Source organism: Caballeronia sp. LZ029 (assembly GCF_031451275.1).
GTDB classification, from domain to species: Bacteria; Pseudomonadota; Gammaproteobacteria; order Burkholderiales; family Burkholderiaceae; genus Caballeronia; species Caballeronia jiangsuensis.
Genome location: NZ_JARUXO010000001.1, coordinates 1,649,271 through 1,706,941, shown reverse-complemented (window position 1 = coordinate 1,706,941; position 57,671 = coordinate 1,649,271). Strand labels below are relative to the sequence as shown.

Annotated in this window: 50 protein-coding genes and 1 other RNA gene (2 of these 51 cut by a window edge); 29 read left to right on the top strand and 22 right to left on the bottom strand. The window is 64.4% G+C overall.

Annotation, left to right across the window (positions count from 1 at the left end):
• The 3 genes from QCE73_RS08050 to QCE73_RS08040 all read right to left on the bottom strand — a co-directional run.
• Positions 1-1,223, bottom strand: partial view of an undecaprenyl-phosphate glucose phosphotransferase gene (locus QCE73_RS08050; RefSeq protein WP_309881944.1) — the 5' portion only. The gene continues 199 nt to the left of window position 1, outside the view; only the first 1,223 of its 1,422 coding nucleotides appear in the window; it begins with the start codon at positions 1,221-1,223; its stop codon lies beyond the left edge, outside the window.
• Positions 1,224-1,256: 33 nt separating this feature from the next.
• On the bottom strand, positions 1,257-2,003 hold the full coding sequence (locus tag QCE73_RS08045; RefSeq protein ID WP_309880577.1) for a Crp/Fnr family transcriptional regulator: 747 nt from the start codon (positions 2,001-2,003) through the stop codon (positions 1,257-1,259).
• A 1,013-nt stretch (positions 2,004-3,016) separates the two neighbouring features.
• Entirely contained in the window at positions 3,017-4,042 is a 1,026-nt protein-coding gene (locus QCE73_RS08040; RefSeq protein ID WP_309880575.1) for a DUF1839 family protein, read from the bottom strand.
• Positions 4,043-4,418: 376 nt separating this feature from the next.
• On the opposite strand from QCE73_RS08040, the gene QCE73_RS08035 reads away from it, so the two are divergent.
• From QCE73_RS08035 to QCE73_RS08020, 4 genes are all read left to right on the top strand, one after another.
• Positions 4,419-4,952, top strand: a complete 534-nt coding sequence (locus tag QCE73_RS08035) for a GNAT family N-acetyltransferase (RefSeq protein WP_309880573.1) — start codon at positions 4,419-4,421, stop codon at positions 4,950-4,952.
• Positions 4,953-5,168: 216 nt separating this feature from the next.
• The gene (locus QCE73_RS08030; protein ID WP_035501068.1) at positions 5,169-6,320 is read left to right on the top strand and encodes a glycosyltransferase family 4 protein; all 1,152 of its coding nucleotides are present in this window, start codon (positions 5,169-5,171) and stop codon (positions 6,318-6,320) included.
• 484 nt (positions 6,321-6,804) lie between these two features.
• Complete coding sequence (locus QCE73_RS08025; RefSeq protein WP_035501066.1) at positions 6,805-7,557, top strand: FadR/GntR family transcriptional regulator; 753 nt, start codon at positions 6,805-6,807, stop codon at positions 7,555-7,557.
• A gap of 144 nt (positions 7,558-7,701) precedes the next feature.
• A complete protein-coding gene (locus tag QCE73_RS08020) occupies positions 7,702-8,706 on the top strand; it encodes a Gfo/Idh/MocA family oxidoreductase (RefSeq protein ID WP_309880568.1) in 1,005 nt (334 codons plus the stop codon).
• 33 nt (positions 8,707-8,739) lie between these two features.
• On the opposite strand, the gene QCE73_RS08015 is transcribed toward QCE73_RS08020, so the two are convergent.
• The 6 genes from QCE73_RS08015 to QCE73_RS07990 all read right to left on the bottom strand — a co-directional run bounded on the left by QCE73_RS08015 (position 8,740) and on the right by QCE73_RS07990 (position 13,834).
• Entirely contained in the window at positions 8,740-9,399 is a 660-nt protein-coding gene (locus QCE73_RS08015; protein ID WP_035501064.1) for an amino acid ABC transporter permease, read from the bottom strand.
• Between the two features lie 138 nt (positions 9,400-9,537).
• The gene (locus tag QCE73_RS08010) at positions 9,538-10,338 is read right to left on the bottom strand and encodes a cystine ABC transporter substrate-binding protein (protein ID WP_035501061.1); all 801 of its coding nucleotides are present in this window, start codon (positions 10,336-10,338) and stop codon (positions 9,538-9,540) included.
• Between the two features lie 114 nt (positions 10,339-10,452).
• Positions 10,453-11,475 carry a quinone-dependent dihydroorotate dehydrogenase gene (locus tag QCE73_RS08005; protein ID WP_035501059.1) on the bottom strand — a complete coding sequence of 341 codons (1,023 nt, stop codon included), beginning with the start codon at positions 11,473-11,475 and terminating at the stop codon, positions 10,453-10,455.
• Positions 11,476-11,570: 95 nt separating this feature from the next.
• Complete coding sequence (locus tag QCE73_RS08000) at positions 11,571-12,398, bottom strand: arginyltransferase (protein ID WP_035501162.1); 828 nt, start codon at positions 12,396-12,398, stop codon at positions 11,571-11,573.
• A 115-nt stretch (positions 12,399-12,513) separates the two neighbouring features.
• Positions 12,514-13,245, bottom strand: coding sequence for a leucyl/phenylalanyl-tRNA--protein transferase (gene aat, locus QCE73_RS07995; protein WP_035501057.1), 732 nt, complete (start codon positions 13,243-13,245; stop codon positions 12,514-12,516).
• A gap of 43 nt (positions 13,246-13,288) precedes the next feature.
• The gene (locus QCE73_RS07990; protein WP_035501055.1) at positions 13,289-13,834 is read right to left on the bottom strand and encodes an NUDIX hydrolase; all 546 of its coding nucleotides are present in this window, start codon (positions 13,832-13,834) and stop codon (positions 13,289-13,291) included.
• Positions 13,835-14,055: 221 nt separating this feature from the next.
• Here QCE73_RS07990 and glp point away from each other — a divergent pair, with 221 nt between their 5' ends.
• Genes glp through moaE form a run of 3 tightly spaced genes read left to right on the top strand, consistent with a single transcriptional unit; the run spans position 14,056 to position 16,008 of the window.
• On the top strand, positions 14,056-15,279 hold the full coding sequence (glp, locus tag QCE73_RS07985; protein ID WP_404989766.1) for a gephyrin-like molybdotransferase Glp: 1,224 nt from the start codon (positions 14,056-14,058) through the stop codon (positions 15,277-15,279).
• Positions 15,276-15,533 carry a molybdopterin converting factor subunit 1 gene (gene moaD, locus QCE73_RS07980; RefSeq protein ID WP_035501053.1) on the top strand — a complete coding sequence of 86 codons (258 nt, stop codon included), beginning with the start codon at positions 15,276-15,278 and terminating at the stop codon, positions 15,531-15,533. Before glp ends, moaD begins: the two co-directional genes overlap by 4 nt.
• 1 nt (position 15,534) lies before the next feature.
• Positions 15,535-16,008, top strand: a complete 474-nt coding sequence (gene moaE, locus QCE73_RS07975; protein ID WP_309880561.1) for a molybdopterin synthase catalytic subunit MoaE — start codon at positions 15,535-15,537, stop codon at positions 16,006-16,008.
• A gap of 6 nt (positions 16,009-16,014) precedes the next feature.
• On the opposite strand, the gene QCE73_RS07970 is transcribed toward moaE, so the two are convergent.
• On the bottom strand, positions 16,015-16,557 hold the full coding sequence (locus QCE73_RS07970; RefSeq protein ID WP_309880559.1) for a group III truncated hemoglobin: 543 nt from the start codon (positions 16,555-16,557) through the stop codon (positions 16,015-16,017).
• Between the two features lie 245 nt (positions 16,558-16,802).
• Between QCE73_RS07970 and QCE73_RS07965 the strand changes: the two genes are divergently transcribed.
• Positions 16,803-17,300, top strand: coding sequence for an Rrf2 family transcriptional regulator (locus tag QCE73_RS07965; protein ID WP_035501159.1), 498 nt, complete (start codon positions 16,803-16,805; stop codon positions 17,298-17,300).
• Between the two features lie 180 nt (positions 17,301-17,480).
• Positions 17,481-20,078, top strand: coding sequence for an ATP-dependent chaperone ClpB (gene clpB, locus QCE73_RS07960; RefSeq protein ID WP_309880557.1), 2,598 nt, complete (start codon positions 17,481-17,483; stop codon positions 20,076-20,078).
• A 164-nt stretch (positions 20,079-20,242) separates the two neighbouring features.
• On the opposite strand, the gene QCE73_RS07955 is transcribed toward clpB, so the two are convergent.
• The 10 genes from QCE73_RS07955 to trxA form a co-directional block, all read right to left on the bottom strand.
• On the bottom strand, positions 20,243-20,821 hold the full coding sequence (locus QCE73_RS07955) for a YidB family protein (protein WP_404989738.1): 579 nt from the start codon (positions 20,819-20,821) through the stop codon (positions 20,243-20,245).
• A 38-nt stretch (positions 20,822-20,859) separates the two neighbouring features.
• Positions 20,860-21,444: a helix-hairpin-helix domain-containing protein gene (locus QCE73_RS07950; protein ID WP_238214337.1), complete on the bottom strand. Its 585-nt coding sequence runs from the start codon at positions 21,442-21,444 to the stop codon at positions 20,860-20,862.
• A gap of 212 nt (positions 21,445-21,656) precedes the next feature.
• A complete protein-coding gene (pbpC, locus tag QCE73_RS07945; protein ID WP_309880554.1) occupies positions 21,657-23,867 on the bottom strand; it encodes a penicillin-binding protein 1C in 2,211 nt (736 codons plus the stop codon).
• Between the two features lie 4 nt (positions 23,868-23,871).
• On the bottom strand, positions 23,872-29,871 hold the full coding sequence (locus QCE73_RS07940; protein WP_309880552.1) for an MG2 domain-containing protein: 6,000 nt from the start codon (positions 29,869-29,871) through the stop codon (positions 23,872-23,874).
• A gap of 117 nt (positions 29,872-29,988) precedes the next feature.
• Positions 29,989-31,350, bottom strand: a complete 1,362-nt coding sequence (locus QCE73_RS07935) for an MATE family efflux transporter (RefSeq protein WP_309881942.1) — start codon at positions 31,348-31,350, stop codon at positions 29,989-29,991.
• A 40-nt stretch (positions 31,351-31,390) separates the two neighbouring features.
• On the bottom strand, positions 31,391-33,154 hold the full coding sequence (locus QCE73_RS07930) for a glycosyltransferase family 39 protein (RefSeq protein WP_035501040.1): 1,764 nt from the start codon (positions 33,152-33,154) through the stop codon (positions 31,391-31,393).
• Positions 33,155-33,401: 247 nt separating this feature from the next.
• Positions 33,402-33,656: a type B 50S ribosomal protein L31 gene (locus tag QCE73_RS07925; RefSeq protein WP_035501039.1), complete on the bottom strand. Its 255-nt coding sequence runs from the start codon at positions 33,654-33,656 to the stop codon at positions 33,402-33,404.
• A gap of 138 nt (positions 33,657-33,794) precedes the next feature.
• The gene (locus QCE73_RS07920; protein WP_309880550.1) at positions 33,795-34,622 is read right to left on the bottom strand and encodes a zinc-dependent peptidase; all 828 of its coding nucleotides are present in this window, start codon (positions 34,620-34,622) and stop codon (positions 33,795-33,797) included.
• Positions 34,623-34,727: 105 nt separating this feature from the next.
• Complete coding sequence (rho, locus tag QCE73_RS07915) at positions 34,728-35,993, bottom strand: transcription termination factor Rho (RefSeq protein ID WP_035501035.1); 1,266 nt, start codon at positions 35,991-35,993, stop codon at positions 34,728-34,730.
• Between the two features lie 272 nt (positions 35,994-36,265).
• A complete protein-coding gene (trxA, locus tag QCE73_RS07910) occupies positions 36,266-36,592 on the bottom strand; it encodes a thioredoxin TrxA (protein WP_008349330.1) in 327 nt (108 codons plus the stop codon).
• Between the two features lie 335 nt (positions 36,593-36,927).
• On the opposite strand from trxA, the gene ffs reads away from it, so the two are divergent.
• The 9 genes from ffs to QCE73_RS07865 all read left to right on the top strand — a co-directional run bounded on the left by ffs (position 36,928) and on the right by QCE73_RS07865 (position 44,694).
• An RNA gene (gene ffs, locus QCE73_RS07905) (signal recognition particle sRNA small type) lies at positions 36,928-37,026 on the top strand.
• Positions 37,027-37,189: 163 nt separating this feature from the next.
• Positions 37,190-39,409 (top strand): DNA polymerase III subunit gamma/tau, encoded by a 2,220-nt coding sequence (locus QCE73_RS07900; RefSeq protein WP_309880548.1) that lies wholly within the window; start codon positions 37,190-37,192, stop codon positions 39,407-39,409.
• 84 nt (positions 39,410-39,493) lie between these two features.
• Complete coding sequence (locus QCE73_RS07895; protein ID WP_014191628.1) at positions 39,494-39,820, top strand: YbaB/EbfC family nucleoid-associated protein; 327 nt, start codon at positions 39,494-39,496, stop codon at positions 39,818-39,820.
• Between the two features lie 41 nt (positions 39,821-39,861).
• A complete protein-coding gene (gene recR, locus QCE73_RS07890) occupies positions 39,862-40,458 on the top strand; it encodes a recombination mediator RecR (protein ID WP_309880546.1) in 597 nt (198 codons plus the stop codon).
• A 28-nt stretch (positions 40,459-40,486) separates the two neighbouring features.
• On the top strand, positions 40,487-40,711 hold the full coding sequence (locus tag QCE73_RS07885; protein ID WP_035501030.1) for a DUF1653 domain-containing protein: 225 nt from the start codon (positions 40,487-40,489) through the stop codon (positions 40,709-40,711).
• Positions 40,712-40,741: 30 nt separating this feature from the next.
• Complete coding sequence (locus QCE73_RS07880) at positions 40,742-41,947, top strand: CaiB/BaiF CoA-transferase family protein (protein WP_309880544.1); 1,206 nt, start codon at positions 40,742-40,744, stop codon at positions 41,945-41,947.
• Positions 41,948-41,988: 41 nt separating this feature from the next.
• On the top strand, positions 41,989-43,026 hold the full coding sequence (locus QCE73_RS07875) for an ABC transporter substrate-binding protein (protein WP_309880543.1): 1,038 nt from the start codon (positions 41,989-41,991) through the stop codon (positions 43,024-43,026).
• A gap of 12 nt (positions 43,027-43,038) precedes the next feature.
• Entirely contained in the window at positions 43,039-43,857 is an 819-nt protein-coding gene (locus QCE73_RS07870; protein ID WP_309881941.1) for an ABC transporter ATP-binding protein, read from the top strand.
• 12 nt (positions 43,858-43,869) lie between these two features.
• Positions 43,870-44,694, top strand: a complete 825-nt coding sequence (locus tag QCE73_RS07865) for an ABC transporter permease (protein WP_035501024.1) — start codon at positions 43,870-43,872, stop codon at positions 44,692-44,694.
• A 10-nt stretch (positions 44,695-44,704) separates the two neighbouring features.
• Here QCE73_RS07865 and QCE73_RS07860 read toward each other — a convergent pair whose 3' ends face one another.
• Entirely contained in the window at positions 44,705-45,679 is a 975-nt protein-coding gene (locus QCE73_RS07860; RefSeq protein ID WP_309880542.1) for an NADPH:quinone oxidoreductase family protein, read from the bottom strand.
• A 120-nt stretch (positions 45,680-45,799) separates the two neighbouring features.
• Here QCE73_RS07860 and surE point away from each other — a divergent pair, with 120 nt between their 5' ends.
• From surE to rlmD, 6 genes are all read left to right on the top strand, one after another.
• Complete coding sequence (surE, locus tag QCE73_RS07855; protein WP_035501021.1) at positions 45,800-46,558, top strand: 5'/3'-nucleotidase SurE; 759 nt, start codon at positions 45,800-45,802, stop codon at positions 46,556-46,558.
• The gene (locus QCE73_RS07850) at positions 46,555-47,634 is read left to right on the top strand and encodes a protein-L-isoaspartate(D-aspartate) O-methyltransferase (RefSeq protein ID WP_035501155.1); all 1,080 of its coding nucleotides are present in this window, start codon (positions 46,555-46,557) and stop codon (positions 47,632-47,634) included. The genes surE and QCE73_RS07850 overlap by 4 nt, the downstream gene beginning before the upstream one ends.
• A gap of 4 nt (positions 47,635-47,638) precedes the next feature.
• Complete coding sequence (locus QCE73_RS07845; protein WP_309880541.1) at positions 47,639-48,604, top strand: peptidoglycan DD-metalloendopeptidase family protein; 966 nt, start codon at positions 47,639-47,641, stop codon at positions 48,602-48,604.
• 12 nt (positions 48,605-48,616) lie between these two features.
• The gene (rpoS, locus tag QCE73_RS07840) at positions 48,617-49,714 is read left to right on the top strand and encodes an RNA polymerase sigma factor RpoS (protein WP_035501017.1); all 1,098 of its coding nucleotides are present in this window, start codon (positions 48,617-48,619) and stop codon (positions 49,712-49,714) included.
• A 48-nt stretch (positions 49,715-49,762) separates the two neighbouring features.
• Positions 49,763-50,539, top strand: coding sequence for a 3'-5' exonuclease (locus QCE73_RS07835; protein WP_309880540.1), 777 nt, complete (start codon positions 49,763-49,765; stop codon positions 50,537-50,539).
• A gap of 179 nt (positions 50,540-50,718) precedes the next feature.
• Positions 50,719-52,023, top strand: a complete 1,305-nt coding sequence (rlmD, locus tag QCE73_RS07830; RefSeq protein WP_404989765.1) for a 23S rRNA (uracil(1939)-C(5))-methyltransferase RlmD — start codon at positions 50,719-50,721, stop codon at positions 52,021-52,023.
• Between the two features lie 71 nt (positions 52,024-52,094).
• On the opposite strand, the gene QCE73_RS07825 is transcribed toward rlmD, so the two are convergent.
• Positions 52,095-52,793, bottom strand: coding sequence for a Bax inhibitor-1/YccA family protein (locus tag QCE73_RS07825; protein WP_035501012.1), 699 nt, complete (start codon positions 52,791-52,793; stop codon positions 52,095-52,097).
• A gap of 337 nt (positions 52,794-53,130) precedes the next feature.
• Between QCE73_RS07825 and ndk the strand changes: the two genes are divergently transcribed.
• From ndk to hisS, 5 genes are all read left to right on the top strand, one after another.
• Positions 53,131-53,556: a nucleoside-diphosphate kinase gene (gene ndk, locus QCE73_RS07820; protein ID WP_062605519.1), complete on the top strand. Its 426-nt coding sequence runs from the start codon at positions 53,131-53,133 to the stop codon at positions 53,554-53,556.
• Between the two features lie 149 nt (positions 53,557-53,705).
• On the top strand, positions 53,706-54,848 hold the full coding sequence (gene rlmN / locus QCE73_RS07815) for a 23S rRNA (adenine(2503)-C(2))-methyltransferase RlmN (RefSeq protein WP_035501154.1): 1,143 nt from the start codon (positions 53,706-53,708) through the stop codon (positions 54,846-54,848).
• 185 nt (positions 54,849-55,033) lie between these two features.
• Positions 55,034-56,149, top strand: a complete 1,116-nt coding sequence (locus QCE73_RS07810) for a RodZ domain-containing protein (protein WP_309880536.1) — start codon at positions 55,034-55,036, stop codon at positions 56,147-56,149.
• Between the two features lie 134 nt (positions 56,150-56,283).
• Positions 56,284-57,612: a flavodoxin-dependent (E)-4-hydroxy-3-methylbut-2-enyl-diphosphate synthase gene (ispG, locus tag QCE73_RS07805; RefSeq protein ID WP_035501007.1), complete on the top strand. Its 1,329-nt coding sequence runs from the start codon at positions 56,284-56,286 to the stop codon at positions 57,610-57,612.
• A gap of 6 nt (positions 57,613-57,618) precedes the next feature.
• A protein-coding gene (gene hisS, locus QCE73_RS07800) for a histidine--tRNA ligase (protein WP_035501006.1) crosses the window boundary here: on the top strand, positions 57,619-57,671 show its beginning. Its footprint extends 1,297 nt past the window's final position; the window shows 53 of its 1,350 coding nt (coding positions 1-53); the start codon lies at positions 57,619-57,621; its stop codon lies off the right edge, out of view.

Sequence of the window (57,671 nt, the reverse complement as noted above, 5' to 3'; positions counted from 1 at the left end):
ATGTAGCCGTAGACGAGATCCTTGTAGAGGTCGTCATGTTCCAGCGCGTGCGGGCGCGGACCCACGACCGACATATGCCCGAACAGCACGTTCAGGAACTGCGGCAGCTCGTCCAGACTCGTGCGCCGCAAAAACGCACCGACCTTCGTCACGCGCGGATCGTTGCGCGTCGCCTGCGTGACGCTGCCCGTGCTCTCCCGATGCACGCCCATCGAACGGAATTTGTAGATGCGGAACGGCCGCCCGTCCGCGCCCTTGCGATGCTGCGTGAAGAACACCGGACCCTTCGACGTCGCCTTCACGGCGATCGCGATCGCGATCAGCAGCGGTGAAAGCGCGAGGAGCGCGGTCGCCGCGAAGAGGCGGTCGAAGAGCAGCTTCGGCCACATCTGCAAGGTGCCGAGCGGAGACGTCGTCAGGTCGATGGTCGCGAGCCCGGCGACATCGGTCATCGAATGATTGAAGAGCGAGATGCTGCGCGTGTCCGGAATCAGCCGCAGATTCACGAAGTCATGCCGCAGCGCGTGCACGAAGCGGTAGATCGTGTGTTCCTGCGACAGCGGCAGCGCGAGCCACACTTCGTCGATTTCCTCGGCGCGCACTTTGTCCACCAGCTCGTCGAAGTCGGTCAGCACAGGCAAACGATTGCCTCCGGTGCCGATTGCTGTCGTCGGAGGGTTCACGCCGTCGGCGCCTGTTGCCTGCAGTTCCGTGTCGCCGGTCGTGTCGAGCACGCACACGGGCGTGAAGCCTTGCTCGGGCGTGCTGCCCAGATGCGCGAGCAAGGTTCGCGAGAAACCCTGCGCGCCGACGATCGCCACGGTGCGCTGGTTCAGGCCGCGTCCGCGCATCAGGCGCAAGCCCGAATACACGAGCAGTTTCGCCGCGATGATGAGCGCACCGGAGATGAGCGTGGAATAGCCGAACCACAGACGCGACACGGCGTCCATGCGATGCAGCGTGAATGCGAGCAGGAGGCCCGCCGCGACCACGGCCATCCACGCCAGCGTGACGCGCGCGAGCATCATGGCGAGCGGTTTGCCACGCCAGGTTTCGTACACGCCGAACGCAGGGAAGAGCAGAAGGGCGAGTGCGGAGTTGAACGCGATCAGCAGCCTTTCGATATCGCTGAAATCGAGCGATGAAAAGCGTACGTCATGCGCGATCAATCCGCCCGCGATGATGAGACAGACATCAAGACAACGTGCCAGCCATGAAAACAAATCGTGATTTTTTTCTTGCATTAATCCAAGCCGTTAGACACTTGAGGCCGTTACCGCCTCGGTTGCGCGAAGACGCGGGAGCAGACGGTCGAACTCGCGCTTGACGAGCCCGTAGCATTCGCAGGCGCGGGCTTCGAGCCCCTCGCGATCCACGACCTTGATGCAGCCGCGGCTGTGATGAATCAGTCCCGCGTCGTGAAGCTTGCCCGCCGCTTCGGTCACGCCTTCGCGACGCACGCCGAGCATGTCGGCGATCAGTTGCTGCGTGACTTGCAGTTCGTTGGACGCGGTACGATCGATTTCGATCAGCAACCAGCGGCAAAGTTGCTTGTTCAACGAATGATGCCGGTTGCACGCGGCCGTCTGCGCGACTTGCGTAAGCAGCGCTTGCATATAGAGCAGCATCAGGCGGCGCAGAAAGTCCGAGCGGCCGAATTGCTCGCGCAGCGCTTGCGCACTCATGCGATAGGCGAAGCCGGGGCATTGCACCTGCACGCGCGTCGGCATCGTTTCGCCGCCGGTCAGCACGGGCACGCCCGTCATGCCTTCGCGGCCCACCGCGGCGATCTCGACCGAGCCGCCGTCTTCCATCGTGTGCAAGAGCGAGATGATGGCCGTCGTCGGGAAATAGACGTGATGAATACGTTGGCCCGAGTCGCAGAGCAGTTGTTCGGTGCGCAGTTGTACGAGTTCGAGATGCGGTGTGAGCGCCTGCCATTCGTGCGCCGGAAGGGCGCCAAGCAGATGATTGCCGTGCAGGTCGGACTGGAGGGTCAGCATGATTTGTTCTCTCTCGTAACTTCGCGCGTTGCGCTTCAATTTTTATTTACTGGTGTGACCGTTTTCGAATGTCGTCGCTTGCGACCAACTCGATGAAGCATCACTCCAGCCCCGTAGCGGCCCGTTTGCGCGTGTATTCGAGTTTGTTGTTCGCGCTGTTCCGGGTTGCGAGGTTCTATTAGCGAGGACTGTGCCAGTGCGGGCAATCGCAATGCTGGCGGGGCCTCATAACTCATGCACTTTTCGTGATGCAGCGCAGCGCAGCGTTTTTGTTTCAGTCTTGAACATCGGTGGTCTTAGGAATGCCTGTGAGCACCGATGAGTTTCATCAGTGCAATCCCCCCGAATGACGGTTCAGGCTTTTCCGACCACCGTGCGACAAGCCTCACAGGTCGACATCCCTTCGACAGCACACCTGCTTTCGTAGGGACAATTAAAAATGATTCATCCGTGTTCCATGGGCTTCGTGGGCTATCGAACGCGCGTTATTCCCGGCGGCGCTTGATTACCCGCGAAGCCTTGCCGGGCGGGGCTTTGCGGGCAAGCGGAAAAGTCTGCCGCCGCGCGTTGCATGAAGCGGAAACGTTGCGCCGATTGCACGAAGTGAAAAGTCGGTGCGCGAAGCCGCGCTCGTTCGCACGCGAGAAGCGTGTATTCGGGCGTGCAATAGCTCACACAGGGCTTGCGGGAACCCCCACAGCGCCGCATCGAGCGGCATTTCGCCGTAAAACGTTTGCGCGTGTTTCGTCGGATCGATCGTTTCGAATATGCGGGTTCGACGGGAAGCGAGGTGCCCCGAAATGTTTCATCGGGGACAATTTCATGCGGAACCGATTTACGCGCGCGAAACGAGCCTCGCGAAAATTGCAGCAAAGACATAACGAGGTCACGAAGCGAATATACGGCGCGAACGTAAGCGAGTGAAAAACCCCTTGAAACAAGGCTTCAAGTATGTTTTTACCGAATGTGTTTGCTTATACGAATCGACGGGTAATCCGTGCGTCTTCGAGCGATCAGCACACGATATTCGCAAGCGGCGGAATAACGCGTTCATACGCATCCTCGATGGCGTCGAACGATGCTTCGCAAAGATCGTGACGGCCACGCGAAAGCGCGCGCGCGAGCCGGCACTGCATGACCATCGCTTCGCTTGCGATCTTGCGTGCGCCCGCGTGGGTCTGAACGGGAATATCGAAGCCCTGGTCGCGCATCCATTGCAGGTAGTGCGCGAGCAGTTCGAAATTCGCGCCGAGCTGCCTCATCATGTTGAACGCATAAACGCGCGCATACGCTTCGCCGCGCGCGATCATCGTATCGACATGCTCGGGAAACGCCGCCCGCCAGCGGGTGATGGGGCTATGCATCGGGCGGCGCAACAGATGCGCGCACAGTGCGTCGGCGGAGACCTCGGCGAGCGAGGTGCCGGACATCGGTTCGCGTACACGCTTGACGAATTCGACGTGCGGAAAGAGCGCCGGCTGCGGCGCGTGCGGACGCAATACGCCGTCGTAATCGTCACCGTCGAGAAGGTGATAACCCGTGTGATGAAAGTAGCCGAGTCGCCGCGCATCGGGATCGATCACATCGATGCCGATGGTCGTCTTCTCATGCTCGCGATGATAGGAAACCGTGCGCATGTCGGGCAGAAAGAACGCATCCACTTCGACGAGCACGATGTTCGAGCGGCGTGTCTGCACGAGCGCGCGTTCTTCGAGCGAATCGAACACGGAAAGCTCCTGCACCTGCAGGCCGTAAAGCTTTTCGATGTCGTCCGGCGGCAGCTTGCCGAGCGTGAACTGATCGGCTTCGAAGTCCTGAGCAACGGTGAAGGCCAGCGCGGCGCGCGGTTCGAGGCCGTTGCCGTGCAGGATTTCTATCCATAGATCGGCCGGCGACACGGCTTCGCGCCAGATGCGCTCGCCGCGATGCAGCGCATGCGCATGATGGCGCCGCGCACGCATACGCAAGGGATCGAGCGACACGACGCGGGAACGACTCGCGCCTGAATCCGTCACACCGCTCGTATGGAACGCGCTCATGCCGTGACCTCGGGCCGGCAAGGCCGGCGTTCGATACCGCGCGCGCGGGTGAGCGAGTGTCCTTTTCGTTGTGCGTCTCTGTCGCGTTCGATGGCGGTATGCATTGTGATTTTCCCATGAAGGTGCCGTATTACGCGAGCGCTATCGACGCGTGCCGACGCGCGCGACGGTCCGTTTCAGCGGGCCGTCGCGTGGTCGTTTCGTTCGTCGGGCAGGCGTCTTTTTCCCCGGGACGCCTTTTTGCGTGTGGTCGGGCTTATTTGAAAGGCGCGCGAGGCTTGGGTCGGTGCGATGGCGCACCGATTTCAGGCGGGTTGGCACGTAACGTTTAATCGTCGCAACGCCGGTAATTACCGGTAAAGCATGGAGATAATCGATGAACTGGAAAACCCTGGATTTCGAACAACTCACTGCGCGTGAGCTTTATTTGATTTTGCGCGCGCGCAGTGCGGTGTTCGTCGTCGAACAGTCGCATGTCCATCTCGATCCGGATGGCCGCGATGAAACCGGCACGCACGTATTCGCGGCCGAAGACATGAGCCGTTCGATGCCCGTCCTCGCCTATGCACGCATTCACGAAGGCGATGCCGACGATCCTGAGGTCGTGGTGGACAAGATCTTGACGAGCCCGCTGCGCCGCGGCGATGGCACCGCGCACGCGCTCATCGAACGCGTGCTCGCGGTGACCGCCGAGCGCTGGCCGGGCCGCGGCGTGCGCCTGACGGCACCCGTGAGCCTGCGAGGCTTCTATGAGGCGTTCGGCTTTCGCAAGACCGAAGGTCCGTTTCTCGAGCACGGCATGCCCTTCATCGGTCTGACGAGAAAGAGCCGGCAGCCGCGCGAGACGGCCGGCGCGAGCAAGACGCTGTTCGCGCCGAGCGAGCACGCCACCACGTACGAGTTGCTCTAAGCGCCACCAGAGACGTGCCGCGTGCGCCGCAACCCGCGCGCGCGGCGACAGAAGCCAACGCATCAGTCATCACAAGGCGTGGACCGTCCGGGCATCGAGGCAAGAACAACGCAATAACATCGACCGAGGTGGCGCAGGCCGCCTCGAAGCGTGTCCTCGAAACAATAAGATCAACGCCGCCGGCCAATACCGGCGAGCGTACAAACAGCCTATCTCATGCGAATAGTCCATCTCGCCAATCACGCGCAGACGATCGGCAACGGCACCGTCAACATGATGGTCGATCTCGCCTGCATGCAGGCGCGCATGGGTCAGGACGTCGTGGTCGCATCGTCGGGCGGCGGCTTCGAGCCGCTGTTGCGCCGTCACGGCATCACGCATGTGCCGCTACAGCAGTCGCGGCAGCCCTGGCGCGTGCCGTCGATGATCGCGGGCTTCAATCGTCTCATCGATCGCTTCGATCCCGAGATCGTCCATGCGCACATGATGACCGGCGCGCTCATTTCGCGTTTCGGCAGCATGCGCCGCCGGTTCGCGCTCGTGACGACGGTGCATCACGAACTGCAGAAGAGCGCATCGCTCGTGCGCGCGGGCGATCGCATGGTGGCCGTGAGCCGCGCCGTCGCGATGGATCTGCAGGCGCGCGGTATCGATTCCGCGCGCATGTCGATCGTGCTCAACGGCGCCGTGGGCGCGCCGCGGCTCGTGTGCAGGCCCGCCGCGAAGCCGGTGCGCCTCAAGCATCCGAACATCGTCTGCGTGGCGGGCATGTATCGCAGGAAGGGCATCGCCGATCTCCTGCAGGCGTTCGCGCTCGTGCGCGAGCAGTCCGCGAGCGAGCGGGAGTTCATGTCCGAGCCGCATCTGTATCTCGTCGGCGATGGCCCCGAGCGCGCTTCGATGGAAGCGCTCGCGGCCGAATTCGGCATCGCGGAGGTCACGCACTTCACCGGCTTCGTCGCCGATGCGCGGCCCTATCTGGCGAGCGCGGATATCTTCGCGCTCCTGTCGCGCGAGGATCCGGGGCCGCTCGTGATCGCGGAGGCGCGCGAGGCGGGCTGCGCGATCGTCGCGACGCGCGTGGGCGGCATCCCCGAAATGCTCGACGACGGCGCGGCGGGCGTGCTCGTGACCGCGGGCGACATCGAACAGGCGGCGGCGAAGCTGCGCTGGCTTCTGCTCGACCGGCAGGCACGCGGCCAGCTCGCGGCGCGTGCGCGGCAAAACCTGCAGCCGCTTTCGGTCGAAAGAGTCTGCGGCGAGTACATGGCGGTCTACCAGCAGACGCTCAAGGAGCGCGAATCGATGAGCCGCCGTCAGCTCGCGCTCGATGCGCGAAGGCCCCGGACGACAGATGGCGCGATTTAAGCATAGCGCTGACAAATCCCCGCGCTCGCACCGCGCCACGGTACTTTCGTCCAAACCATCCGATCATACAAAAGGACTTTCCCATCGGCCTTCCGTTCGCGTTCGCACAGAACGCCTACGAGATGCTTGCTCAAATGAGTGCATGATCGGTCCGAGGAGATCAAGGACTGCAAAAAACGCACTTGCCGCGCTGCGACGCCGCCATTCTTCAGTTTCCCTGATGAATGACTGCGCGCGCGCGGCGCGAGCGCAGCAGATACACGCGAAAGCAGAAGAAAGAAAAAAACGAAATATCGATATCGAGGTCAGAGGGATTACCCTGTCAGGAATTTCCCAACTGGCATTCGAAGCAACGAAGACGCAACGTATCTAGCACGACGAATGGACCTGTCGGGAACTCGTCGTGCCTTTCGCAGCCCGGGGAAAGCGAAAGCGATGCGCTCATACATACGGCTACGGAACAGGCGAGAAGGGGAGAAGCGAGATGGATGACAACAAAGAGCGATCGCTGGTGGCGAAGGTCATGGACGGACTGGTTTCCGGCATCGTCGAGCAAAAATATGGCGCGATACTGCCACCGCAGGACATCCTCTCGAAGGAGTTCGACGTGAGCCGCACCGTCATGCGCGAGGCGCTCTCGATGCTGCTCGCGCGGCACATGCTGGACGTGCGGCCGAAAACCGGCACGCGGATTCGTCCGATGAGCGACTGGCGTCTCATCGACGAGGATGTGGTGAGCTGGAGATTTCGCGCCAAGCCAGATCAGACATTTTTGCGCGATGTAATCGAATTCCGCATGCTGATCGAGCCGCGTGCGGCTGCATTGGCGGCGGCGCGGGCGACACCGGACGAAATCGCCGGAATCCGCGACGCGTTCGACACGCTCTCGCGTTTGCAGGTCGGCGAGCCGGAATATCAGGCCGCTGACGAAGTGCTGCACACGCGCATCGTGGCGGCGAGCGGCAACCAGTTCTTTCGTCAGATGACGGCGATCGTGCGCGGCGCGCTGGTGACGGTCAATCCGATCGTCGATGGCATCGAATCCGTGCGCGAAGCGACGCTCGCGGCGCAGAAAAGCGTAGTGGAGGCGATCGAGGCGAAGGATTCCGCCGCGGCCGAGTCCGCGACGCGCGCGCTCGTCGATCTGGCGGCGGAGGAAGTGGGCCGCGCGTTCTCGCTGGAACGGGTGAACAGCCAGCCCGCCGCGCCGAACGTGAATGCATCCGCGGGGGTGTGACGCGTTCGTAGCACGTCGGTCGATGATGGCTGAGCCGCAAGCACGGAGCCGGGACATGTCCCGGCTTTTTGCCGTCTGCGCGCGCCGTGCGAAGTCGTCATGCGATGCAATGAGGCACAATGCGTCGCACCACGAACCTGGCGCATGGAGGAAAGATTGACCGATACGAACATCGACGCAGCAACGATACGCTGGGGCGTCGTCGGCGCGGGACGCATCGCGCGGCGCTTCGCCGACAGTCTCACGCATGTGAAGGGCGCGCGGCTCGCAGCGGTCTGGTCGCGCCGCGAGGAAACGGCGCGCACGCTGGCCGATGCATTCGATGCACGCGCATTCGCCGATTTCGACGCGATGCTCGACCATGTCGACGCGCTCTACATCGCGACCTTGCAGGACAGTCATCCGGAATACGCGTTGCGCGCCTTCGCGGCGGGCAAGCCCGTGCTGTGCGAGAAACCGGCGGCGGTGAACGCGCGCGACCTGCAGCGCATGATCGACGCGGCGCGCGAGGCGAAGCTCCTCTTCATGGAAGCGATGAAGCCGCCGTTCTATCCGCTGTATCGTCGTCTGCGCGAGCATCTGGCGCGCGATCCGATCGGCGAGATCGGACTCGTGCGCGCGGGATGCTCGATGGCGAACGTGCCGCTCGATCATCCGTCGTTCACGCTCGAAGCGGGCGGCGGCGCGCTGCTCGACATCGGCATCTACGAGGCGTTTCTCGCGGTCGACTGGCTCGGCGAGGCGCTCGACGTGCAGACTATCGGCCGTCTCGGCGCGACCGGCGTCGATGTGTTCGCGAGCCTGAATGTGCGCCACGAACGCGGCATCGCGCAATTGTTCTGCGGACTCGATCTGCAAGGCCGCGGCGATGCGCTCATCGGCGGCACGCTCGGCACGGTGACGATCCACGAAAACTGGTGGAATCCGGCGCGCGCGACCATCGCCTACACGGACGGACGCAGGATCGAACTCGACGAGCCTTTCACGGGCGGCGGCCTCAACTACGAAACCGCGCATTTTTGCGAGCTGCTGCGCGCGGGCGAAACCGAAAGCCCGGTGATGCCGCACGCGATGTCGATGCGCATGATCGCGATCATCGACGCGGCACGGCGCGATCTGAATCTGCGCTTTCCCTTCGAGACCGACTGATACGAAAAAGCCGCTTTTTAAGCGGCTTTTTCGTCAATGTCGTCCCGGCAGCGCGAGACGCCGCTCGAAAATCCGCTGCACGAATTCGAGCACGCTGCACAGAATCCAGTAGACGAACGCCGCCGCGAGATAGAGCGGCAGCGGCTGATAGGTCGCCGCGATCACTTCCTGCGCGCTGCGCAACAACTCGGTCACGGTGATGACCGACACGAGCGACGTGTCCTTGATCAGACTGATGAGACTGTTCGACAGGCTCGGCACCGCGATGCGCAGCGCCTGCGGCCCGATCACGTAGCGCAGCGTCTGCGTGCGCGACAATCCGAGGCTATAGGCCGCGAGCCACTGTCCGGCGTGGATGCCGAGAATCGCGCCGCGCATGCTTTCCGACAGATACGCCGCGACGTTCGCCGACAGCGCGATCACGCCGGCGGGCGTGGGTTCGAGCGAGATGCCGAGGCTCGGCAAACCATAGTAGATGACGAAAATCTGCACGAGCAGCGGCGTGCCGCGCATCACGCTCACGTAGAAGCGCCCGATCGCGACGAGCACGCGACTCTGGCTGATGCCCATCAACGCCAGGACGACGGCCGCGATGAGGCCGAAGAACATCGAGTAGAGCGCGAACTTGATCGTCAGTAGCGCGCCTTGCGCCAGCACGGGCGCCGATTGAACGAGCAGGGAAGTCGTGGACATGAACGGGGATGCGGTGAGGAGCCGGCGCGCGAATTGAACCGATCGGCGCGCGCAAAGCGCACATCATAAACCGGCAGCGAAAAAACGAAGGGCGGCACCGTCATCCGATGCCGCCCCGACCAGCAGAACGATGCTGGCTTACTTCGCCGGCTTCGTCACGTCGATGCCGAACCACTTGTCCGAGATCTTCGTGAACGTGCCATCGGCTTCGAGCTGGTTCATCGCGTCGTCGAGGGCCTTCGCGAACTTCGGATTGCCCTTCTTGAACGGAATGCCTGACGGATTGCCCGCACCGACATTCGCGCCCGTGCGCAGCGGCAGTTGCGAATTCTTCAGCAGATACGCGAGCATCAGGCGATCGTTGAGCGCCGCGTCCAGCCGGCCGGCGGCGAGGTCACGCAGATACTCGGGCGCGCCCGGATACGTCTTCACATCGATGCCCGGCACCGACTTCGCCATGTCCATGTAGTTCGTGCCGAGACCGACGCCGAGCTTCTTGCCCTTCAGCTCGTCGAGCGTCTTGAACTCGCGCTTGTCGTCCGAACGCTGGATCAGTTGCGCGTTCGAATACGTGTACGCCGGCGAGAAGTCGAGCGTCTGCTTGCGCGCATCGGTGATGCCGACCTGGTTCACGATCACATCGAACTTGCCTGCCTGCAGGCCCGCGATGATGCCGCTCCATTCGGTCGTGACGAATTCGGGCTTCACGCCGAGCTTCGCGGCGACGGCCTTGGCGATATCGACGTCGAAGCCGACCAGCTCGCCGTTCGGCGCTTTCGAGTTGAACGGCGGGAAGGTGCCTTCCAGGCCGACGCGCAGCGTGCCGCGCTGCTTGACCTGATCGAGCAGGTCGTCGGCGTGGGCTGCCGTCGTGACGGCGGTGAATGCCGCGCCGATCAGGCTGGCGGCGACGAGCTTCTTGAGCGTGGACAGTTTCATTGTGTTGTTTTCCTCTTGATGGGCACAGCGTCTTTATCAGATGCGGCGATCATAGTAAGAATGCAATCGCCGCGTCATATCGTTTGTTCATGTCTATATGCGCGATCAGCGGCCTCACGCGAGCGCTTCGACGCATTCGCGCACGAGCGCCGGGCCACGATAGATCAGCCCCGTATAAATCTGCACGAGCGACGCGCCCGCCGCGAGTTTCGCGCGCGCGTCCTCGCCCGAGAAAATCCCGCCTACGCCGATGATCGGCACGTCGGTCCCGACTTCCGCGCGCAGCTTGCGGATCACTTCGTTCGACGCATCGAAGACCGGGCGTCCCGATAGCCCGCCGGCTTCGTCGCCGTGCTTCATGCCGGTCACGGCGGCGCGCGAGAGCGTTGTGTTCGTCGCGATCACGCCGTCGATCTTGTGTGCGAGCAGCGTGCCCGCGATCGACTTGATCTGCTCGTCGTCGAGATCGGGCGCGATCTTGAGAGCGAGCGGAACGAGCTTGCCGTGCAGGTCGGACAGCCGCGTCTGCTTCTCCTTCAGCGCGCCCAGCAGCGAATCGAGTTCGCCCGCGCCCTGCAACTGCCGCAGATTCTTCGTGTTCGGCGACGAAATGTTGATCGTCACATAGCTCGCGAACGGATAGACGCGTTCGAGACAGTAGAGATAGTCCTCGGCGGCGCGCTCGATCGGCGTATCGGCGTTCTTGCCGATGTTCAGGCCCAGCACGCCGCGATAGTGCGCCGCCTTCACGTTCGCGACGAACTGATCGACGCCGCCGTTGTTGAAACCCATCCGGTTGATGAGCGCGTTCGCGTCCGGCAGACGGAAGATGCGCGGACGCGGATTGCCCGGCTGCGCGCGCGGCGTCACGGTGCCCACCTCGATGAAGCCGAAGCCGAGCGCGGCGAGCCCGTCGATGCACGCGCCGTCCTTGTCGAGGCCCGCCGCGAGGCCGACCGGGTTGCGGAACGTGATGCCCATGACGGTGCGGGGCGAATCGGGGCCGCGCTTGGCGAGCATGCCCGCGAGTCCGGTGCGGCCGGCGGCGCCCAGCATGCGCAGCGTCAGGTGATGAGCGTCTTCCGCGTCCATCTTGAAAAGATGCGAGCGCGCGATCGGATAGAGGGAACTGAACACGAAATGAAAGCCGGCGACGGCGGTTTTTTTAAGACCGCTATTTTAGCGGCTTTGGACGGCGGCCCGGTCGGGCAGTGCCGGAAGTACGCGGGCGGCTATTTCGGCTGGCCCGGACCGTGGATGCGACCGGGCATGGGCAGCGCGCCGGCGGACTGCGTGTTCGCGGGATCGAGCAGCGTCCAGCGGCCGTCGATCAGGCCTTCCAGCGGCCGGAAATTCGCCTTGTAGGCCATCTTTTCGCTTTCGCGAATCCAGTAGCCGAGATAGACATGCGGCAGGTCGAGGCTCTTCGCCTGCTCGATCTGCCAGAGGATGTTGAAGGTGCCGAAGCTCGTCTTCGGCATGTCCGGCTCGAAGAACGTATAGACCGACGACAACCCGTCGCCGAGGATGTCGATCATGCTGATCATGCGCAGCACGCCGGGCGCATCCGGATGCGCAGGATCGACGGGTTCGCGGAACTCGACGAGACGCGAATTGATCCGGCTTTGCAGCAGGAACTGCTCGTACTGATCGCGGCTGTCGCGGTCCATGCCGCCGCCCGCATGCCGCGCCGACTGATAACGCATATAGAGCGCGTAGTGTTCTTCGTCGTAATGCAGCGGCGCGACGCTCGCCACGAGATCGCCGTGCTGCTTCCACACGCGCCGCTGCGTGCGGTTCGGCACGAAGCGCGCGACCGGCACGCGCACCGGCACGCAGGCGCGGCAGCCGTCGCAATACGGACGATAGGTGAATACTCCGGAGCGCCGGAAACCGGCCTTGACGAGTTCGGTATAGACGTCGGAGTTGATCAGATGGCTCGGCGTGGCGACCTGCGAGCGCGCGACGCGCCCTTCCAAATAACTGCAAGGATAGGGCGCTGTTGCATAGAATTGCAGCGCGGAAAGCGGTGACAGCGGCAGCTCGTTCGGATGTGTCACGTTGGCGGCTCTCGCAGGCGTCGTCTCGTCGTTGCCGACCGGCGCGCGCAATCCTCTTTGGGGCGCGCGCATGGCGGCTGCATTACGTTTGTCGCTCGGGCGTCGCGCGAAGCGTTCAGCGCGCCAGCACGTCGAGCAGGACGGATTTGTCGAAGCGCCAGCCGATCGCCGGTTCCGCCGTGGCCCGCCGGAGATGCGCGACGAACGCGCGGCGCGCGATCTCGCGGCCGCCCAGCGACGCCAGATGCGACGTGTTCTGCTGGCAGTCTATCATCTCAATTTGATTGCGGCGCAAGTGTCCGACGAGCGCCGCGAGCGCGATTTTCGACGCATCGGTTCTGTGCGCGAACATCGATTCGCCGAAGAACATGCGCCCGAACGACACGCCGTAAAGCCCGCCCACGCGCACCCCGTCGTACCACGTCTCGACGCTGTGGGCGTTGCCCGCGCGATGCAAGGTGGTGTACGCATCCACGATGTCCGAGGTGATCCAGGTGCCGCGCTGGCCGTCGCGCGGCGTGTCCGCGCAGGCGCGCATCACGGCGGAAAAATCATCATCGACGCGAACTTCCCAGATTGGATCGCGCACGACGCGCTTCAGGGTCTTGCGCAGCGAGTCCGACACCTTGAACTCGGCCGGAAAGAGCACCATGCGCGGATCGGGACTCCACCACAGCACGGGCTGGCCGTCCGAATACCACGGGAAGATACCGCGCCCATAAGCGTCGATGAGGCGTGAGGGCAGAAGATCCGCGCTTGCCGCGAGCAGGCCCGGCGCGCCGCTCGCCGCATCGAGCGCGCGCTCGACGGGCGGGAAGGGATCGTCGTCGGCGAGCCAGGGAACCATGTTCTCGGGTGGGCGGCGTTCTGTGATGTCGGCGAGCGTGCGATCAGCCGTCGCGCAGCGTGCGGAAAATGTCGCCCGTATGCAGCGTGAAATTGCCGGCGGCGCGGTCGGCGAAGAAAAAGCGCAGCGTCTGGCCGACCGTCGGGAACGCGATCTCGTCCCACGGAATCTCGCTTTCCTCGAAGAGCTTCACTTCCAGGCTTTCCTCGCCGGGATCGACTTCGATATCGAGCAGCCGCGCCAGATAGAAGAGATGCACCTGATGCACGTGCGGCACGTTGAGCAGCGTGAAGAGGCTCTGGATCTCGACGCGCGCGCCCGCTTCCTCGAGCGTCTCGCGCGCGGCGCCTTCGCTCGTCGTCTCCTGCATTTCCATGAAGCCGGCGGGCAGCGTCCAGTAACCGTAGCGAGGCTCGATCGCGCGGCGGCACAGCAGCACCTTGTCGTCCCACACCGGCACGGTGCCCACGACATTGCGCGGATTCTGGTAATGAACCGTGCCGCAATTGTTGCAGACAAAGCGCTCGCGGTTGTCGCCAGGCGGAATGGCGAGACCGACTTCGTGGCCGCAGACGGAACAGAATTTCATGGAAATGGACGTGGGAAGTGTGCCTGCGAGTGTATCACCGTGCTGCTGCGGCTTTGAGGCATGCACATGGTTTGCGGCATCAGTCGCGCCGCATGACCGGTTTGCCTGGAGCCGACAGTGCGACGCCTGCCTTCTCGCTACAATAGTTGACCGGAATTGCAGTGTCCCTTTTCACGATGAACGCCATGTCAACCACGCCAGCCGCTTCCAGCCGTCCTCCGATGCTCGCCACTGCCGAGGCGCTCGGCCGTCTGCTCGACGCCGCGCGTCAGGTGGATGGCCGCGAGCGCGTCGACACGCTCGACGCGCTGAACCGCGTGCTCGCCGCCGACGTGACCTCGCCGCTCGACGTCCCGCCGATGCACACCAGCTCGATGGACGGCTACGCGGTCCGCGCCGCCGATCTCGCCGGCGCGAGCGAAGGCGCGCCCGTCGCGTTGCCGGTGTCGCAGCGCATTCCGGCGGGCCACGCGGCCGCGGCGCTCGCGGAGGGTACGGCCGCGCGCATCTTCACCGGCGCGACGGTGCCGCCCGGCGCGGATACCGTCGTCATGCAGGAAATGGCGCACGCAACGGACGACGGTCGCGTCGCGTTCGCGCAGACGCCCGCGGCGGGCGAGTGGATCACGCGGCAAGGCGCGGATATCCGGCGCGATTCGGTGATTCTGCCCGCGGGCACGCGCCTCACGCCGCAGGCGCTCGGGCTGGCGGCGTCGGTCGGTTGCGCTCAGCTCGATGTCGTGCGCCGGGTGCGCGTAGCGATCTTCTTCACCGGCGACGAACTGAGGATGCCCGGCGAGCCGCTCGAACCCGGCGCGATCTATAACTCGAACCGCTTCACGCTGCGGTCGCTGCTCGCGAAGCTCGGCTGCGAGGTGACGGATCTCGGCATCGTGCCGGACCGGCTCGACGCGACGCGCGAAACGCTGCGGCGCGCGGCCACCGACCACGATCTCATCCTGACGTGCGGCGGCGTGTCGGTCGGCGAGGAGGATCACGTGAAGCCGGCAGTCGAGGCCGAAGGGCGCATTTCGATGTGGCAGATCGCGATGAAACCGGGCAAGCCGCTCGCTTTCGGCGCGGTGCGGCGCGGCGACGAAGGAAGCGAGGCGTTTTTCATCGGCTTGCCGGGCAATCCGGTGTCGAGTTTCTGCACGTTTTTGCTGTTCGTGCGGCCGTTCCTGCTGCGTCTCGCGGGCGTGACGAACGTCACGCCGCGCGTCCACTCGATGCGCGCCGACTTCAGCCAGAAAAAAGGCGATCGCCGCAACGAATTCCTGCGTGCGCGCGTGAACGAGTCGGGCGGGCTCGATCTCTTCGGCAACCAGAGTTCGGCCGTGCTGACATCGACCGTCTGGGGCGACGGTCTCATCGACAATCCGCCGAATCATGCGATCAGCGCCGGCGAGATCGTGCGCTTCATCCCATTTTCAGAACTGATATGAAAGTCGAACTGAGGTTTTTCGCGAGCGTGCGCGAGGCGCTGGGCGTCGCGAACGAGACGGTCAGCGTGCCGGACACGGTGGTCAATGTCGGCGATGTGCGCGCCTGGCTGCGTATGCGCGGCGGCGTGTGGGAAGAGGCGCTCGCCGAAGGCCGCGCGTTGCGCATGGCGTGCAATCACGTGATGACGAATCCGGGCCAGCGCATCACCGAAGGCTGCGAAGTCGCGTTTTTCCCGCCGGTCACGGGTGGCTGACATGTCGACGCGTTCCAAAGTCCGCGTGCAGGAAGCCGATTTCGACATCAGCGCGGAAGTGGCCGCGTTGCGCGCCGACAATCCAAAGGTCGGCGCGGTCGCGTGCTTCGTCGGCACGGTGCGCGATCTGAACGAAGGCAGCGCCGTCGAAACCATGGAGCTGGAGCATTACCCCGGCATGACGGAAAAGTCGCTCGAAACGATCGCCGATCAGGCGCGCGAGCGCTGGCGCGGCTCGGACGTGCTGATCGTGCATCGCGTGGGGAAGTTGAAGCCGCTCGATCAGATCGTGCTCGTCGCGACGACGGCGATGCATCGTGCGGACGCGTTCGAATCGTGCGCCTTCGTGATGGACTATCTCAAGACGCAGGCGCCGTTCTGGAAGAAGGAAAAGACCGAGGCAGGCGAGCGCTGGGTCGACGCGCGCGAATCCGACGATGCGGCGCTCGCGCGCTGGAAAAACGATCCGTCCTGATCGGCGTTACTTGTCGCCGGCGGATTTGCCGATGAACTTCGCCGGAAACGGCTCCGCGTCCGGACGCTCGGGAAAGCGCGGCTCGGGCGCGTCGCCCGTGCGCTGACGCTTCAGCGCCGCGAGCAGTTCCTGCTGCTCGACGGGAATCTGATATTCCCAGCCGAACTTGCTGAGTTGCAGGCTCTGCGCGATGCGCAGCGCCGGTTCCATGAACTGCACGGCTGCGGCCGGCTCGTAGCGCGACTCGACCGTATTCAGAAACAGCGACAGCCAGCGCGCGAAGTGGCGCGGCTCGATATCGTCGATCGGACGATGGGCTTCCTGCACGTTTCCCCGATATTGCTTCGAACCGAGCACGAGGCTCGACCAGAACGTCGTCATCTTGGCGAGATGCTCGTCCCAGCGTCCCGTGAGCGCGCGCGAAAAGATCGGTCCGAGCAGCGGATCGTCGTCGACGCGGCGATAAAAGGCTTCGACCAGCGCGCGGACGTTGGCTTCGCTGGGTTCGCGCTCGCGCGGCGCGTCGGTGGCGGGATGTTCGGTGGTCATCGTCGATCTGCGAAACAAAGAAGGAGTTGATCGGTTATTTTGCTGACGGAGGATATCAAGATGACGCAAAATGGTGCTTCCGTGCTCAGGCGCCCCGGTTGTCCGAATCGCATGGACGTTCGTTTGCGTTTCATGCAGCGTCGATTTAAACATCGCTCCCTGTCCTTGCGCGGATTTTTTGACGAGACGCGCGTTCCGTCAAATCACCGATGCGCCTTTGCATCCAACTCTATACGCGCGAAATCATGCGACTCACCGATTACACCGATTATTCGCTGCGTGTTCTGCTTTATCTCTCCGTTCGACCCTCGGGCCTTTCGACGATTCAGGAAATTTCGGATGCGTACGGCATCTCGAAGAATCACTTGATGAAGATCGTCCAGCAACTCGGCGAGCTCGGCTGGGTCGAAACCGTGCGCGGCCGAAACGGCGGCCTGCGGATCGCATCGCGGTCGCGCGACCTCACGATCGGCGACGTCGTGCGCAAGACGGAGAATGATTTCGCGATCGTCGGCTGCTTCGCGGATCAGGGCGATGCAACGCGTCAGCGCTGCGTGATTCAGCCGAGCTGCCGTCTGCGCGGCGTGCTCGCGGCCGCGCGCGACGCCTTTCTCGCCGAACTCGACAAGCATACGATCGGCGAACTCGCGCATCCGGCGAACGAACTCGCGCGGCTGCTCGGCATCGTCAGCATCGCGCCGGTTCCGGCGGGCGCGTTCGTGCCGGTGCGCGCATCGTCCTGACACGCCGGGACGCATCGCGCGCTGAACAAAACCCGAAGGCCGCAGTCAATCCTGAGCTTGGAGTCGGTCGACGCCGTCATTGTCGAAGAGCAAAAAAGTGCACTTTTCGAGCCAAAGCGCGCTTGAAAGTGACAAAAAGCGCCTCATTTTGGTCGTATTCAGAATTGGAGCTTTCAAAAAATGAGAATCGACAAACTCACCACCAAATTCCAGGAAGCGCTTTCCGACGCGCAGAGCCTGGCGGTCGGACGCGATAACCAGTACATCGAACCGGTGCACCTGCTTGCGGCGCTCATCGCGCAGCAGGACGGCTCCGCGCGATCGTTGCTGTCGCATGCGGGCGTTCAGGTTCAGGCGCTGCAAACGTCGCTGAACGATGCGATCAACCGTTTGCCGCAAGTGCAGGGCACGGATGGCAATGTGCAGGTGAGCCGCGAACTCGCGGGCCTGCTGAACGCCGCCGACAAGGAAGCGCAGAAGCTCAACGACACGTACATCGCGAGCGAGATGTTCCTGATCGCCGTCGCGGACGACCGCGGCGAAGCGGGCCGTCTCGCGAAGCAGCACGGCTTGTCGAGGAAAGCACTCGAAGCGGCGATCAACGCCGTGCGCGGCGGCGCGCAGGTCAATAGCCAGGACGCCGAAAGCCAGCGCGAGGCGCTCAAGAAATACACCGTCGATCTGACCGAGCGCGCCCGAGCGGGCAAGCTCGATCCAGTGATCGGCCGCGACGACGAAATTCGCCGCTCGATCCAGATCCTGCAACGCCGCACGAAGAACAATCCGGTGCTGATCGGCGAGCCGGGCGTCGGCAAGACGGCGATCGTCGAAGGGCTGGCGCAGCGCATCGTCAACGGCGAAGTGCCGGAAACGCTCAAGGGCAAGCGCGTGCTGTCGCTCGACATGGCGGCGCTGCTCGCGGGCGCGAAGTATCGCGGCGAGTTCGAGGAACGCCTGAAGGCGGTGCTGCACGACATCGCGAAGGACGAAGGCCAGACGATCGTCTTCATCGATGAAATTCACACGATGGTCGGCGCGGGCAAGGCCGAAGGCGCGATGGACGCGGGCAACATGCTGAAGCCGGCGCTCTCGCGCGGCGAGCTGCACTGCATCGGCGCGACCACGCTCGACGAATACCGCAAGTACATCGAGAAGGACGCGGCGCTGGAGCGGCGTTTCCAGAAAGTGCTCGTCGATGAACCGTCGGTCGAAGCGACCATCGCGATCCTGCGCGGCTTGCAGGAAAAGTACGAGCTTCACCACGGCGTCGAGATCACGGATCCGGCGATCGTCGCGGCCGCGGAACTGTCGCATCGCTATATCACGGACCGCTTCTTGCCAGACAAGGCCATCGATCTGATCGATGAAGCCGCGTCGCGCATCAAGATGGAAATCGATTCGAAGCCCGAAGAGATGGACAAGCTGGACCGCCGTCTCATCCAGTTGAAGATCGAACGCGAAGCCGTGAAGAAGGAGAAGGACGAAGCGTCGCAGAAGCGTCTGCAACTGATCGAAGAGGAAATCGACCGGCTGAACCGCGAGTATTCCGATCTCGAGGAAATCTGGACTGCCGAAAAAGCGGCCGTGCAGGGCAGCGCGCAATTGAAGGAAGAAATCGAGAAGGTGCGTGCGGACATCACACGTTTGCAGCGCGAAGGCAAGCTCGAGAAGGTCGCCGAATTGCAGTACGGCAAGCTGCCCGAACTCGAAGCGCGTCTGAAGCAGGTGACGCAGGCCGAATCGCAGGAGCAGAACAATCCGACGCGTCCGCGTCTTCTGCGCACGCAGGTCGGCGCCGAGGAAATCGCGGAAGTGGTGTCGCGTTCCACCGGCATTCCCGTATCGCGGATGATGCAGGGCGAGCGCGAAAAGCTGCTGCAGATCGAGACCAAGCTGCATGAGCGCGTGATCGGCCAGGACGAGGCGATCGGCGCGGTGGCGGACGCGATTCGCCGCTCGCGTGCGGGTCTGTCCGATCCGAACCGTCCGTATGGCTCGTTCCTGTTCCTCGGGCCTACGGGCGTCGGCAAGACCGAGCTGTGCAAGGCGCTCGCTTCCTTCCTGTTCGATTCGGAGGATCATCTCATCCGTATCGACATGAGCGAGTTCATGGAGAAGCACAGCGTCGCTCGTCTGATCGGCGCGCCGCCGGGATATGTCGGGTATGAAGAAGGCGGTTACCTCACCGAAGCCGTGCGCCGCAAGCCGTACAGCGTGATTCTGCTCGACGAAATCGAGAAGGCGCACCCGGATGTGTTCAACGTGCTCCTGCAAGTGCTCGACGATGGCCGCATGACCGATGGCCAGGGCCGCACCGTCGACTTCAAGAACACGGTGATCGTGATGATGTCGAATCTCGGTTCGCAAGTCATTCAGGGCATGGTCGGCGAGCCGCAGGAGAGAGTGAAGGATGCCGTCTGGGAAGAAGTGAAGCTGCACTTCCGGCCTGAGTTCCTGAACCGTATCGACGATGTCGTCGTGTTCCATGCGCTCGATCGCACGAACATCGAGTCGATCGCGAAGATTCAGTTGCAGCGTCTGCAGGAGCGTCTCGCGAAGCTCGATATGCAACTGGAAGTGTCGGATACGGCGCTGGAGCAGATCGGCAAGGTCGGCTACGACCCGTTGTTCGGCGCGCGGCCGCTGAAGCGCGCGATTCAGCAGGAGATCGAGAATCCGGTCGCGAAGCTCATCCTCGCGGGGCGTTTCGGACCGAAGGACGTCATTCCGGTCGATGTGCGGGAAGGGAAGTTCGTGTTCGATCGCGTCGTGCACTGAGGCGCGGTCCGGTCGTCCCGGATGCGGGATGGCCGTTCATACAAAAGGGCAACGAAGCGATTCGTTGCCCTTTTTTTCGTTCGCCCGAAACGCGATCCGAAAAGCAAAAGCCCCGTGCGCGATGCCTGCGGGGCTTTCTTTCGATGCGAATCGAAACAGCGCGCTTAGCCCTGCTTCGGCTCTTCGCTCTTGCCGAAAAGACCTGCGAGGCCGCCGAGCGAGCCGAGCACGCCGGTCAGATCGAGCTGGCCTTCGGGCGGCACTTCGCCATTGGGCGTCGCGCGATCGACGATATGCGGCAGCACCGTGGCCAGCATGCCCGAAAGTTGATCGCCCGAGACGCCGGCTTTTTGCGCGAGCGCGCCGACATTGTCCTGGCCCAGCACGTTGGTGAGCGTATCGGGGCTGATGGGCTTGTTCTCGCCGGTGCCGATCCACGACTGGACGACATCGCCCGCGCCGTGTTGCTGGAAGCGCTGGATCAGGCCCATGATGCCGCCCGGCTGGCTGTTGACGAACGCGAGCGCCGCCGCGATCAGCGCGGCCTGGCCGGACTGGCCCTGCTGGCCGCCTGGTTGTTGCGACGAATTGCCGAGGGAGGAGGCGAGGATATCGATTAGGCTCATGGCAGTCTCACTACGAGAGGTTGCGGGGGTGGGTTCGCCCTTGCCGCCGCGTCTGGCTCGAAAACCGGGCGTGGCGGCGCGGGCATCGGCCGCGAGCGGCCGTTCAAGGATGGTCAAACGAAGGCAATTTCCCTTCGACAAGGTTCCCCGAAGAATTACTGACTGGCGGCCGCGGCGCTGGCGGCCTTATCTTTCTTGCTGCGCTTCGATTTGGCGGGCTTCGCGTCGCTCGCGGCCATCGTGCCCGATGCGCTCGTCGTCGCTGCTGCCGCGCTTTCCTTCTTCGATTTCTTCGATGCCTTCGTGCCCGACGCGGGAGCGGCAGGCGTCGTGGCCGGCGTCTGCGCCGTGGTGGCCGCTGGCGACGTCGCGGCGGTGGCCGCCGTCGATGACTTCACCGTGGAGTTCGGCGCGGCGCTGCCGCCTTGCGTCGATGAGGTCGCGGGCTTCGACGTCTTGCCCGTCGGCGGCAGCGACGAACCGCCGATCGTCAGGCCGTTCTGCTCCAGATTCGCCACCGACTTGGTGCCGAGCCCCTTGACGCGGGTCGCGAGATCGTCGGCGTCCTTGAACGGGCCGTTCTTCGTGCGCTCGTCGACGATCGCCTTCGACTTCACCGGACCCAGACCCTTCACCGCTTCCAGCGCGGCTTGATCTGCGGTATTGACATCGACCGCGGCGAAGGCCGCTCCCATCGACAGCATGAACGCTAAGCACAGCATCAGCAGCTTTTTCAGCATGACGGCACTCCGGGCTAAAGAGAAAGGATGAATCGATAAGTTCGGGCCGATTGGGAAGATGCCGTTAAGGATAGGGCAAAAACCTGTTCCGAACGAAAACGGATCGCATTGTGCACGACCCCCGCCGCGCGCATTGCGCTTCCGCACAATCTTTAACGTTGCGAAACGCCGGATGGATGACGCGCCGTTTCTGCCGGCGTGCGCGCCGCACATCACTTCGACGCGCCCGCCGCCGTTTTCGCGAACGCGCCGCGCACCTCGAAGCCGACCTTATCGACGATCGCGCCTTTTGCATCGACCAGTTCGAGCGCGTGACGGCCCGGCCAGGGCAGCCACGCCGCGCGGGCGTCGTGGCCGTAGGGCTTGCCATCGAGCCGCCACGCGAGGCGCGCGCCGCTGTCCGCGCGCTCGAACCATACGCGCTGCCGCGCGGGCGGAATGTCCGGGTCGAGCGCGAAGATCGTGCCGTCCGTGGGCGCGCCGATGCGTGCAGCCTGTGCGTCCGCATTCCCGCTGCGCGCGCTCTGCGACGCATTCGCCGTGAGTCCGATGGCGCTCATCTGCGTGCCGCGCACGAACCATTCGTCACGTGCGGGCTCGATATCGTTCTGATACGTGACACGCGTCGTCACGACGCCCGGCGGCGCTTGCGGCGGGCGGCTATCCGATCGCCGGTTCAGATAGTTGACGATGGCGTTCCATGCCGGCGCCGCGCCCGTCACGCCCGACACGTCCCACATCGGTGCGCCGTCCGCATTGCCGACCCACACGCCCACGGTGTATCGCGAGGTGAAACCGACCGCCCAGTTGTCGCGCATGTCCTTGCTGGTGCCGGTCTTGACCGCGCTGAAGGTGCGCGTCGCGAGCACGCTGTCGAAGCCGAAGGTGCGCGTGCGCGCGTTGTTGTCGGCAAGGATGTCGGTGACGATGAAGCTCGCTTCCGGGCTGAAGACGCGCTTCTCGGCGTTCGTCGGCCGATGGTCGGCGAGATCGAAGAAGGGGCGCGCGATCCCGCCGTTCGCGAGCGCGCGATAGGCGTTGGCGAGCGTCGCCAGCGTGACGTCGGCGCTGCCGAGCGCGAGGCTGAAGCCGTAGTAATCGCCCGCCTGCGACAAGGGAATGCCGAGCGCGACCAGCGTCTTCGCGAAACGATGCGGCGTGACCATCACGAGCGTGCGCACCGCCGGCACGTTCAGCGACGAGCCGAGCGCCGTTCTCACGCTCACCCAGCCTTTGAAATCGTGATCGTAGTTCTGCGGAATGTAGAGACCGCCGCCGGTCGCGAGATCGAGCGGCGCGTCGTCGAGCAGCGTGGCAGCGGTGACGCGCTTCTCGTCGAACGCCTGCGCATAGAGGAAGGGCTTCAGCGTCGAGCCGGCCTGACGCGGCGCGACTACGGCATCGACCTCCGGCGCGTTCGACAAACCGCCCGCCGAGCCGACCCACGCGAGCACCTCGCCCGAGCGGTTGTCGATCACGATGGCCGCGGCGTCATGCACGTTGCGCGGATGCGCGCGCGCGTTCAGTTCGGCGAGCGTTCGCGCGAGCGTGTCGCGGGCGAAGCGTTGCAGCCGCGCATCGAGCGTGGAGCGCATGCGCGCGCCTGCCGCCGGATGCGCCTCGCTCGCGATACGTCGCGCGAGATGCGGCGCGAGGGCGTCGTCGCCTGGTGCATAGGCGGGCGCGGCAGCCGTGCGCGTGAGCGCGAGCTGCACGAAACTATCGAGATTGACGCATGGATCGACGTTTCGCGCGACGCCGTGCAGCGTCTGCATGTCGCGCAGGATCACGCAACTGCGCGCGGCGACTTTCGCATACGGCGCGTTCGGCGCGCGCACGAGCGCAGCGGCGAGCGCGGCCTCGCGTTCATCGAGCCCGGACGGCGCCTTGCCGAACAATGTCTGCGACAACGCCGACAACCCGACGATCTCGCCGCGAAACGGCACGAGATTCAGATACGCCTCGAGAATCTGGTCCTTGCGCCAGGTTCGTTCGAGCCACAGCGCGCCGATCGTCTGTTCGGCCTTTTCGCCGATGGAGCGCCGGCCCGCCGACTTATCGGCGTCGATGAGGCCGGTGAGTTGCATCGTCACCGTCGAAGCGCCGCGCGTGCGCGTGTTCCATAGATTGCCCCAAGCGGCCGCCGCCGCGCCGCGCCAGTCGACGCCCGCGTGCTCGTAGAAGCGCTTGTCCTCCGACACGACGATCGCTTCGCGCAACGCCGGCGATACATCCGCGAGCGCGACCCAGTCGCCGCGCCGCGCGCTCTTATCGATGCGCGTGCGGGCGAGCGGTTCGCCGTCGCGGGAGAGCAGCACCCAGTCGGAGCTGCGCCAGTTCGCGCGCACGTCGTCGAAGCTCGGCGACGCGTGCGCCGCCGCCGAAAGAACGCACGCGATGACGAGGCCGGCGGCGCGTTTCATGGCATCACTTCGCGGCAAGCGGCTTGACGACCACCGGCGCATTCGGCAACGCGCCGAACGACGAAGGTGCGTACAGCGCTTCGACGCGCGTGGGCGGCAAACCGAAAGTGCCGGGATTGTTCAGCCGCATCGTGTATTCGACCGTCAGCTTGCCCTTCGGCAGATAGTTGTAGTACGCGCGATAGCCGTCGAAGCCGCGTTCGACGAACGCGGGCCACGCGCCGCGATCCCGCTTTTCGCCCTGGGTCGCCGCTTCGGAGTCGCGACCGAGGCCGGAGCCGAGAATCGTCGCGCCCGCGGGAATCGGATCGTTGACGACGACCCAGGTCATGTCGCTTTGCGCGTCGATGTCGAGATGCACACGCACGATATCGCCGCGCGAGAGCACGCCTTTCACGGCCGGATCGACCGGCGTGACGGTCTTCGCGATGCGATAGCCCGCCGCGAACGGCGCCTTCAACGCGACGGCCGCGAGACTTTCGATCGTGGCCCACGGTTTGCCCGTGCCGTCTTGCGTCAGCGCGAGCGAACCGCTGCTCCAAGGCAGCATGACGCTGCGCACGCTGGCGGTCTTCGTCACCGGCGTCGCCGATGCAGGTGCGCTCGAAGCCGGCGCGCCCCAGTTCACGCTTTGCGTCGAGCTGCCCAGTTCGATCGACGTACGCCCCGTCACCGGCGTGCTTTCGAAGAGCCGCGAGAATCGGCCGACGGCGAGCGCGCCCCAGAGATTGGCGGTCGTCGTTTGCCATGCGCCGTTCGTCTGCAGCGCGAGCAAGCCCGCGACCACGCGCGGCATCTCGTCTTTCCAACCGGGCGCGTCCGCGAAAATCAGCGCCGTGCGCGCGGCGTTGGTCTCGGTGCCGGTCATGAGCCACCAGAGATTGTCTTCGCGTTCGGTCGTGAAGGTCAGGCGCGTGCCCTGATACGTCAGGCGCGCACGGATGACCTGCTCGGCGTGCGCGCGCATCTCGTCGCGATTCGGAATGCCGTCGACGCGCGAGAGGATCGCGTAGAGGTCGAGCACCGCCGATGTCGGCCATTGATCCGGCGCGACCGTGATCGAGCCGAGCATGCGCGGCTGCGCGAGGCCATAGCGCGATAACGCTTCGATGGCCGCGAGCTTCTCGAAGTCGAGATCGTTGCGCGGCGCCCAGAACTTGCGTTCGATCTTGCCATCGATGAAGTTCGCGAGGCCCGCCGCCATCTGATTGCGCAGATCGGCGGGCAGGGCGAAGCGGCTGTCCTCTTTCGCGGCTTCATTCGCGACGGCGAGCAGATACGCCGTGAGAGCGGGGCTGCCGGTCGGGCGCTCGTCGTCGGCGGGCGGGAAGTAGTTCGCGAGGCCGTCGCGGTCGAGATACGACGGCATCCTCGCGAGCACGGCCTGCCATTGCGCGGCATCCATCAGGCCGAGCGCGCGCGACGTCTGCTGTTCGAGGCAGTTATACGGATAACGCTCGAACCAGCGGCGCACGCCAGGCAGGCCATCGGCGAGCTTCGGCTGCAAGGACACCGCGATGCCTCCGCGCACCGTGCCCTCGCTCGATGTGCTCGCGTCGGCGGGCGGCGCGACCGGCACGCTGAACGTGCCGTCCACTTGCGCGATGGTCGCCTGCTGCACGGTCACCGGAACCGCCGCCACGATTTTTTGCGTCAGCTTCACGGAATCGCTCGCCTTCGGCCCGGCTTGTTCCGACGCGCTCACGTTCCAGTCGAGACTCGCTGAAGAACTCGCGCCGAGTACATCGGGCGTCGTCACGTCCCAGGCCACTTCCTGCGACGATTCTGGCGGGAGCTCCACCGTGCGCGCGTCGAGCGCGAGCGTGCCGGCGCGCGGCGTGACGACGACGCGCATCGTCCGCGCCGTCGTGTTGCGCAGCGTGAACTGCGCGCGGAACGCATCGCCGACGCGCACGAGCGGCGGCAATCCCGAGATCAGTTGCAAGTCCTGCGTGCTTTGAATCGATGCGCTGCCGGTGCCGAACTGCCCCGCGCCGACCGCCGCGACCGCGACGATCCGAAAGCGCGTGAGCGCGTCGTTCAGCGGGACATCGACGCTGGCTTCGCCGTTCGCGTCGAGCGTCACGCGCGGATTCCACAGCAAGAGCGTGTCGAACAGTTCGCGCGTCGCGCTGTGTCCGCCTCCGCCGCCCGCGGGCACCGCCTTGCGTCCGAAGTGACGTCTTCCGATGATCTCCATTTGCGCGGTCGCCGTCTCGACGCCGTACGCGCGCTGCTGAAGCATCGCGTCGAGCACGTCCCAGCTTTGATTCGGCATCAGTTCGAGCAATGCTTCATCGACGGCCGCAACCGCGATCTGCGTGCCTGCGGGCGCGGGCTTGCCATCGGGCAGCGCGACTTTGAGCTTGACGTGTGCCTTGCTTCGGACGGCGTACGACTTCGCATCCGGACTCACGGTGACCGCGAGCCTGTGCGACGCCGTGCCGACCTTGATCGACGCGAGCCCATAACGGAACGCGGGCTTCGACAGATCGACGAGCGGCGTCGGCGCCTGATATTGCCGGCCTTCGTACCAGAACGCGCGCGCCCATTCGACCGGCGCCTTCCATCCCCATGTGAAGAACGAATACCACGGCACCTCGCGGATGCGCCCGCGCAGCGCGAGCACCGACACGTAGACGTTCGGCCCCCACGCGTTCTCGACTTTCAGCTCGACGGTCGGATCCTTGCCGTTCAGCTCGACGACCCGCGTCTCGACGATGCCTTCACGCTCGACCGCGACGAGCGCCGTCGCCGAACGGAAGGGCATGCGCACCTGAAAGCGCGCGGTCTCGCCGGGCTCGTAGCTCGTTTTCTCGGGCAGCACGTCGATGCGATCGGTGTTTTCGCCGCCGAACCACAGTTCGTCCTCGCGCGTGACCCATACCGATGTGCTCGCGTTGGCCACACGATCATCGCCGTCTTTCGCGACCGCGATCAGATCGACGTTGCCCGGCTCCTTGAGCTTCGCGTCGCACGAGACGATGCCGTGATCGTCGCTCTTGCCGCTGCACAGCGTGCCGAGATCCTTGATCTCGGTGTGATTGTCGTACGCGTAGAAGCCGCCCACCATGCGCTTGCGCGAGCTCGACATCACGCGCGCGACCGCCTTGATTTCGACCGCTATGCCCGCGCGCGGCTTGCCCTGCAAATCGAGCGCGAGCGCTTGCACCGGCAGCGCGCCGCCGACCGACACCCAATGTCCCGCCTTCACGCCGACGGCCACCGCGGCCGGCCAGAGCGTGGTGCCGCCGCTGATCGTCTGAACCTCGCCGTTCGGATCGGCGAAGCTCGCTTCGAGCGCGAGACGCTTCGGCGAATCGACGGCAGGCAGCGGCCTCACCGTGACCTTACCGGCGCCGTCGCGATCGAGCGTGACGCGCAGCTTGTCGGCGATGAGCTTCGTCGTCGCGTGTTCCTCCTGCTCGCTGTCTTCGTCCTCGGCGGGCGCGCTGGCGCCGTCGTTCGACGGCTTCCGATACGGCGCGAAGCTGAACGCCTCGTATTGCGAAGCGAAGGGCGGCGCGACATCGCGCACGAGCGCGGACACCTGCACCGGCAGATTCGACGCCGGCCCGCCCTGCACATATTCGAGCCGCACCGCGACCGGCGCTTCCTGCGCGGCGACGAGCCCCGGCGCTTTGGCGTCGCCCGCGGTGATGGAGCCTTTGAACACCGGCAGGCGGAATTCCTCGACACGGAAGCTGCCCGATTCATACGACTGCGTGACGGCGTTGTCGTTGTCCTGGTCGTCGTTCGCAGACGCGGCACCGTTGTCGAGCGTCACGCTGTATTCGCCGAGCTTCGCCGCGACGGGCACGGTGAAGGTCGAGTCGGCGCTGTGGTCGGCGGCCCACTTGAGCGGCAGATGCCAGGTCTGTCCGCTGCCGACGTGCCGGATCGTCACGCGGCCCGGATAGCTCGACGGAAACGAGAAGCCGTGCAGCGTTTCGACGCGCAGCAGATGCTTCATCGACACCGTTTCGCCCGCGCGCAGGAGCGTCCGGTCGAACACGGTATGCGCGCGGGTCGTGCGCGTCGCGCTCATGTCCGTCGGCACGTTGAAGCGCCACGATTCGATGCCGCGATTCCAGTCCGATGTCACGAAGGCCATGTCCGGACCGGTGACGGGATCGTTCACGCGCGCCGACACGAAAAAGCCGCCCCACGCGAGGCTGTGCTCGTTGCATTCGCGCGTGGCCGCGAGCGGCTTGCCGATCTTCGCGAGGCCTTGCGCGTCGGTCTTGGCGGTGGCGATTTCGTCGCCGTTGCAGTCGCTCACGCGAATGTCCGCGTTGGCGACGGGCTTGCCCTTGTCGAGCGTCGTGACCCACACGAGGCTGTTTTCGCGGCCCTGCTTGAAATGCACGCCGAGATTGGTGACGAGCACCGACGTGCGCACGTACATCGCCTGATTCTTGCCGAGCAGCGACGCGCCGAGCGCCGGCGAGCCCAGTTCGACGACATAGAAACCCGGTTTCGTGAGCGGAATGCCGACGACTTCGAACGGCCGGAGCGCTTTCGGATCGGCGGCGGACAGGGTGAGGGTTTCGACGCCGCGCTGCTTCGCGAGCATCGACAGCGAACGAATGTCGATTTGCGGATCTTTGGACGACGAGCCGTCGCTGTTCGGGATGACGACCGGCGCGATGCCGTTGTCGAGCATCTGCGGCATGCGCTCCTCGATCGTCGAGCGCGACATCGAGATGCCGTCGAACATATCGACGGCGCGCATCCATTGGCGGATGTCGGTGTCGGCGTCGAGTTTGAGCTTCGTGATCTGCGACGTGCCCGAATTCAGCCCCTGCACATGCAGGTCCGCTTCGACGTGGCGCAACGTGACCGGCAGCATCGCGGGCATGTCCGGCTCGGCGAATCGCTCGATGATGCCGAACGTGCCCGACGAGAACTTCGCGAGCGGCGGCATCGCGGCGGTCGCGGTCTTGAGCGGGAAGAGATCGGCGTTTGCGAGCGTGCGGCCGCTCGCGTCTTTCAGATTCGCGGGAGCGTCGATGGTGAGATCGGCGCGTTCGGGCAGCGGCGCGGCGAACTCGACGGCGCTCACTTCGGCGTCCTTGTCGGACGCGTCGAAACTGGGCGACGCATTGCCTTTCGGGCCGTGCAGCACGAACTTCTGCGCGTCGGCGCGGCTGATCGGCGCGCTGAAGTTCAGGCGCAGCGGGCGCAGCGGCGTGCACGGCGCTTTCGCGTTTTCACGCTCGCACGAAAAGCTCGCCGTGAAGGGCTCGCGCACGGTGAAGTCGAAGCGTTTTTCGACATCGTTGGCGATGCCGCTCGGCCCCGTCACGCCCGCGCCGTACACGAGCTGCATCTTCGTCGCCGACGGCAACGTTTGCTGGCACGCGAGCGTGAGCACACGATCGCTTTCCTTGTCCAGCCGGAAATGTTTGAGCAGGGCGGCGCGGGTGGCGTCATCGACCGCGTGCACCGGAATCCGGTTGCCGAGCGCGTTCGATTCGCACCAGACATGCTGAAGCACGGAAGCTTGCGTCGCGGGACCGTTCAGGCGCAGCACGAAAGCCTGATTTTCTTCGATGTCGCCGTAGCTCGGCATGATGCGCGTGACGAACGGGCCGCCCGTCTGGAACGCGAAGTGGCGCGGGCCGGACAGCGCGGTGCCGGAGACCGACTTGAGGCCGTCCGCGAGATCGAGCGCGCAGCGCACGCCGGGCGGCAGATCGTGCTCGAAGTCGAAGGCCCAGGTTTTGGCGTCGATCCAGCGCTGCGAGCCCGCCGTATCCGAAGCGCTCGCGCCGCTACAGGTGACCTGCCCGGGCGCGGGCGCTGCCGCATTGCCGAACGCGATCATCGGTTCGTCGAATTTGGCGACGACCTGCCGCACTTGCGCGACCTTGCCTTGCGGCGACACGCTCGCGATGCGCGCGGCATCGGCTCGATGAAACGCGGCGCCCAGTCCGAGCGCGGCGATCAGCGTGGTTGCGGCCAGAATCCATTTTTTTTGTGACGTTGTAATGCGGCTCATCCACTCGCTCCGAGTTTCCCTCGACGCGAAATTCTACTGGAGCCTTACGTCATTCTTTCCGACGATGCGAGCCGCCGATGTTTTTCTACACAAATCATCGAATCTGATGCGAGCGGCTCAGGTCGGATCGACGTTGTTCAGATGGCGCGCGCTCACGCGCCGCCAGTAGAGAAACAGGCCGACGCCCGCGACGCCCAGACTCGCCGAATTCGCGATCCAGAAGCCGCGCGCGCCTTGCAGCCACTCGGGCACGCCGCCGCCCACGTCGAAGCCGAGCAGATAGCCGCCGCCGAGCCCGATGCCCCACAGCGCGATGGCGTAGATCACGGTCGGCACGAGCGTCACCTTGTACGCGCGCAGGATGAACGCGGTGGTGATCTGCAGGGCGTCGCAGAGGTGATAGAAGAAGATGATCAGCACGAGCGGCATCGCGGCCGCGATGACGTTCGCATCCGGCGTATAGGCCGCGATCACGTGCGGACGCGCCGCGACCAGGATCACGCCGTACGCGAGCGCGAGCACGCACGCCATGCCGATGCCGTGACGCGAGATCGAGCGGGCGTCGTCGTAGCGTCCGGCGCCGAGCGCCTGCGACACGAGCGTCGACGACGCGATGCCGATCGACAGCGGCGTCATGTAGAGCACCGCGCCGAGATTGCCGGCGATCTGATGGCCGGCGAGCGTCGTGGTGCCGAAGCGCGAGATGAAGAGCGCCATGAACGTGTACGACGTGACTTCGATGAGATACGAGAGGCCCATCGGAATGCCGAGACGCAGGAGCGCGAGCTGACGCCGCCAGACCGGCCAGCAGAAGTGCGAGAAGATGCCGAACGGGCGGAAGAATTCGAACTTCACGAGCACCGTCATGCCGACGATCGCGAGCACCCAGTTGATGAGCGTGCTCGCGAGCGCGCAGCCCGGGCCGCCGAGCGCCGGCATGCCGAAGCCGCCGAAGATGAACCAGGTGTTGAGCGGAAACTTGAGCAAGAGTCCGCCGACTTGCAGGAACATCACGAGGCGCGGCTTGCCGACCGCGTTGGTGAGCGAACTGTAGACGCGAAACGCGAGGCTCGCGGGCAGGCCGAACGAGAGAATGCGCAGATAGTCGACGGTGCGGTCGTGCAGCGCGGGTGGCGTCTTCGCGAGCGACAGCAGCGGCTCGGGATGGAACAGCAGCACGAAGCCGATCACGGCGAGCACGGCGGCGAGCCAGAACGCCTGACGCGTTTCCTCGCCGATCTCGCTTTCGCGGCCCGCGCCGAAAAGTTGCCCGGCGATCGGCTGCAACGCGACGAGAATCCCCGTCAGGCCGATATACACCGAGATATAGACCGAGCCGCCGAGGCCGAGCGCGGCCAGATCCGTCGCGGAGAAGCGGCCGACCATCGCGGTGTCGATCACGCCGAACGCGATCACCGCGAGCTGGCCGATCAGCACCGGCCATGCGAGCGCGGCGATCTTGCGCACGTCGCGCAGCATGCCGGTCGTGCTGGTGGAGGTCGACATCGCGCGCATCGCGTTACTGCGCCCGGCGCAGGCTCTTCGGACGCAGCGGCTTTTTCGCTGGCGGCGTGGGGCGCTCGATGCGCACGTAGAGGCGGAAACGCTCGTCGCGGTCGGCGACGCGGCGGCCTTCCCATACGAGCTTCCACTGGAACGCGGACATCGACGACGGCTCGCCGTAATCCGCCGGGTCCTGGCGCAGGATCACGTCGCAGTCCTCGTCGAACGCGAAGTGCATGCCGCCGAAATAGGCGAAGGTGGCGATCTGCGCGTCGCCCAGGCGCACGGGCGAGATGCAGGTGTAGTCGGGCGGCAGATGATCGGCGATCTGCTCGGCCACGTCGCGATACGTCCGGCTGTAGTTCACCACCGGCAGCCACAGCGTCATGAGCAGCACCCACATGAGCGTGGTGCCCGCGCTCGACAGCACGACGCTGCGCCAGAGCACTTTCGGATGACGCGCGAGCCGCCAGCGCGCGAGCAGGAACCAGCACACCGTCACGGCGACCGCGCACGCGAAGGAAATCAGCTTGAACTCGGGATGAAAGCCCGGCGCGAGACGCGCGAGATTGCGGGCCATCGACGCGGGGAAACCGAACATGCCCGCGGTCCACACGAGCCACACCAGAGAGCCGATGATGGTGAAGCTCAGCATCGCGAACCAGTCGATCGCGTTGATCGCGCCGCGCTTCAAGGTGGGCAGCGCGAAGGTCGCGAGCACCGAAAGCGGCGGCAGGAGCAGCATGAAGAGCCGGTTGGTCTCGTGCGCCTGCAGGACGACCAGCACGAGCAGCGGCCCGATGATCGACAACGGCACGCCGACGTGCGGCGAGCGGCGCATCCCGCCCCAGCTGACGAACGCCCAGATCGCGAGCGGCCACGCGGGCCACGTGAAGAGCGGCAGGTTCTTGATCGCGTAGCCGAAGATCGCGCCGGGCGTGCCGGAGAAGAAGGAAAAGCTGTTGCGCCACCATTGGCGCAGCCACCATTCGCCGTCATCGGGGAAATAGTGCAGCGTTGGCAGCACCCACGCGGCGATCAGCACGATGGCGACCGGCAGGCCGAAGATCAGGAGCGGCGCGGCCCGCACCTGCTTCACGATGATCGTCATCGCGAGCGTGCAGAGCAGGAGCGCGAACACGAGCACCGGCGAACTCGACAGTCCGACCACGCCGATCGCCACGCCCCAGACGAGGCCGCCGTGGATCGGCTTGTCGAGGCTGCGCACGAGCCCGTAGAGGAGCATCGCGGTGCCGGCGAACTGCGCGAGTTGCGGCGTGGTTTCGTGACCGCGCTCGGCGAGCCCGAAGCACGCGAGCAGGATGAGGAGCGCGCCGTCCGCGAGCGTGCGGCCGTAGTCGCGGGGCTCCGGTTCGCCGCCGAAAGCGTATTTGAAGGGCTGGGCCTCGTCGCGCCGGCCGAGCAGATAGGCCGAATACCACACGAACGCGCACGCCAGACAAAAGAGCAGACCCGTGACGATGCGCGAGGCGTTGCTCGCATCGACCCAGGGGCTCAGCAGCCGAATGGCCGATGCGCCGAGCCAGTACATCAGCGGGCCGTCGGCGGTGGGCGCCTTGCCGACAAGGTTCGGCAGCAGCCAGTCGCGCGCGTCGCCGTTGGCCATCGTCCACATGACGCCGAAGCCTGCCGCATCCTCGTTCTTCCACGGATCGCGGCCGAAGAGGCCGAACGACGCGTAGGTAATACAGATGGCGAGCAGCAGCCAGCGCGGCAATGCGCTGGTGGCGGAGGCGGTCAGACGAACGACAGATCGCATGCGAGATGGCTTGATGGAAAACGGTCCGCTGATCTCGCGCAAAGCGAGTCTGGTGCTGGAGCAAACCGGCATTGTAGTCGCGCGGCGGCGTTAAGGGCGGTTCATCGATGCACGCCGTAACCGGGCGCAACAACGCTTACCAAATGCAGCAAAGGCGGTGCACGGACGACTGAAAGCGACCGGCGACAAAAAAGGGCAGCCAAAGCTGCCCTTTTTGCTGACCGGCCAAACCGGCCCGAAGCCCGACTTACTTCTTGGTGGAGAAGCGTGCGAACTTGTTGTTGAACTTCTCGACGCGGCCCGCCGTGTCCATGATCTTTTGCTGACCGGTGTAGAACGGGTGCGATTCCGACGACACTTCGATCTTCGCGAGCGGGTACGTCTTGCCGTTGAATTCGGCGGTTTCGCGCGTCTGGATGGTCGAACGGGTCACGAAGCGGAAGTCGTTCGACATGTCGACGAACAGGACTTCGCGATAATTCGGGTGAATGCCTTCTTTCATGGTCTTTCCTGGTATCTGGCGGTAGCCAACCCGTTGCACTTGCTGAGTGCCGATCGAGTCACTTGCCTGGGGTCGAAAAACGGCGATTATGCCAGAAAATCAGGCGCTTGACATCTTTTCCGGAGGTCGCGGCGGAACTCATGCGCCGAGCGCGCCGACGCCCGCCGGGTCCTGCCGGTAATAGCGCGCGAGCAGCCGGTAAAGCTCGGGATAGCCGGCTTCGAACGCCTGCGGCGTCACGAAAAGCGCCTCGCTGCACACCGCGAAAAACTCCGACGGATGGTCCGCCGCATACGGATCGATCAGCGAGTCGCGCTCGAAGCGGCTCCAGCGCCGCTCCGGCACCGCGTCCACGCGCGCGCAAAACTGGTCGTACGCGTTGTCGAAGATATCGGCCCAGGCGGTCGTGTCGAGCGGTGCGTGCCAGCGGCGAAAGAGCGGGGGATGGCCATCGGCTTCGCCCGTCACCATGTCGATCTTGTGCGCGAACTCGTGGATCACGACGTTGTACGCGTCCGAGCCGTCGGCCATCTGCGCGTCTTCCCACGAGAGCACGACGGGACCGCCTTCCCACGCTTCACCGCTCGCATCGTGCTCAATTTCGTGCACGACGCCGTCTTCGTCTTCGACGGTCTTCCTGATGATGAACTCGCCCGGATAGACGATCACGCCGACCCAGCCGCGATACAGGTCGAGGTCGAGATTGAGCACCGGCAGACAGGCTTGCGCGGCGATCGAGACGACCATTTGATCCGTCAGTTCGAGATCGTGCGCGGTCGAGAATTCCTTTTGCGCGATGAAAAGGCTCGCGGTTTCGCGCAGACGTCCGAGGTCGTCCGCATTCAAATGGCCGAAGCACGGGTACGTGTCGAGGGTGCGCTGCCACAGCGCGTCGTCGATCGCGTATTTGCGCAGCGCGCGTTCGCGGCGTTGCGCGCCGAACCAGCGGGAGAAGAGGTTGGCCATGCGTCGAACGGGAGGACTGGAACAGTTGCGAATTGTACGCAGAGCGCCAATAAAAAACCGCCTGACGAAGCAGGCGGTTTTCTGTCGTGAAGCAGCGAAGCGGAATCAGCCTCCGCCGCGACGCATCATGTCGAAGAACTCGGCGTTGTTCTTCGTCTGACGGATCTTGTCGAGCAGGAATTCCATGGCTTCGACTTCGTCCATGTCGTGGATGAACTTGCGCAGCACCCAGACCTTCTGCAACAGGTCCGGCTTGATGAGCAGTTCTTCGCGGCGCGTGCCCGACTTGTTCAGGTTGATCGACGGATACACGCGCTTTTCCGCGAGACGGCGCTCGAGGTGCACTTCCATGTTGCCGGTGCCCTTGAACTCTTCGTAGATCACGTCGTCCATGCGGCTGCCCGTTTCGATGAGCGCCGTGCCGATGATCGTGAGCGAACCGCCTTCCTCGATGTTGCGAGCCGCGCCGAAGAAGCGCTTCGGACGCTGCAGCGCGTTGGCGTCGACACCGCCCGTCAGCACCTTGCCCGATGCCGGCACGACGGTGTTGTAGGCGCGTGCGAGACGCGTGATGGAGTCGAGAAGAATGACGACGTCATGCTTCATTTCGACGAGACGCTTCGCCTTCTCGATGACCATTTCGGCCACCTGCACGTGACGCGCGGCGGGTTCGTCGAAGGTCGAGGCGATGACTTCGCCGCGCACGGAACGCTGCATTTCCGTCACTTCTTCCGGCCGCTCGTCGATGAGCAGCACGAACAGGATGACGTCCGGATGATTCGCTTTCACCGCATGCGCGATGTGCTGAAGCATCACGGTCTTGCCCGACTTCGGCGACGCGACGAGCAGACCGCGCTGGCCCTTGCCGATCGGCGAGATCATGTCGATGATCCGGCCGGTGACGTTTTCTTCGCCGCGCATTTCGCGTTCGAGCGGCAGCGGCTTGTTCGGGTGCAGCGGCGTGAGGTTCTCGAACATGATCTTGTGTTTCGAGGCCTCGGGCGGCTGCCCGTTGACTTTGTCCACCTTCACGAGCGCGAAATAACGCTCGCCGTCTTTCGGCGTACGCACTTCGCCTTCGATCGTGTCGCCGGTGTGCAGATTGAAGCGGCGAATTTGCGACGGGCTGATGTAAATGTCGTCCGTGCTCGCGAGATACGAAGTCTCGGGCGAGCGCAGAAAGCCGAAGCCATCGGGCAGCACTTCGAGCGTGCCGTCGCCGAAAATCGTGTCGCCAGCCTTGGCGCGCTTTTTAAGAATGGCGAACATGAGTTCCTGCTTGCGCAGGCGGTTCGCATTTTCGATCTCGAGGCCATTGGCCATCTCGATCAGTGCAGACACGTGCTGAGACTTGAGCTCGGATAAATGCATACGGATTTCCCGCCGGGGAGAGAGGTGCGACAGAAAGATTTGGGAGAAGAGGTGAGCGGAACCGCTCGAGACTTAATACTTCTTGAACTCTTGTGATTCTAGCATAGCACACGCCGCGCGAGCCTCGGGTTGGCTTTGGGCGGGGCTTTTCGGCCGATGTTGTCGCGTGACAACATCGGCTGCATTACGTTTGCGCTTCTCGGTGGTGCCGATGCGGCGCTGCGAATGCAGAGGCGGGCGTCAGTGGATGCCGACGCCCGCCGGTGATGCCGTTACAGGTTGCTGTCGAGGAACGCGGTCAGTTGCGACTTGGACAGCGCGCCGACCTTCTGCGCGGCGACCGCGCCGTTCTTGAAGAGAATCAGCGTGGGGATGCCGCGCACGCCGAACTTCACCGGCGTCGACTGATGCTCGTCCACGTTGATCTTCGCGATTTGCAGGCGATCGCCATAATCCTTCGCGACTTCGTCGAGGATCGGGGCAATCATTTTGCACGGACCACACCACTCCGCCCAAAAGTCGAGCAGGACAGGTTTATCCGACTTGACGACATCCTGTTCGAAAGAAGCGTCGCTGATGTGCTTGATTGATTCGCTCATTGTCTGAATACCTCAATTGTTTCGAGGCCCGCGTTTGAATGCTCGCCACGATACACCAAAACTGAAAAAAACTTTCGTCGCCAACGGCCAGGATTCGGCCCGCACGCCGTGCGCCAGAACGGCTCGCAAACGGCGGCGAATGATCCGAGGAAGGGCAAGATGCACCACATCCGGGTTATTCAAATGTCATCTTAGCCTACTTTGCTATCCGTTGCCGGGTACCGATAGGGCGCATCTGAGGCCGAAAACACGAAGCGCAAGAGGGCGCGGCAAAGGTCCGCGCATTTCATCGAGCGCCTTCCGGGCGCGGCCGGCCCCGTGGTATGATTCGTCGTGACGGGCCTCCTCGCATGGTGGCGCGGTCAACCTGGTCAGGTCGGGAACGAAGCAGCCACAGCCGTTTTCCACCAGTGCCGAGGGTCGGGCTCGTCACCTTCCGCTTTCTTCTGTCGTTCCTCTCTCGTTTTCCCTCATTCGTTCTCTGTACTGCGCGCTGTCGCGGGGCATGTTTTCGCGCGTCCGCACCGCTCGTCCGGGTGGCTCGGCAGCCTTTCGGAGCGGCGTTTGCGCAAGGTCGTTGCTGATACAATTTCGCGCATGACCTATCAAGTTCTCGCACGCAAATGGCGGCCGAAATCGTTCGAGTCGCTCGTCGGCCAGGAGCACGTCGTCCGTGCGCTCGCGCACGCGCTCGACGGCGGCCGCCTGCATCACGCCTATCTCTTCACGGGCACGCGCGGCGTCGGCAAGACGACGCTTTCGCGCATCTTCGCGAAGGCGCTCAATTGTGAAACCGGCGTGACCTCGAAGCCGTGCGGCGTGTGCCGCGCGTGCCGGGAAATCGACGAAGGCCGCTTCGTCGATTACGTCGAGATGGATGCGGCGAGCAATCGCGGCGTCGACGAAATGGCAGCGCTGCTCGAACGCGCGGTGTACGCACCCGTCGATGCGCGCTTCAAGGTCTATATGATCGACGAAGTGCACATGCTCACGAACCACGCCTTCAACGCGATGTTGAAGACGCTGGAAGAGCCGCCGCCGCATGTGAAGTTCATTCTCGCGACGACCGATCCGCAGAAGATCCCGGTCACCGTGCTCTCGCGCTGTCTCCAGTTCAATCTGAAGCAGATGCCGGCGGGACATATCGTGTCGCATCTGGAGAACATTCTTCAGCAGGAGAGCATTCCGTTCGAGTCGCAGGCGCTGCGTCTTCTGTCGCGCGCGGCGGACGGCAGCATGCGCGATGCGCTGTCGCTGACCGATCAGGCCATCGCCTATTCGGCGAACCAGGTCACCGAGGAAGCCGTGCGCGGCATGCTCGGCGCGCTCGATCAAAGTTATCTGATCCGTCTCATCGATGCGCTCGCCGAAAGCGACGGCCCCGGCGTGCTCGCGATCGCCGACGAAATGGCGCTGCGCAGCCTGTCCTTCTCGACGGCGCTGCAGGATCTCGCGAGTCTTTTGCATCGCATCGCTTGGGGGCAGTTCGCGCCTTCGTCGGTGCTGGATGAGTGGCCGGAAGCCACGGATATCCGCCGCTTCGCCGAGACGCTTTCCGCCGAGCAGGTTCAGCTTTTCTACCAGATTGCGACGGTCGGCCGCGGCGAACTCGGTCTCGCGCCCGACGAATACGCCGGCTTCACGATGACGCTGCTGCGTATGCTCGCCTTCGAACCGGCGGGCGGTCCGGGCGGAGGTGTGGCTAACAGCGCGCCGGCTGGCGCCAAGACCGCGCGCACGGCGGCGCTCGCGGGCGCAATGGCCGAACGGGCGATCGCGCCTGCGCCTGTCGCGAAAGCGTCGCCGCCGCCCGTGGAAGCCGTCGTCGTCAAGGCGAAAGAGACGCCCGCGATCGAAAGCGCGAAGCCCGCGCCGCCCATCGAAACGAGCGAGCCCGTCGTTCCTGCGAAGCCTGCGCCGATGCCGAGCGCAGCGCGGCAAACCGTGGAAGAAGCCGCGCCTCAAGCTGCGCGCGCATCCGAGCCCGCGACGTCGCGCGGCGCAAGCGGCGCGAGTGCTGCGCTCGACGTGCTGCGCAGCGCCGGCATGCGTCTTTCATCCGATCGGGGCGCACGCAGCGCACCGGCCGCGGCAGCGCCCAAACCCGTCGCGAAACCGGCTGCGCCAGTTCCGGTGCCCACGCCTCGTCGCGCGCCGGCAGCACCGTCGGCGCCCGTGGCGGCCGAGCCCAAACCCGCCGCCGCAAAGTCCGGCGTCGTGCCGCCGTGGGAGGACATGCCGCCCGACGACTATCCGCCGGCAGGATCGGACGACGAATACTTCATGCCGCCCGACGACGGCTTCGTGCCCGCCTTCGATAGCGGTCCCGACGACATGCGCTTTAACGCCGAGCCCGTCGCGAAGCCCGCGCCCGTCGTCGACATGACGCCGCTGCCGCCCGCCGTGCCGCTCGATGCGCTCGGCGTGTCGGTCGAATGGCCCGCGCTCGCCGTCGATCTGCCGCTGAAGGGCGTCGCGTATCAGTTGGCGTTCAACAGCGAACTGACCGCCTGCGACGCGAATTCCGTCACGCTCGCGGTCGCGGTGCAGATGTATACCGATGTCTCGCACGTCACCAAGCTCAAGGCCGCGCTCGCCGAAAAGCTCGGCCGCGCGATCGAAGTCAGCGTGAGCGTCGCGCCCGTGCGCCGCACCGCCGCCGCGCTCGATGCCGCCGACCGCGCGCGACGCCAGCAGGAAGCCGAGCAGGAGATCAAACAGGATCCGTTCGTGCAATCGCTGATCCGCGATTTCGGCGCGAGCATCGTGCAGGGTTCGATCAAGCCGATCTCCGCATCGGGCGCGAACCCGTCGTGAATCGACGCCGCGCTTAGCCACTGAATTCCGAGCGCGCGTATCGCGCGTGCTTTCGCCACACGTTTTCCAGTAAGGAGCCGAACCATGATGAAGAACCAACTCGCCGGGCTGATGAAACAGGCTCAGCAGATGCAGGAAAACATGAAGAAGATGCAGGATCAGCTCGCGCTGATCGAGGTCGAGGGCCAGTCCGGCGCCGGTCTCGTGAAGGTCACGATGACCTGCAAGAACGACGTCAAGCGCGTGTCCATCGATCCGAGCCTGCTCGCCGACGACAAGGACATGCTGGAAGACCTCGTCGCTGCCGCGTTCAACGACGCCGTGCGCAAGGCCGAGGCCACCACGCAAGAGAAGATGAGCGGCATGACCGCCGGCATGCCGATGCCGCCGGGTTTCAAGCTGCCGTTCTAAACCGCACGCGCCGAAGCGAATCCGGCGCGTCATGAGGACACATGAAACAACCTTCCGCCCTGTCGGCGCTGGTCGAGGCGCTGCGCGCTCTGCCCGGCGTCGGACCGAAGTCGGCACAGCGCATGGCGTATCACCTGATGCAGCACGACCGCGCGGGCGCCGAAAAGCTCGGCGCGTCGCTCCTGTTCGCGACCGAGCATCTGAAGCACTGCGAGAAGTGCAACACCTTCACCGAAGCCGACATCTGCGAAGTCTGCAGCGACGAGGAACGCGACCCGGCCTTGCTGTGCGTCGTCGAAACGCCTGCCGATCAGATCATGCTCGAGCAGACGCTCACGTATCGCGGGCTCTATTTCGTGCTGATGGGGCGCTTGAGTCCGCTCGACGGCATCGGGCCGAAGGAAATTCACTTCGAACGCCTGATCGGTCGCGCCCTCGACGGCGTGGTGCAGGAAGTGGTGCTCGCCACCAACTTCACGAACGAAGGCGAGGCGACCGCGCACTATCTCGCGCAGACGCTCAAGTCGAAAGGGCTGAAGGTGACGCGGCTCGCGCGCGGCGTGCCCGTCGGCGGCGAGCTCGAATATGTCGATGCGGGCACGATCGCGCGCGCGATGCTCGATCGCCGCTCGGTCTGAACGCGACCATCAGCAGGACACCATACCGATGACAGAAACCGAAGCTCTCGCGCTCGCGACCCACCGTCACTACAAGGGCGGTCTTTATCGCGTGATCGGCGTCGCGCGGCACTCGGAAACCGAGGAAGCGATGATCGTCTACGAACATCTGTGGCCGCACGAACGCGGCTTGTGGGTGCGTCCCGCGCAAATGTTCAACGAGACGCTCGCCGACGGCACGCCGCGCTTCAAGCCGCTCGATATTCCGCTGTAAAAAAAGCCAGCAAAAAAAGGAGACGCAACCATGAACGCAACGACGGGACCACTCGCCGGCGTCAAGGTGCTGGAACTCGGCACGCTCATCGCCGGCCCGTTCGCCGCGCGCTTCATGGGCGAATTCGGCGCCGATGTCATCAAGGTCGAAGACCCGAACGGCGGCGATCCGCTGCGCAAGTGGCGCAAGCTCTATCCCGAGGTGGGCGGCACGTCGCTGTGGTGGGCGGTGCAGGCGCGCAACAAGAAATCGGTGACGGTGAATCTCAAGGCCGAGGAAGGCAAGGAGATCGTGCGCCGGCTTGCTAAAGAAGCCGATATCGTCGTCGAGAACTTCCGGCCCGGTCTGCTCGAAAAGCTCGGGCTCGGCTATGAAGTGCTGTCCGCCGAGAATCCCGGTCTCGTGATGGTGCGGCTGTCCGGTTACGGCCAGACCGGGCCGTACCGCGACCGGCCGGGCTTCGGCGCGATCGCCGAATCGATGGGCGGCTTGCGGCACATCACCGGCTACCCGGACCTGCCGCCGCCGCGCATCGGCATTTCCATCGGCGATTCGATCGCGGCGCTGCATGGCGTGATCGGCGCGCTGATGGCGCTGCATCATCGGCAGGTGAACGGCGGCAAGGGGCAGGTCGTCGATGTCGCGCTGTACGAAGCCGTCTTCAACATGATGGAAAGCGTGGTCCCGGAATACGGCGTGTACGGCATGGTGCGCGAACGCACCGGCGCATCGCTGCCGGGCATCGTGCCGTCGAACACGTACCCGTGCCGCGACGGCAGCATCGTGATCGGCGGCAACAGCGATCCGATCTTCAAGCGCCTCATGAACGCGATCGATCGCGCGGACCTCGCGGACGATCCCGCGCTCGCATCGAACGATGGCCGCGTGCCGCGCACGCAGGAAATCGACGACGCCATCGCCGCGTGGCTTGCGACGCGCAGCATCGACGAGGCGCTCGCCGTGCTCAACGCCGCCGACGTGCCGGCCGGGCGCATCTACAGCGTCGCCGACATGTTCACCGATCCGCAATACATCGCGCGCCAGATGCTGCAACGTTTTCCGTGGCAGGACGGCAAGGACATCACCCTGCCGAACGTCACGCCGAAGCTTTCGGACACGCCGGGCGAAACGCGCTGGCTCGGTCCGCAACTCGGTGAACACACGGATGAAGTACTTCAAACGCTCGGGTATGATGCCGACGATATTGCGCGGCTGCGGGCGGCCAAAGTGATTTGACGCGCGCGCAGACAACAAGAATTCCAAGGAGACGAAACACGATGAAACGCAGAACGTTCATCGCGAGCGGCGCCGCGCTCGCGGCCGGGGCATGGTCCGCCATGCCGCTCGCGTTTGCGCAGACGAAGCCGGAGCAGAGCAAGGTATCGATCGCGGTCGGCGGCAAGAATCTCTTCTACTATCTGCCGCTCACGATCGCGGAGCGCCGCAACTACTTCAAGGACGAAGGGCTCGACGTCGAAATCGCCGATTTCGCGGGCGGCGCGAAGGCGTTGCAGGCGGCGGTCGGCGGCAGCGCGGACGTGGTGTCCGGCGCGTTCGAGCACACGCTCCTGCTGCAGGCGAAGAATCAGTACTTCCGCGAGTTCGTGCTTCAGGGACGCGCGCCGCAGATCGTGCTCGCCGTGTCGAAGAAGACGATGCCGAACTACAAGTCGGTCGCGGATCTGAAGGGCAAGAAGATCGGCGTGACGGCGCCGGGCTCGTCGACGTCGATCATGGCGAGCTTCGTGTTGGCGCAAGCCGGGCTGAAGGCGAGCGACGTGTCGTTCATCGGCGTGGGCGCGGGAGCGGGCGCGATCGCCGCGCTGCAATCCGGCCAGATCGACGCCATCGCCAATCTCGATCCGGTGATGACCAAGCTCGATCGCGCGGGCGATATCCGCATCGTCTCCGACACGCGCACGCTCGCGGATACCGTGAAGGTGTTCGGCGGCAACATGCCGGCAGGCTGCCTGTACGCATCGCAGAGTTTCATCACGAAGAACCCGAACACGACGCAGGCGCTCACCAACGCGATGGTGCGCGCGCTGAAGTGGCTGCAAGGGGCATCGGGCAAGGATCTGATTTCGACCGTGCCGGAAAGCTATCTGCTCGGCGATCGCGCGCTCTATCTCGACTCGTGGCAGCACGTGCGGGAAGCGCTGTCGCCGGACGGCCTGATGCCCGCCGACGGTCCCGCGACCTCGCTCAAGACGCTGCAAGCCTTCGACGAAACCGTGAAGGGCAAGCCGATCGACTTGTCGAAGACCTGGACCAACGACTTCGTCAAGAAGGCGCTCGCCTCCGTCAAGGTCTGATCGATGTCGTCGATTTCGAAACCCGCGCTCGCGCTCGCGGATGTCACCTGCACGTTCTCGTCGCGCGAGAGTCGCAAGGACCGCTATACCGCGGTCCGCGACACGAGCCTTGCGATCGCGCCGGGCGAGTTCGTCTCCGTCGTCGGGCCGACCGGCTGCGGCAAGTCCACGCTGCTCAACGTGTCGGCGGGGCTGCTCGAACCTTCGTCGGGCACGGTGAGCGTGTTCGGCGAAACGCTGAAAGGCATCAACCGGCGCGCGGGCTACATGTTCCAGGCCGATGCGCTGATGCCCTGGCGCTCGGCGCTCGACAACGTGACGGCCGGCCTCGTGTTCCGCGGCGTGCCGAAGGCCGAAGCCGATGCGCGCGGCGAGGAGTGGTTAAAGCGCGTGGGTCTCGGCGGCTTCGGCGATCGCTATCCGCATCAGCTGTCGGGCGGCATGAGAAAGCGCGTCGCGATGGCGCAGACGCTCATCCTCGATCCCGACATCATCCTGATGGACGAGCCGTTCTCCGCGCTGGACATTCAAACGCGCCAGTTGATGGAAAACGAACTGCTCGACCTGTGGGCCGCGAAGCGCAAGGCCGTGCTCTTCATCACGCACGATCTCGACGAGGCGATCTCGATGTCCGACCGCGTCGTCGTGCTGGCGGCGGGGCCGGGCACGCATCCGATCGGCGAATTCGTGATCGATCTGCCGCGCCCGCGCGATGTCGCCGAGATCCGCTCGCATCCGCGCTTCGTCGAACTGCATGCGCAGATCTGGGGCGTGCTGCGCGAGGAAGTGTTGAAGGGCTATCAGCAGCAACTGAAGCCCGCCGCTGAATAAGACAATACGATCATGTGGAACAAGCTGCGCCCGAATCGAGCGAATCTCATCGTGTGGCAATGGCTGTTGCTGCTCGCGTGCTTCGTGCTGTGGTACGCGCTGACGAGCCCGACGCTTCTGCCGCCTTTCTATTTCGACGACGCCAACAAGGCCGCGTTCTTCTTCGGCGAGCCGCAGAAGGTGCTCGTGCGCATCTGGGAGTGGTTCACGGGCGGCGAGATTTACATCCATCTTTGGGTGACGCTGATCGAAACCGTGCTGGCGTTCGTCATCGGCACCGTGTTCGGGCTCGGCGTGGGACTGTGGCTCGCGCTCGCGCCCACGACGAGCGCGCTCCTCGATCCCTACATCAAGGCCGCCAACTCGATGCCGCGCGTGATTCTCGCGCCGATCTTCGCGGTGTGGTTCGGGCTCGGCATCTGGTCGAAGGTCGCGCTCGGCGTGACGCTCGTGTTTTTCATCGTGTTCTTCAACGTCTATCAGGGCGTGAAGGAAGTGAGCCCGGTCGTGCTCGCCAACGCACGCATGCTCGGCGCGAATCGCAAGCAGTTGCTGCGCTACGTCTATTTGCCGAGCGCGACGAGCTGGGTGTTTTCCAGCCTGCATACGTCGGTGGGGCTGGCGTTCGTCGGCTCGGTGGTGGGCGAGTATCTCGGCTCGGCGCGCGGCGTCGGCTATCTGATTCTCCAGGCCGAAGGCACCTTCGACATCAACACGGTGTTCGCGGGCATCCTCGTGCTGACCGCGTTCGCGCTGGTGCTCGACGGCCTCGTCGCGCTGGTCGAGCGACGGCTCATGAAGTGGCAGCCGAAAAGCGGGGAAACCGAGAAGCTCTGACGCGCGCGCGTCACGGCTCGATCACGATCTTGCCGGTCACGCGCCGATTCATCATGTCGTCGAGGGCGCGTGGCGTGTCATCGAGCGAATAGCGTTTCGTGACGACGGGGCGCAGCTTGCCCGCCTTGATCCAGTCGACCATCGTCGCGAATTCCTGATCGGCGACCGCGTGTTCGCGCTGCATGTGACCGCCCCAGAACACGCCCACGATGCTCGCGCCTTTCAGCAGCGCGAGATTGAGCGGCAGCTTCGGAATCTCGCCGTTCGCGAAGCCGACGACCAGATATCGCCCGCGCCAGCCGATGCTTCGAAACGCGGGTTCCGCATACGCGCCGCCGACGGGATCGAAAATGACATCCGGCCCGTTGCCGCCGGTCAGCGCCTTGACGCGCTCGCGCAAGTCTTCTTTCGCGTAGTCGATGACATCGTCCGCGCCATGCTCGCGACAGAACGCGAGCTTCTCCGCGCTCGATGCCGCCGCGATCACGCGCGCGCCGACGATCTTGCCGATCTGGATCGCCGCAATACCGACGCCGCCGGCCGCGCCGAGCACGAGCAGCGTGTCGCCGGCCTTGAGTTGCCCACGATCGACGAGCGCGTGATACGACGTGCCGTACGCGAGCGTGAACGCGGCGGCGTCGGCGAGATCGACGTCATCGGGCAAGACGATGCAATCCGCTTCCTTCGCACGCGCCTGCTCGGCGAACGCGCCTTGCGCGGTATAGGCGGCCACACGCATGCCCGGCGACAGGCGTGTGACGCCCGCGCCCACCTCGCGCACGATGCCCGCGAACTCCGCGCCGGGCGTGAACGGCAGCGGCGGCTTGAACTGGTATTTGTTCTGGATGATGAGCACGTCGGGGAAGTTCACGCTCGCCGCTTTCACGTCGATGACGACTTCGCCCGCTTCCGGATGCAGGTCGGCCAGCGTTTCGATCGAAAGGGTGTCGGGTAGTCCGTGTTGGTTGCATCGTACGGCGCGCATCGCGTCTCCTTGTCCGGGTCTCGTGCAAGCGTTGAAGTGGGCTCAGTGTAGGGCAGCGACGTCGTCGGGAGCGAGCTTTCGAGTCGTCGTCGCGCCACTTTCCTCGGTTACAATCGTCGGATGCGAATCCTACTCAGCAACGACGACGGTTATCTGGCGCGCGGCATCAATGTGCTGCACGAGGTCCTGCAGCCGCTCGGCGAAGTGACGGTGATGGCGCCCGAGCAGAACTGCAGCGGCTCGTCCAACTCGCTTACGCTGTCGCGGCCCTTGAGCGTTCATCAGGCGCCCAACGGTTTCAACTTCGTGAACGGTACGCCGACCGATTCCGTGCACATCGCGCTCACCGGCATGCTCGAGCATCAGCCGGATCTCGTCGTGTCGGGTATCAACAACGGGCAGAACGTCGGCGAGGACACGCTGTACTCGGGCACGGTCGCGGCCGCCACCGAAGGCTTCATGTTCGGCATTCCCGCCATCGCGTTTTCGCTCGTCGGGCGCGACTGGCTTCATCTCGAAGACGCGGCGCGCGTCGCCGCCGAGATCGTCGCGCATTTCCTCGAACATCCGATGCCGGGCCATCCGTTGCTGAACGTGAACATCCCGAGCCTGCCTTACGATCAGCTCGGCGCATGGACCGTGACGCGCCTCGGCAAGCGTCATCCTTCGCAGCCGGTGATTCGCCAGAGCGATCCGCGCGGCAACCCGATCTACTGGATCGGCCCGTCGGGCGATGCACTCGACGCGAGCGAAGGCACCGATTTCCACGCGGTCGCGAACGGCTTCGTTTCGATCACCCCGCTGCAACTCGATCTCACTCATACGAAGCTCATGGCCGAGACGCGCGAATGGGCGCGGGCCGGGAGCGGTCGCACATGAGCGACGAGCGCGCCAAGCGCTTTCCGCTGGCGCTCGCGGATCTGGTTCGCGAGCCGCGCAAGTCCGCGAGCCGTCCGCAGGATGCGCGCGGCAAGCAAGCCGCCGTTTCAGCGCTCAAGTCGTCGACGCCCGCGCAACCGGCCAAGCCGGGACCATCGCGCGCGGCGAACGCACCGATGAAGAATCCCGCGACGGCGGCGGCATCCGCGAAGCCGGCCACTTCGGTTTTTCCGGCGCGTTCCGGCGCGAAGCCCGCAACTGGCGCGAAACCGGTTCCGTCCGCGAGCAAGAACGCGACGACGCATCATGCGTCTCACGCCCCGCGCACGAGCGCCTTGCGCCCGGCCGCGCGTCCCGCCGAGCGCGATCTGAACGCCACCGCCACCGCACCGAAAAAAGGCGCCCCCAATGTCGCGCTGGCGAGCACGCAGACGCTCACGTCGGAACGGGTGCGCGAGCGCATGGTCGAACGCCTGCGATCGAACGGCGTGACCGATCCGCGCGTGCTCAACGCGATGTCGGTGGTGCCGCGCCACATGTTCGTCGATCCGGGGCTCGCCGCGCAGGCTTACGAAGACGCCGCGCTGCCGATCGGTCATCACCAGACCATCTCGAAGCCGTCCGTCGTGGCGCGCATGATCGAACTGGTCGCGACGGGGCGGGCGTTGACCAAGGTGCTGGAGATCGGCACAGGTTGCGGTTATCAGGCGGCGGTGCTGTCGCAGGTCGCCACAGAGGTTTATTCGATCGAGCGTGTGCGTCCGCTGTCGGAGCGCGCGAAGCTCAACCTTCGGCCGTTGCGCGTGCCGAACATCAGGCTGCATTACGGCGACGGCCGCCTGGGCTTGCCCGCGGCCGCGCCCTTCGACGCAATCGTGATCGCCTGCGCGGGCCTCGACGTGCCGCAGGCTCTGCTGGATCAACTGGCGGTGGGCGGCAAGCTCGTCGCGCCGGTCGGATCGCAGGCCGCGCAGTCGCAGGTGCTGACGCTCGTCACGCGCGTGTCGGCGACGCAATGGCGGGAAGAGCAGCTCGATCGCGTCTTTTTTGTACCCTTAAAATCCGGAGTGATTTGACCCGATGAGTATCCTGCGTGCTTTGCAAGAAGGAAGTGCAGGCCAACGCCTGAACGCGGCGCAGCGCGGCGTGTGTGTGCTGGCGTTGTCCGCGCTGGCGGCGTGTTCGACGCGCATGGACATGGCGCCGGTCGTCGACAGAACGGGCGCGCCCATCGGCACGACGGCGGCCCAGACGCCGGACAACGGTCCGCCGCCGCCGGGCTATTACCGTGTGAAACCGGGCGACACCCTATATCGGATCGCACTGGAAAACGGTCAGAATTATCACGATATCGCGACGTGGAACAACCTGACCAACCCGAATCAGATCGAAGTCGGCCAGCTGATGCGCGTGGCGCCTCCGGGTGCGAATCTCGCGGCGGCGACGCCCGGTGTGGCCACTGCGCCGATCGTGGGTGGAGGCGTGCAGACGCAGCCGCTCAACGGCGCGACCGGCTCTGCGACGCCGCAGCCGGGCGCGACCGCGCAGCCGCCGTATTACGGTGCGAATTCGGGCATGGGCGCCGCGCCCGGAACGGCCGGTGCGGCGGCGGGCATGGCATCGGCGCCCGGCGTGCCGGCTGTGCCTGGCGCGGATGCGAACGCGACGGCGCCCACGGGCCAGCCGGCGTTCATCTGGCCTGCGCGCGGACCGATCCTCGGCACGTTCGATGACGCGAAGAACAAGGGTTTGAATATTGGCGGTGCGGCGGGAGATCCGGTCAACGCGTCGGCGGACGGACGAGTGGTTTACTCCGGAAATGGGCTGCGCGGCTACGGCAATCTCATTATCATCAAACATGACGCGACTTTTCTCACCGCGTACGCACATAACCGCGCTTTGATGGTAAAAGAAGGGGACGCGGTAACTAAAGGGCAGAAGATCGCTGAGATGGGGAACAGCGATTCGGACCGCGTGATGTTGCATTTCGAAGTTCGCCGGCAGGGAAAACCTGTTGACCCACTGAAGTATTTGCCGCCGCAATAAAGCGAAACCATCATGCCAAAAACGAAGCGCCGCCTGCCGCAAGCCGAGACTGAGACGATCAGCCGACCTTTGCAAGTGTCGGTGGAGGACGGTGCTTCGACTCATGATGACGACATCGATAACGTCGATGTCGAGGTCGACTCCGAGGAAGAAGGCGGCAGCCGGGGAAAGAGCAGCGACGAACCGGGTGAAGGCGCAAACGATTCCGCTCCCGACGCGGACGATTTCCGCTCGCTTTTGCAGGCCGAACTCACGGCCGACACCATTCAGCATTACCTGAACCGCATCAGCGTGAAGCCGCTGCTTACCGTCGAGGAAGAGCAGCGCTACTCGCGGCTCGCGAAGGCGGGGGAATTCGAGGCGCGGCAGGTGATGATCGAGCGCAATCTGCGGCTCGTCGTCAGCATCGCGAAGGGATATTTGAATCGCGGCGTGCCGTTGCTCGATCTGATCGAGGAAGGCAACCTCGGCCTCATGCACGCCATCGAGAAATTCGATCCGACGCGCGGCTTCAGGTTTTCGACCTACGCCACCTGGTGGATCCGCCAGAGCATCGAACGCGCGATCATGAACCAGGCGCGCACGGTGCGGCTGCCGGTGCACGTGATCCGCGAACTCAATCAGGTGCTGCGCGCGAAGCGCCATCTGGAAAAAAATTCCGCCAATTCGAACGACAGCGTCGCACCCGAGCGGCGCGACGCGAGCATCGACGACATCGCCTACCTCACCGGCAAGACGCCGGAGGAAGTCACCGATATCCTCGCGCTCAACGAGCACACGGCTTCGCTCGACGCACCGCTCGACCTCGATCCGGGCAGCAGCCTGCTCGATCTTCTCTCCGACGACCAGAGTCAGTCGCCGGATGCTGAAGTGCAGCATCGCGAGCTCGAATCGCTGACGCGCCTGTGGCTGTCGCGCCTGTCCGATAAACACCGGCATGTGATCGAGCGGCGTTTCGGGCTGAACCATATCGAGCCCGCGACGCTCGAAGAACTCGCCGACGAAATGGGCCTCACGCGCGAGCGTGTGCGCCAGATCCAGCAAGAGGCGCTCGTGCGGCTCAAGCGCTTTTTCGCCTCCAACGGCGTTCGCAAGGACGCCGTGCTTTAACGCTTTGACGACGCCCGGCACCGGCAGGGCGTCGCGTTCCAGGATTCAATGACACCGATTCTTGTTTTCGACATCGAAACGATCCCCGATGTCGACGGCATTCGCCGTCTCGAAGATTTGCCCGACGATCTTTCCGACCGCGAGGTGGCCGAACATGCGTTCGAGGCGCGCCGCGAGCGCGTCGGCAACGACTTTCTGCCGCATCATCTGCAGCGCGTCGCGGCGATTTCCTGCGTGTTTCGCGACAACAGCGGCTTTCGCGTGCGCTCGCTCGGCACGACCGCCGATGGCGAGGCCGCGCTCATCCAGTCGTTTTATCGCGTGATCGAGAAGTACACGCCGCAACTCGTGTCGTGGAACGGCGGCGGCTTCGATCTGCCCGTGCTGCATTACCGCGCGCTGGTGCACGGCATCGCCGCGCCGCGTTACTGGGATCTCGGTCAGGAAGACCGCGAATTCAAGTTCAACAACTACATCAGCCGCTATCACATGCGGCACATCGACCTGATGGACGTGCTCGCGATGTATCAGGCGCGCGCGAACGCGCCGCTCGATGCGCTCGCGAAGCTGTGCGGCTTTCCCGGCAAGCTCGGCATGGACGGCGGCAAGGTCTGGGACGCGTATTGCGACGGACAGATCGACGAAATCCGCAACTATTGCGAGACCGATGTCGTCAATACGTATCTGATGTACTGTCGTTTTCAGATGATGCGCGGCGGCTTCACGCCCGGCGAGTACGCCGACGAAATCAACTTCGTGAAGAACGCGCTCGCGCAGGAATCGTCGCCGCATTGGGCCGAGTATCTCGCGGCGTTCGGGAACTAGGCGCGGCGGCGTCGTGACGTTCGTCTACAATCTCGCCTTTGCCAATTCGTTAGCCAGGAAGTACGCAGGTGTCTGAAGCCGCTCGCAAAACCCAGAATCGCCGCCGCGCCGCGCCGGCGAAGTTCGTCACACCCGATCCCGACTTCGTCGCGCCCGAGCTCGAAATCGAGTCGCTCGATATGGAAGCGCGCGGCGTAGGCCGCACGGTCAACGAGAACGGCGAGCCGGGCAAGGTCATCTTCGTCGAAGGCGCGCTGCCGGGCGAACGAGTGAGCTATTCGAGCTTTCGCAAAAAGCCGAGCTTCGAGCAGGCGCAGGTGGTGAGCGTGCTGCGCGAGAGCGTGATCCGCGCGAAGCCGAAGTGCCAGTTTTTCGGCATCTGCGGCGGCTGCTCGATGCAGCATCTCGACGTGCGCGCGCAAATCGCGGTGAAGCAGCGCGTTCTCGAGGACAGCCTGCAACATCTGTCGAAGCTGCGCGCGGAAACCATGTTCCGGCCGATTCACGGGCCGTCGTGGGGCTATCGCTATCGCGCGCGCCTGACCGTGCGGCACGTCGAAAAGAAGGGCGGCGTGCTGGTCGGCTTTCACGAGCGCAAGAGCAGCTATGTCGCCGATATGACGAGCTGCGAAGTGCTGCCGCCGCACGTTTCCGCGATGCTCGTGCCGCTGCGTCATCTGGTGGCGGGCTTGTCGATCCGGGACCGCATGCCGCAGATCGAGCTCGCGGTCGGATCGGACGTGACGGCGCTCGTGTTGCGCATTCTGGAGCCGCTGACCGAAGCCGACGAAGCGCTGCTGCGCACCTTCGCCGACGAACACGACGTTCAATGGTGGCTCCAGCCGAAGGGGCCGGATACCGTCTATCAATTTTATCCGCTGGATCGCGAACTGGCGTACACGCTGCCGGAATTCGATATCCGCATGCCGTTCAAGCCGACCGATTTCACGCAGGTGAATCACCAGATCAATCGCGTGCTGGTGAGCCGTGCGCTCAGCCTGCTCGCACCGCAAAAGTCGGATCGCGTGCTGGATCTGTTCTGCGGCATCGGCAATTTCACGCTGCCGCTCGCGCGCGTGTCGCGTGAAGTCGTCGGAATCGAAGGCAGCGAGGCGCTGACGACCCGCGCGCTGGAGAACGCGAAGGCGAACGGCGTCGATGGGCACACGTCGTTCGCGTGCCGCAATCTGTTCGAAGTCACCGCCGACGACCTGCGCGCGCTCGGTCAATTCGACAAATTTCTCATCGATCCGCCGCGCGAAGGCGCGCTCGCCGTTTCGAAGGCGCTCGCGGACATCGCCCAGTCCGGCGATGGGCCGTTGCCGGAGCGCATCGTTTATGTGTCGTGCAACCCGGCGACGCTCGCGCGCGACGCCGGCCTGCTCGTGCACGAAGCGGGTTACCGGATGAAGGGCGCGGGCGTGGTGAACATGTTCCCGCACACGTCGCACGTGGAGTCGATCGCGTTGTTCGAGCGTGATTGATTCGAATGAAGCAGACGCAAAAAAACCGGCCCGAAGGCCGGTTTTTTTATTGCCCCGGCAAGAACCGAAGCTTAATTGCGGTTGCCGCCGAAAATGCCGAGCAGCGCCAGCAGGTTCGTGAACACGTTGTACAGGTCGAGGTAGATCGCGAGCGTCGCGCTGATGTAGTTCGTCTCGCCGCCATTCACCACGCGCTGAACGTCGAATAGCATGTACGCCGAGAAGATCACGATGGCGAGCACGGAGATCGTCATCATCAGGGCCGGCAACTGCAGGAAGATGTTCGCGAACGCAGCGAGCAGAATGACGATCACGCCCATGAACAGGAACTTGCCCAGACCCGAGAAATCGCGCTTGCTGACGGTGGCGATGGTCGCCATCGCGGCGAATATCACGCCCGTGCCGCCGAACGCCATCATGATGAGCTGCGGCCCGTTCGAAAAGCCCAGAATGAAGCTCAGCAGGCGCGAGAGCATCAAGCCCATGAAGAACGTGAAGCCGAGCAGGACGAGCACGCCCATCCCGCTTTCCTTGGTTTTCTCGATGGCGAACATGAAGCCGAACGCGATCGCAAGGAACGCGATGAAGCTCATCGCCGGGCTGGTGGCCGCGAACAGCGAGAAGCCCGTCGCGACGCCGACCCACGCGCCGAGCACCGTCGGCACCATCGAGAGAGCGAGCAGCCAGTAGGTGTTGCGCAACACGCGGTTGCGTACCTCGACCGAGGTGACGCTGCCATTACGGCCAAAGCTGTAGGGTGATTCGTTCATGGTTTCTCCTTGCTCCAATTGTCTGTCGTTCGGTCTTCCCGCGACATCCGTCACACACGAATGATAAGGTGCGCGGACTTAAGCCAGTATTAGGACCGCTTCGCTGCGCCAGCCGCCCGCGCAGTCCCCGTTGCAATGCGGCGTTCGGCTCCAATATGGCCCCGGCGCGCGCCGATTTCAATAGTTCCAAAGGCTGATTCGGCCGTCCGGACGTTTAAGTCCTCGCAGGGTTTGATTCTTACGATGCCGTAAGGTTTCAATCGCAATCATACCTTGCTTCGTGCTACAATTGTCGATTCGTTTTAATCCGTAAACCGTTCATTTTTTGGAGTTTTTCATGGCGATCGAGCGCACCCTGTCGATTATCAAGCCGGACGCGGTAGCAAAGAACGTTATCGGCCAGATCTACAGCCGTTTCGAGAACGCAGGTCTCAAGATCATTGCGTCGCGCATGGTTCATCTGTCGCGCGCCGACGCGGAAAAGTTCTACGCCGTGCACGCCGCGCGTCCGTTCTTCAAGGACCTCGTGGAATTCATGATTTCCGGCCCGGTCGTGATTCAGGTGCTGGAAGGCGAGAACGCAATCGCCAAGCACCGCGACCTGATGGGCGCGACCGATCCGAAGAAGGCGGACAAGGGCACGATCCGCGCCGACTTCGCCGACAGCATCGATGCGAACGCCGTGCATGGTTCGGACGCTGCTGAAACGGCGCGTCAGGAAGTCGCGTTCTTCTTCCCGGAAGTGAACGTCTACTCGCGTTAATTTTCGCGTTGTACCGCGCGTCGGTCTGTTGGCCGCCGCGCGCATCGCGCCTCGACGCAGAAACAAGCAGTTGAAAGAAGCAGGAATTGGCGCGAACGGTCCCGGGCGACACAGTCCGGGCTTCGCAATCTGAAATGGCAGAACTCGACATGACGAGCAGCACCACCGTCAATCTTCTCGATCTGGACGCCGCCGGGCTCACCGCGTATTGCGCGAGCCTGGGCGAAAAGCCGTTTCGCGCCAAGCAATTGCAGCGCTGGATCCACCAATACGGTGCCGACGATTTCGACGGCATGACGGATCTCGCGAAATCGCTGCGCGAAAAACTCAAGGGCCGCGCCAATATGGCGATGCCCGACATCATCAGCGACCACGTTTCCACCGACGGCACACGCAAGTGGCTGATCGACGTAGGCAACGGCAACGCGGTCGAAACCGTGTTCATCCCCGAAGAAACGCGCGGCACGCTGTGCGTGTCCTCGCAGGCGGGTTGCGCGGTGAATTGCCGGTTCTGTTCCACAGGCAAGCAGGGCTTTTCCCGCAACCTGACTACCGGCGAAATCATCGGCCAGTTGCGCATGGCGGAGTTCGCGCTGCGCAAGTCGCTCGGACGCGAAGTCGGCGGTCCGGGCAAGGGCGAGCGCGTCGTCACGAACGTCGTGATGATGGGCATGGGCGAGCCGATGCTCAACTATGACGCCGTCGTGCCGGCCATGCGTCTGATGCTCGACGACAACGCCTACGGTCTCTCGCGCCGCCGCGTGACGCTGTCCACCTCCGGCGTCGTGCCGATGATGGACCGTCTCGCCGCCGATCTGCCCGTGGCGCTGGCCGTATCGCTGCACGCGCCGAACGACCCGTTGCGCGACATGCTGGTGCCGCTGAACAAGAAGTACCCGCTGCGCGAATTGATGGCTGCGTGTCAGCGTTATCTGAAGGTCGCGCCGCGCGACTTCATCACGTTCGAATATTGCATGCTCGACGGCGTCAACGACACCGAAGCGCACGCGCGCGAACTGCTCGCCGTGACGCGCGACGTGCCGTGCAAGTTCAACCTTATTCCGTTCAATCCGTTCCCGGAATCGGGCCTGACGCGCTCCAAAAACGAGCAGATCAAGCGATTCGCGCAGGTTCTGATGGACGCGGGTGTCGTCACTACCGTGCGCAAGACGCGCGGCGACGACATCGACGCCGCCTGCGGCCAGCTCGCGGGCGCGGTGCAGGATCGCACGCGTCTTGCCGAACGCATGAGCCGCGCGGGCAGCAAGACTATCGAGGTGCGGGCGATCTGACGGTGTGCCTGAACTGAACGAAGCCGCAGCGAAAGGCGCAGCAAGCGTCGCGATACGGCACTAAAAGCCGAACATTTTGTTATAAAGCGGTCTGCAATGGCGCCGGAGTTGTATCGTTCACGTGGTTTATTCGAACCGAACAACGCAACAGCGCTATATGAAAGAATCGATGCGAGGAATTTGGCATGAGTGAGCCGCAGCACCCGACGCCTTTCGGCAGTCATTCCGGCAACCGGTCCGGCGGTCAGTACGACGGTCAGGCCGGCGCGGAAGGGGCGGCGTCGAATGCGAGCCAGGCGGGGCCTCTGGACTCGATACAGGCGGTCGGTGCGCGTCTCGCGCAGCTCCGTCAGGCGAAAGCATGGTCGATCGACGACGTCTCCGCGCGCCTCAAAGTTTCGCCGACAAAATTGCTCGCGCTCGAAGCGGGCGATATCAGTCACTTGCCCGATCGCACATTTGCCGCGGGCATCGTGCGGAGTTACGCGAAAATTCTGGGCGCCGATCCCGCGCCCTTCACGCAGGCTTTCCGGCGCGATGGCGGCGAGATCGAGCACAATCTGAAAGTGCCGGCATCGGCGGGCGGCGGGCTGCCGCGCGGTCGCGTGTCGGTGCCGCTCGGCAATTCGTCGAGCCGCAAGCGCTCGTGGATGTGGGGTGTCCTGGCAATCATCGTCGTTCTGGCGGCGCTCGTGACGTGGCATACCGGCGGCGAATCGAACAACTGGCTCGCGCGTCTGAAGGCGACCACGGGCGTGGGCTTGTCGTCGACATCGCCATCGCCGTCGAACGAACCGGCGGGCACATCGTCCGCGCAGACGCCCGACGAGGCAGCGGCCGCGAACACCGGAGAAGCATCGCTGCCCGAAGTGGCGGCCGCGCCCGGCGAGCAGCCGATGCCGCGTCCGCTCGGCACGAACGCGCTGCCGGCTTCGTCATCGACGTTGTCGGCGGTGCAGGGCGCGAGCGCGCCGGCTGCCGCGAACCCTGCATCGGCTGCGAAGACCGCGCCGGCTGTGGCGGCGGCGTCCGCGCCTGCCGTCGCGGGCAGCGGCTCGGGCGCGATCGAGTTAAAAGTGAAGGAAGATAGCTGGTTCAGCGTGCGCGGCAAGGACGGCAAGGAACTCTATTCCGGCCTCGTCCGTGCGGGCAGCACGCAGCGCGTGGAAGGCGAGGCGCCGTTCAAGGTGACCGTCGGCAACGTGAAGGGCGTCGAATCGTTGTCGGTCGACGACGAACCCGTCGATGCCAAGCGCTATTCGTCCGCACGCGGAAACGTCGCGCGTCTCTCGCTGCCTTGAGTCGGCGAGGTCGATCGGTTCGCTGAGCGGCGAACAAGTCAGGGGCGTCACGGTGTAAGCCGTGTCGCCCGTTCGAGGTTCCATACACGCAACCCGGCGCCGCATCGGCGAAAAGGTTGCCAAAGGGTTTTTCGATGCAATCCGAAGCTCAATCCCTGATCAGCAGCAAGATTTGTTCGACCGAGCCGGTCTTCGGCGGTCCGTTGACGCGCCGCGCATCGCACGCGGTCGATGTGCGCTGGGGCGGACAGCTCGTGACGATCGGCGGCGACGCGCCCGTGCGCGTCCAGTCGATGACCAACACCGACACCGCCGACGCGATCGGCACCGCCATCCAGATCAAGGAACTGGCGCAAGCCGGCTCCGAACTCGTGCGCATCACGGTGAACACGCCGGAAGCGGCCGCGGCCGTGCCGCATGTCCGTGAGCAACTCGATCGCATGGGCGTGACCGTGCCGCTCGTCGGCGACTTCCATTACAACGGGCATCTGTTGCTGCGCGACTATCCCGCGTGCGCGGAAGCGTTGTCGAAGTACCGCATCAATCCGGGCAACGTCGGCCAGGGCGCGAAGCGCGACACGCAATTCGCGCAAATGATCGAAGCCGCGATCAAATACGACAAGCCGGTGCGCATCGGCGTGAACTGGGGCAGTCTCGACCAGGATCTGCTCGCGCGCATGATGGACGAGAACGCCGCTCGCTCGACGCCGTGGGAACTGCAGAGCGTCATGTACGAGGCGCTGATTCAATCGGCGATCGGCTCTGCGGAACGCGCTGTCGAACTGGGTCTCGGCCGCGACAAGATCATCCTCTCGTGCAAGGTCAGCGGCGTGCAGGATCTGATCGCCGTGTACCGTGAACTCGCGAAGCGTTGCAGCTTCGCTCTGCACCTCGGCCTGACCGAAGCGGGCATGGGCTCGAAGGGCATCGTCGCGTCGACGGCGGCGCTTTCCGTGCTGCTGCAGGAAGGCATCGGCGACACGATTCGCATCTCGCTCACGCCTGAACCGGGCGGCGCGCGTACCGGCGAAGTCGTCGTCGGCCAGGAGATTTTGCAGACGATGGGCCTGCGCTCCTTCACGCCGATGGTCATCGCATGTCCCGGCTGCGGCCGCACGACGAGCACGCTGTTCCAGGAGCTCGCGTCGCAAATCCAGACCTACCTGCGCAGCTCGATGCCCACCTGGCGCGACCAGTACCCCGGCGTCGAGAAGATGCACGTCGCGGTGATGGGCTGCATCGTCAACGGACCGGGTGAATCCAAGCACGCGAACATCGGCATCAGCTTGCCGGGTTCGGGCGAGAATCCGGCCGCGCCCGTATTCGTCGACGGCGTGAAGGTGAAGACGCTGCGCGGCGAGCGCATCGCCGAGGAATTCCAGCAAATCGTCAGCGACTATGTCGAGCGCACCTACGGGCAAGGTGCAGCCACGCGTGAAGAGACGTCCACCGCAACCCTTTGAAGACAGATGACTGAACAGAAGAAACGGCTCGAGAAACTGAGCGGTGTGAAGGGCATGAA

Bases quoted from the DNA above. Each gene is read 5' to 3' on its own strand.
- QCE73_RS07875 (WP_309880543.1), top strand. From the start codon at position 41,989: ATGAAACGCAGAACGTTCATCGCGAGCGGCGCCGCGCTCGCGGCCGGG.
- QCE73_RS07860 (WP_309880542.1), bottom strand. From the start codon at position 45,679: ATGCGCGCCGTACGATGCAACCAACACGGACTACCCGACACCCTTTCG.
- aat (WP_035501057.1), bottom strand. From the start codon at position 13,245: ATGGTTCCCTGGCTCGCCGACGACGATCCCTTCCCGCCCGTCGAGCGC.
- QCE73_RS08010 (WP_035501061.1), bottom strand. From the start codon at position 10,338: ATGAAACTGTCCACGCTCAAGAAGCTCGTCGCCGCCAGCCTGATCGGC.
- ndk (WP_062605519.1), top strand. From the start codon at position 53,131: ATGGCGATCGAGCGCACCCTGTCGATTATCAAGCCGGACGCGGTAGCA.
- rho (WP_035501035.1), bottom strand. From the start codon at position 35,993: ATGCATTTATCCGAGCTCAAGTCTCAGCACGTGTCTGCACTGATCGAG.
- QCE73_RS07935 (WP_309881942.1), bottom strand. From the start codon at position 31,350: ATGCTGCGCGACGTGCGCAAGATCGCCGCGCTCGCATGGCCGGTGCTG.
- QCE73_RS07865 (WP_035501024.1), top strand. From the start codon at position 43,870: ATGTGGAACAAGCTGCGCCCGAATCGAGCGAATCTCATCGTGTGGCAA.
- QCE73_RS08045 (WP_309880577.1), bottom strand. From the start codon at position 2,003: ATGCTGACCCTCCAGTCCGACCTGCACGGCAATCATCTGCTTGGCGCC.
- QCE73_RS07895 (WP_014191628.1), top strand. From the start codon at position 39,494: ATGATGAAGAACCAACTCGCCGGGCTGATGAAACAGGCTCAGCAGATG.
- QCE73_RS08035 (WP_309880573.1), top strand. From the start codon at position 4,419: ATGAACTGGAAAACCCTGGATTTCGAACAACTCACTGCGCGTGAGCTT.
- rpoS (WP_035501017.1), top strand. From the start codon at position 48,617: ATGCCAAAAACGAAGCGCCGCCTGCCGCAAGCCGAGACTGAGACGATC.
- QCE73_RS07835 (WP_309880540.1), top strand. From the start codon at position 49,763: ATGACACCGATTCTTGTTTTCGACATCGAAACGATCCCCGATGTCGAC.
- ispG (WP_035501007.1), top strand. From the start codon at position 56,284: ATGCAATCCGAAGCTCAATCCCTGATCAGCAGCAAGATTTGTTCGACC.
- QCE73_RS07845 (WP_309880541.1), top strand. From the start codon at position 47,639: ATGAGTATCCTGCGTGCTTTGCAAGAAGGAAGTGCAGGCCAACGCCTG.
- QCE73_RS07930 (WP_035501040.1), bottom strand. From the start codon at position 33,154: ATGCGATCTGTCGTTCGTCTGACCGCCTCCGCCACCAGCGCATTGCCG.
- QCE73_RS07950 (WP_238214337.1), bottom strand. From the start codon at position 21,444: ATGCTGAAAAAGCTGCTGATGCTGTGCTTAGCGTTCATGCTGTCGATG.
- QCE73_RS07880 (WP_309880544.1), top strand. From the start codon at position 40,742: ATGAACGCAACGACGGGACCACTCGCCGGCGTCAAGGTGCTGGAACTC.
- pbpC (WP_309880554.1), bottom strand. From the start codon at position 23,867: ATGAAACGCGCCGCCGGCCTCGTCATCGCGTGCGTTCTTTCGGCGGCG.
- rlmD (WP_404989765.1), top strand. From the start codon at position 50,719: ATGGAAGCGCGCGGCGTAGGCCGCACGGTCAACGAGAACGGCGAGCCG.
- moaE (WP_309880561.1), top strand. From the start codon at position 15,535: ATGTCGACGCGTTCCAAAGTCCGCGTGCAGGAAGCCGATTTCGACATC.
- QCE73_RS08030 (WP_035501068.1), top strand. From the start codon at position 5,169: ATGCGAATAGTCCATCTCGCCAATCACGCGCAGACGATCGGCAACGGC.
- QCE73_RS08020 (WP_309880568.1), top strand. From the start codon at position 7,702: ATGGAGGAAAGATTGACCGATACGAACATCGACGCAGCAACGATACGC.
- QCE73_RS07970 (WP_309880559.1), bottom strand. From the start codon at position 16,557: ATGACCACCGAACATCCCGCCACCGACGCGCCGCGCGAGCGCGAACCC.
- QCE73_RS07885 (WP_035501030.1), top strand. From the start codon at position 40,487: ATGACAGAAACCGAAGCTCTCGCGCTCGCGACCCACCGTCACTACAAG.
- clpB (WP_309880557.1), top strand. From the start codon at position 17,481: ATGAGAATCGACAAACTCACCACCAAATTCCAGGAAGCGCTTTCCGAC.
- QCE73_RS08015 (WP_035501064.1), bottom strand. From the start codon at position 9,399: ATGTCCACGACTTCCCTGCTCGTTCAATCGGCGCCCGTGCTGGCGCAA.
- QCE73_RS07810 (WP_309880536.1), top strand. From the start codon at position 55,034: ATGAGTGAGCCGCAGCACCCGACGCCTTTCGGCAGTCATTCCGGCAAC.
- QCE73_RS07920 (WP_309880550.1), bottom strand. From the start codon at position 34,622: ATGGCCAACCTCTTCTCCCGCTGGTTCGGCGCGCAACGCCGCGAACGC.
- QCE73_RS07965 (WP_035501159.1), top strand. From the start codon at position 16,803: ATGCGACTCACCGATTACACCGATTATTCGCTGCGTGTTCTGCTTTAT.
- QCE73_RS07825 (WP_035501012.1), bottom strand. From the start codon at position 52,793: ATGAACGAATCACCCTACAGCTTTGGCCGTAATGGCAGCGTCACCTCG.
- QCE73_RS08040 (WP_309880575.1), bottom strand. From the start codon at position 4,042: ATGAGCGCGTTCCATACGAGCGGTGTGACGGATTCAGGCGCGAGTCGT.
- rlmN (WP_035501154.1), top strand. From the start codon at position 53,706: ATGACGAGCAGCACCACCGTCAATCTTCTCGATCTGGACGCCGCCGGG.
- moaD (WP_035501053.1), top strand. From the start codon at position 15,276: ATGAAAGTCGAACTGAGGTTTTTCGCGAGCGTGCGCGAGGCGCTGGGC.
- recR (WP_309880546.1), top strand. From the start codon at position 39,862: ATGAAACAACCTTCCGCCCTGTCGGCGCTGGTCGAGGCGCTGCGCGCT.
- QCE73_RS07925 (WP_035501039.1), bottom strand. From the start codon at position 33,656: ATGAAAGAAGGCATTCACCCGAATTATCGCGAAGTCCTGTTCGTCGAC.
- QCE73_RS07850 (WP_035501155.1), top strand. From the start codon at position 46,555: ATGAGCGACGAGCGCGCCAAGCGCTTTCCGCTGGCGCTCGCGGATCTG.
- trxA (WP_008349330.1), bottom strand. From the start codon at position 36,592: ATGAGCGAATCAATCAAGCACATCAGCGACGCTTCTTTCGAACAGGAT.
- surE (WP_035501021.1), top strand. From the start codon at position 45,800: ATGCGAATCCTACTCAGCAACGACGACGGTTATCTGGCGCGCGGCATC.
- glp (WP_404989766.1), top strand. From the start codon at position 14,056: ATGCTCGCCACTGCCGAGGCGCTCGGCCGTCTGCTCGACGCCGCGCGT.
- QCE73_RS07990 (WP_035501055.1), bottom strand. From the start codon at position 13,834: ATGAAATTCTGTTCCGTCTGCGGCCACGAAGTCGGTCTCGCCATTCCG.
- QCE73_RS07940 (WP_309880552.1), bottom strand. From the start codon at position 29,871: ATGAGCCGCATTACAACGTCACAAAAAAAATGGATTCTGGCCGCAACC.
- QCE73_RS08025 (WP_035501066.1), top strand. From the start codon at position 6,805: ATGGATGACAACAAAGAGCGATCGCTGGTGGCGAAGGTCATGGACGGA.
- QCE73_RS07900 (WP_309880548.1), top strand. From the start codon at position 37,190: ATGACCTATCAAGTTCTCGCACGCAAATGGCGGCCGAAATCGTTCGAG.